The 44,255-nt window shown below is 72.0% G+C and carries 38 protein-coding genes and 3 pseudogenes; 20 read left to right on the forward strand and 21 right to left on the reverse strand.

Features of this window, described 5'->3' with window-relative positions; genetic code table 11:
• Nucleotides 1-197: 197 nt before the first annotated feature.
• Complete coding sequence (locus tag AB0912_RS30180) at nt 198-1,043, forward strand: hypothetical protein (protein ID WP_366705392.1); 846 nt, start codon at nt 198-200, stop codon at nt 1,041-1,043.
• A 339-nt stretch (nt 1,044-1,382) separates the two neighbouring features.
• On the opposite strand, the gene AB0912_RS30185 is transcribed toward AB0912_RS30180, so the two are convergent.
• Complete coding sequence (locus tag AB0912_RS30185) at nt 1,383-1,658, reverse strand: VOC family protein (protein ID WP_366705394.1); 276 nt, start codon at nt 1,656-1,658, stop codon at nt 1,383-1,385.
• Nucleotides 1,659-1,976: 318 nt separating this feature from the next.
• Between AB0912_RS30185 and AB0912_RS30190 the strand changes: the two genes are divergently transcribed.
• Nucleotides 1,977-3,383: a glycoside hydrolase family 16 protein gene (locus AB0912_RS30190; protein WP_366705396.1), complete on the forward strand. Its 1,407-nt coding sequence runs from the start codon at nt 1,977-1,979 to the stop codon at nt 3,381-3,383.
• A 73-nt stretch (nt 3,384-3,456) separates the two neighbouring features.
• Here the strand turns inward: AB0912_RS30190 and AB0912_RS30195 are convergent, their stop codons facing one another.
• Nucleotides 3,457-4,386, reverse strand: a complete 930-nt coding sequence (locus tag AB0912_RS30195) for an AraC family transcriptional regulator (RefSeq protein WP_366705398.1) — start codon at nt 4,384-4,386, stop codon at nt 3,457-3,459.
• Between the two features lie 146 nt (nt 4,387-4,532).
• On the opposite strand from AB0912_RS30195, the gene tkt reads away from it, so the two are divergent.
• The 6 genes from tkt to gnd are packed head-to-tail and all read left to right on the forward strand — an operon-like array spanning nt 4,533 to nt 12,890.
• Entirely contained in the window at nt 4,533-6,608 is a 2,076-nt protein-coding gene (gene tkt / locus AB0912_RS30200) for a transketolase (RefSeq protein ID WP_366705400.1), read from the forward strand.
• Between the two features lie 19 nt (nt 6,609-6,627).
• Nucleotides 6,628-7,773: a transaldolase gene (tal, locus tag AB0912_RS30205; RefSeq protein WP_366705402.1), complete on the forward strand. Its 1,146-nt coding sequence runs from the start codon at nt 6,628-6,630 to the stop codon at nt 7,771-7,773.
• Nucleotides 7,770-9,434, forward strand: coding sequence for a glucose-6-phosphate dehydrogenase (gene zwf, locus AB0912_RS30210; protein ID WP_366705404.1), 1,665 nt, complete (start codon nt 7,770-7,772; stop codon nt 9,432-9,434). Before tal ends, zwf begins: the two co-directional genes overlap by 4 nt.
• Entirely contained in the window at nt 9,431-10,363 is a 933-nt protein-coding gene (gene opcA, locus AB0912_RS30215; RefSeq protein ID WP_366705406.1) for a glucose-6-phosphate dehydrogenase assembly protein OpcA, read from the forward strand. The genes zwf and opcA overlap by 4 nt, the downstream gene beginning before the upstream one ends.
• Nucleotides 10,356-12,005, forward strand: a complete 1,650-nt coding sequence (pgi, locus tag AB0912_RS30220) for a glucose-6-phosphate isomerase (protein WP_366705408.1) — start codon at nt 10,356-10,358, stop codon at nt 12,003-12,005. The genes opcA and pgi overlap by 8 nt, the downstream gene beginning before the upstream one ends.
• Before the next feature lie 6 nt (nt 12,006-12,011).
• Nucleotides 12,012-12,890, forward strand: a complete 879-nt coding sequence (gene gnd, locus AB0912_RS30225; RefSeq protein WP_366705410.1) for a phosphogluconate dehydrogenase (NAD(+)-dependent, decarboxylating) — start codon at nt 12,012-12,014, stop codon at nt 12,888-12,890.
• Between the two features lie 121 nt (nt 12,891-13,011).
• Here the strand turns inward: gnd and AB0912_RS30230 are convergent, their stop codons facing one another.
• Entirely contained in the window at nt 13,012-14,460 is a 1,449-nt protein-coding gene (locus AB0912_RS30230; RefSeq protein WP_366705412.1) for a hypothetical protein, read from the reverse strand.
• A gap of 375 nt (nt 14,461-14,835) precedes the next feature.
• Nucleotides 14,836-14,931 (reverse strand): putative leader peptide, encoded by a 96-nt coding sequence (locus tag AB0912_RS30235; RefSeq protein ID WP_366705414.1) that lies wholly within the window; start codon nt 14,929-14,931, stop codon nt 14,836-14,838.
• Nucleotides 14,932-15,801: 870 nt separating this feature from the next.
• Here AB0912_RS30235 and AB0912_RS30240 point away from each other — a divergent pair.
• Nucleotides 15,802-17,832: pseudogene (locus AB0912_RS30240) on the forward strand (TIM-barrel domain-containing protein); the annotation flags it as partial.
• Between the two features lie 327 nt (nt 17,833-18,159).
• On the opposite strand, the gene AB0912_RS30245 reads toward AB0912_RS30240, so the two are convergent.
• Nucleotides 18,160-18,771: a TetR/AcrR family transcriptional regulator gene (locus AB0912_RS30245; RefSeq protein ID WP_366705416.1), complete on the reverse strand. Its 612-nt coding sequence runs from the start codon at nt 18,769-18,771 to the stop codon at nt 18,160-18,162.
• 201 nt (nt 18,772-18,972) lie between these two features.
• Here AB0912_RS30245 and AB0912_RS30250 point away from each other — a divergent pair, with 201 nt between their 5' ends.
• Nucleotides 18,973-19,914, forward strand: coding sequence for an NAD(P)-dependent oxidoreductase (locus AB0912_RS30250; RefSeq protein ID WP_366705458.1), 942 nt, complete (start codon nt 18,973-18,975; stop codon nt 19,912-19,914).
• On the opposite strand, the gene AB0912_RS30255 is transcribed toward AB0912_RS30250, so the two are convergent.
• Nucleotides 19,870-20,319 (reverse strand): PPOX class F420-dependent oxidoreductase, encoded by a 450-nt coding sequence (locus tag AB0912_RS30255; protein WP_366705418.1) that lies wholly within the window; start codon nt 20,317-20,319, stop codon nt 19,870-19,872. The two genes, AB0912_RS30250 and AB0912_RS30255, sit on opposite strands and share 45 nt — an antisense overlap.
• Nucleotides 20,320-20,446: 127 nt before the next feature.
• Here AB0912_RS30255 and AB0912_RS30260 point away from each other — a divergent pair, with 127 nt between their 5' ends.
• The 3 genes from AB0912_RS30260 to AB0912_RS30270 all read left to right on the forward strand — a co-directional run bounded on the left by AB0912_RS30260 (nt 20,447) and on the right by AB0912_RS30270 (nt 23,978).
• Nucleotides 20,447-21,028: a TetR/AcrR family transcriptional regulator gene (locus AB0912_RS30260; protein WP_366705420.1), complete on the forward strand. Its 582-nt coding sequence runs from the start codon at nt 20,447-20,449 to the stop codon at nt 21,026-21,028.
• A 122-nt stretch (nt 21,029-21,150) separates the two neighbouring features.
• Entirely contained in the window at nt 21,151-22,722 is a 1,572-nt protein-coding gene (locus AB0912_RS30265) for an MFS transporter (protein ID WP_366705422.1), read from the forward strand.
• Between the two features lie 29 nt (nt 22,723-22,751).
• Nucleotides 22,752-23,978: a serine hydrolase domain-containing protein gene (locus AB0912_RS30270; RefSeq protein ID WP_366705424.1), complete on the forward strand. Its 1,227-nt coding sequence runs from the start codon at nt 22,752-22,754 to the stop codon at nt 23,976-23,978.
• A gap of 13 nt (nt 23,979-23,991) precedes the next feature.
• On the opposite strand, the gene AB0912_RS30275 is transcribed toward AB0912_RS30270, so the two are convergent.
• Together AB0912_RS30275 and ribA are read right to left on the reverse strand one after the other, a co-directional pair.
• Nucleotides 23,992-25,227: an MFS transporter gene (locus AB0912_RS30275; RefSeq protein ID WP_366705426.1), complete on the reverse strand. Its 1,236-nt coding sequence runs from the start codon at nt 25,225-25,227 to the stop codon at nt 23,992-23,994.
• 92 nt (nt 25,228-25,319) lie between these two features.
• Complete coding sequence (gene ribA / locus AB0912_RS30280; protein WP_366705428.1) at nt 25,320-26,027, reverse strand: GTP cyclohydrolase II; 708 nt, start codon at nt 26,025-26,027, stop codon at nt 25,320-25,322.
• Nucleotides 26,028-26,066: 39 nt separating this feature from the next.
• Between ribA and AB0912_RS30285 the strand changes: the two genes are divergently transcribed.
• Complete coding sequence (locus tag AB0912_RS30285; RefSeq protein WP_366705430.1) at nt 26,067-26,828, forward strand: creatininase family protein; 762 nt, start codon at nt 26,067-26,069, stop codon at nt 26,826-26,828.
• A 137-nt stretch (nt 26,829-26,965) separates the two neighbouring features.
• Here AB0912_RS30285 and AB0912_RS30290 read toward each other — a convergent pair.
• From AB0912_RS30290 to AB0912_RS30310, 5 genes and pseudogenes are all read right to left on the reverse strand, one after another.
• Nucleotides 26,966-28,168, reverse strand: a pseudogene (locus AB0912_RS30290) (lysylphosphatidylglycerol synthase domain-containing protein); the annotation flags it as partial.
• Entirely contained in the window at nt 28,165-29,061 is an 897-nt protein-coding gene (locus tag AB0912_RS30295) for a class I SAM-dependent methyltransferase (protein ID WP_366705460.1), read from the reverse strand. The gene AB0912_RS30295 and the pseudogene AB0912_RS30290, both read right to left, overlap by 4 nt.
• Nucleotides 29,062-29,291: 230 nt before the next feature.
• Nucleotides 29,292-30,443: a glycosyltransferase family 4 protein gene (locus AB0912_RS30300; RefSeq protein ID WP_366705462.1), complete on the reverse strand. Its 1,152-nt coding sequence runs from the start codon at nt 30,441-30,443 to the stop codon at nt 29,292-29,294.
• A gap of 71 nt (nt 30,444-30,514) precedes the next feature.
• Entirely contained in the window at nt 30,515-30,913 is a 399-nt protein-coding gene (locus AB0912_RS30305) for a 6-carboxytetrahydropterin synthase (protein ID WP_366705432.1), read from the reverse strand.
• A 137-nt stretch (nt 30,914-31,050) separates the two neighbouring features.
• Nucleotides 31,051-32,049, reverse strand: coding sequence for a dehydrogenase (locus AB0912_RS30310; protein ID WP_366705434.1), 999 nt, complete (start codon nt 32,047-32,049; stop codon nt 31,051-31,053).
• Nucleotides 32,050-32,155: 106 nt separating this feature from the next.
• On the opposite strand from AB0912_RS30310, the gene AB0912_RS30315 reads away from it, so the two are divergent.
• The gene (locus AB0912_RS30315) at nt 32,156-33,058 is read left to right on the forward strand and encodes a CDP-alcohol phosphatidyltransferase family protein (RefSeq protein WP_366705436.1); all 903 of its coding nucleotides are present in this window, start codon (nt 32,156-32,158) and stop codon (nt 33,056-33,058) included.
• Nucleotides 33,059-33,235: 177 nt separating this feature from the next.
• Here the strand turns inward: AB0912_RS30315 and AB0912_RS30320 are convergent, their stop codons facing one another.
• Entirely contained in the window at nt 33,236-34,540 is a 1,305-nt protein-coding gene (locus tag AB0912_RS30320) for a hypothetical protein (protein WP_366705438.1), read from the reverse strand.
• Between the two features lie 273 nt (nt 34,541-34,813).
• Here AB0912_RS30320 and AB0912_RS30325 point away from each other — a divergent pair, with 273 nt between their 5' ends.
• The 5 genes from AB0912_RS30325 (at nt 34,814) to AB0912_RS30345 (ending at nt 39,279) form a co-directional block, all read left to right on the forward strand.
• On the forward strand, nt 34,814-35,710 hold the full coding sequence (locus AB0912_RS30325) for a DNA-3-methyladenine glycosylase 2 family protein (protein ID WP_366705440.1): 897 nt from the start codon (nt 34,814-34,816) through the stop codon (nt 35,708-35,710).
• 164 nt (nt 35,711-35,874) lie between these two features.
• Nucleotides 35,875-37,008: an ABC transporter ATP-binding protein gene (locus tag AB0912_RS30330; RefSeq protein WP_366705442.1), complete on the forward strand. Its 1,134-nt coding sequence runs from the start codon at nt 35,875-35,877 to the stop codon at nt 37,006-37,008.
• On the forward strand, nt 37,008-37,718 hold the full coding sequence (locus tag AB0912_RS30335) for an ABC transporter permease subunit (RefSeq protein WP_366705444.1): 711 nt from the start codon (nt 37,008-37,010) through the stop codon (nt 37,716-37,718). Before AB0912_RS30330 ends, AB0912_RS30335 begins: the two co-directional genes overlap by 1 nt.
• Nucleotides 37,715-38,389 (forward strand): ABC transporter permease subunit, encoded by a 675-nt coding sequence (locus AB0912_RS30340; protein WP_366705446.1) that lies wholly within the window; start codon nt 37,715-37,717, stop codon nt 38,387-38,389. Before AB0912_RS30335 ends, AB0912_RS30340 begins: the two co-directional genes overlap by 4 nt.
• Nucleotides 38,390-38,502: 113 nt before the next feature.
• Nucleotides 38,503-39,279, forward strand: a complete 777-nt coding sequence (locus AB0912_RS30345; protein WP_366705448.1) for a hypothetical protein — start codon at nt 38,503-38,505, stop codon at nt 39,277-39,279.
• Nucleotides 39,280-39,503: 224 nt separating this feature from the next.
• On the opposite strand, the gene AB0912_RS30350 is transcribed toward AB0912_RS30345, so the two are convergent.
• From AB0912_RS30350 to AB0912_RS30380, 7 genes and pseudogenes are all read right to left on the reverse strand, one after another.
• Entirely contained in the window at nt 39,504-40,358 is an 855-nt protein-coding gene (locus AB0912_RS30350; RefSeq protein ID WP_366705450.1) for an IS5 family transposase, read from the reverse strand.
• Between the two features lie 65 nt (nt 40,359-40,423).
• Nucleotides 40,424-40,852, reverse strand: a complete 429-nt coding sequence (locus tag AB0912_RS30355) for a RacP protein (protein ID WP_366705452.1) — start codon at nt 40,850-40,852, stop codon at nt 40,424-40,426.
• Between the two features lie 2 nt (nt 40,853-40,854).
• Entirely contained in the window at nt 40,855-41,865 is a 1,011-nt protein-coding gene (locus AB0912_RS30360; protein WP_366705454.1) for a DUF6192 family protein, read from the reverse strand.
• A gap of 532 nt (nt 41,866-42,397) precedes the next feature.
• Nucleotides 42,398-42,925 (reverse strand): ATP/GTP-binding protein, encoded by a 528-nt coding sequence (locus AB0912_RS30365; RefSeq protein ID WP_366705464.1) that lies wholly within the window; start codon nt 42,923-42,925, stop codon nt 42,398-42,400.
• 34 nt (nt 42,926-42,959) lie between these two features.
• Complete coding sequence (locus AB0912_RS30370; RefSeq protein WP_366705456.1) at nt 42,960-43,394, reverse strand: DUF742 domain-containing protein; 435 nt, start codon at nt 43,392-43,394, stop codon at nt 42,960-42,962.
• 49 nt (nt 43,395-43,443) lie between these two features.
• Entirely contained in the window at nt 43,444-43,917 is a 474-nt protein-coding gene (locus tag AB0912_RS30375) for a roadblock/LC7 domain-containing protein (RefSeq protein WP_366705466.1), read from the reverse strand.
• Nucleotides 43,918-43,919: 2 nt separating this feature from the next.
• A pseudogene (locus AB0912_RS30380) lies at nt 43,920-44,255 on the reverse strand (hypothetical protein); the annotation flags it as partial.

The following is a 44,255-nucleotide window of genomic DNA, read 5'->3' on the forward strand; positions in this document are numbered from 1 at the left end:
ACAACGCCGCTGGGGGTACCCCCTGCTCGAAGAGCTTGGGGGAGTGCGTGCCCTGCCCCGCGACCCGCCACATGATCCAAACGACACGCCCTAGCCGGTCGGCGCGCTCCCCACAAGTGGTCCAGGGCCCTACGCGCGGCGCCGCTCCCGTGATTCCATGCCACCCGGTGTCCGTCACGCGTCGCGGAAGGTTGCTGATGAAGCGTCATCTCCTGCCTCTGGCTTGCTTGTTGGGGGCGTTCTCGGTTGGGCTGGGTACATCTGCCGCGGCGGCCGGCGGGCCCGTGTGGACCGAGACCGGCACCTCGTACGTGGACATGCTGAGCGGCGGCCAGGGGCTGGCGAGCCGTGCGGACGGGTCGCTGCTGCACCGCGGGCTCGCCACCATCCCCCTCGGTCTGCGGATCAAGGGGTGGAACCACGTGGGCGACCCCGACATCGCCCAGGGGCACGTCTTCGACGCCTACCAGGGGCCCGACTCGGCGACCTCCAAGATGTTCGCGGTCACCACCCCGGCCGGGAAGCGCTACGAGTACGTCCACCCGCTCGACCCGGGCGAGAAGCTGAACAACTCCTTCGCCACGGTGTCGCCCGACGGGCAGTGGCTGGTGTCGGGAGAGTGGGGCGACCAGGACCGCCTCCAGGTGTTCCCCGCGCCGCTCCTCAACCCGTCGACCCCGCGCACCGGCGGCACCCTCCCCCAGGCCGGGCAGATCAGCCTGGACAGACCGGTCCGGGACGTCCAGGGCTGCGACTTCGCGACCGCCACCCGGCTGCTGTGCGCCTCGGACGACGGCTCCCGCACCCTCTTCCCCGAGGACCGGCCACTGCTCCAGGTCGACCTCGACCACGCACTCGACGGCGGCCCGGTCACCGGCCGTGTGACCAGCCTCTTCGCCCTGCCGCAGCGCGGTCTGTGCCAGGGCACGTACGAGGCGGAAGGCGTCGACTACGACCCGGCGACCGGAACACTGCGCACCGAGGTCGTCCAGCCGGGCGTGTGCGCCGTGGCGACGTCGGTCTACTCGTACCGGCTGGGGTAGCGGGGGGGGCGGGGCGGCACCCTGGAGTCGCGTCAGCCGCCGTCGAGGGGGTGACGCGGCTCGGCGGGGGAAGCGGGCTCGCGGCGCACAGCCCGGCGAAGGTGTCGCCGGCGGGCCTCAGCGGCACACCGGGCACCTCCGGACGCCTCCAGGCACACCGGCACCTCCGGACGCCTCCAGGCCGCCGGTCGCCTCCCGGCACACCGGGCACCCCGTCGCCTCCGGGCACCTCCGGGCACACCGTCGCCTCCAGGCACGCCGAGCACCTCCGGGCGCGCCGTCGCCTCCCGGCACACCGGCCGCCTCCACCTCCCCCGGCGCCTCCGGCCACCGCCCCGCCTACTCCCCGGCGTGCGCCCTCCGTACCGCCGCCAGGTCGATTTTCTTCATCGCGTACATCGCCCGCGTCGCGCGCTCCGCGCGCTCCGGGAACCGCTGCCCGTTCAGCTCGAACTCGACGGTGAGGACCGATCCGGCCGGGCCGGGTCCGGCGTTCGTGTAGTGCAGGGTGCGGCCTCGGGCGGAGTTCTTGAAGACGGACAGGTAGTACTCCGCCGCGTCCTGCGCGTTGCCGTCGAACCACAGGCAGGTGGTGAGACCTCGGGTGTCGCTCATCGCGGGCTCCTCGCCAGAAGTGGGTACGTCCAAGAGGTAGACCCCCGCCGCGCCGAAAACCCATCGGTCGGCCGCCCGCGGCCGGCACACTCCGCCCTCGGACCGCCCGCATCCCGTCGGCGCCCCGACCGCCGTATCCCCTTTCATCGCCTGAACTCCCTTGCCCCGCAAGGACTTTCTCGGCTTCACCTCTTGACGGTCCCGGTGGCAGAGAGCACATTGGCCGCGCAGCTTCGTTGAGAGCGCTCTCAGATCGTCGTGGGAGCGCTCTCACCCCCCACCCGCGCGTACCCCACACCCGTACCCGAAGAGGCACCCATGAGTGAAACCTCCGGCACACCCGTCAGACGCGGCTCCCTGCGGCGTGTCCTCGTCGCCGTGCTCGGCACGCTGAGTCTGGCCGCGGCCGCCGCGACGGCGGCCACCCTCCCCGCGAACGCCTCCGCCCCCACTCCCCCCTCCGGCTGGTCCCAGGTCTTCCTGGACGACTTCAACGGCGCGGCGGGAACCGGCGTCAACACCGCCAACTGGCAGTACGACACGGGCACCAGCTATCCGGGCGGCGCCCCCAACTGGGGCACCGGCGAGGTCGAGACGATGACCTCCAGCACCAACAACGTCGCCCTGGACGGCAACGGCAACCTGCTGATCACCCCGCGCCGCGACGCCGCCGGCAACTGGACCTCGGGCCGTATCGAGACCAAGCGCACCGACTTCCAGCCGCCCGCGGGCGGCAAGCTCCGCGTCGAGTCACGGCTCCAGATGCCGAACGTGACCGGCGCCGCGGCCAAGGGCTACTGGCCCGCCTTCTGGGCGCTCGGGGCGCCCTACCGGGGCAACTACCAGAACTGGCCGGCCGTCGGCGAGCTGGACATCATGGAGAACGTGCAGGGCCTCAACACCGAGTGGGCCACGATGCACTGCGGTACCAACCCGGGCGGCCCCTGCAACGAGACCACCGGCATCGGCGGCAACACGCCCTGTGCCGGCACGACCTGCCAGGCCGGCTTCCACACGTACGCGATGGAGTGGGACCGGTCGAAGAGCCCCGAGGAGATCCGCTTCTACCTCGACGGCGTCAACTTCCACACGGTGCGGGCCAACCAGGTCGACGCGACCACCTGGGCGAACGCCACCAACCACGGCTACTTCCTGATCCTGAACGTCGCGATGGGCGGCGGTTTCCCGGGCGCCTTCGGCGGCGGCCCCGACGGCGGCACGGTCCCCGGCCACCCGCTCGTGGTCGACTACGTCCAGGTCCTCCAGTCGGGCGGCGGCGGTGGCGGCGGGACGACCCCGCCGCCCACCGGCAACCGTGACGCGTACAGCGCCATCCAGGCCGAGTCGTACGACGGGCAGTCGGGGGTCGGCACGGAGACCACCACCGACACCGGCGGCGGCCAGAACATCAGCTCCATCGCGAACGGCGACTACGCCTTCTACAAGGGCGTCAACTTCGGTTCCAGCGCGGCCAAGCAGTTCTACGGACGGGTGGCGAGCGGGGCGGGCGCGGGGGTCAGCGGACTCGTCGAGGTGCGGCTCGACAGCCGGACGGCGACTCCGGTGGGCAGTTTCGCGGTCGGCAACACCGGCGGCTGGCAGTCCTGGCGGACCGTGCCGGCGAACATCGGCTCCGTCACCGGGACGCACGACGTCTATCTGACCTTCAGCAGCGGCCAGCCGGCCGACTTCGTGAACGTCAACTGGTTCGACTTCGGTCACTGAGCGGCCATACGGAAGGGGGGCGGACCACGGTGTACCGCGTGGTCCGGCCCTCTCCGCGCGTCGGCACCGCGCGTCAGCGCAGTTCGGCGCGGAAGGCCACCGGGGTCGCCCCGGTGTGCTGCTGGAAGAACTTGGAGAAGTTCGCCGCGTCCGGGAAGCCGACGGCGGCCCCGATGCGCCCGATCGGCATCTCGGTGTGGGCGAGAAGCCGCTTGGCCTCCAGGACCACCCGCTTGTCGATGAACCCCTTGGGCGTCTCGCCGGTGGCGGCGCGTACCGCGCGGACCAGGGTGCGGCGCGAGTAGCCGAGCCCGTCGGCGTAGGCGCTGACGCTGTGGTTGGTGGCGAAGTCCTTCTCGACGGCGTCCCGGAATCGGGTGAAGGTGGTGTCGGTGTGTTCCCGGGCCGCCTCGGCGGAACTGGCCGCGAGATGGGCGAGGCGGAGCAGGAACGCGGTGAGCGCGTGCCGCAGCACCGAGGTGTGCAGGCTGAGCGGGAGCGTGGTGGTGTCGACGTACTCGCGTTCCAACTGGTCGAGCGCGTGGCGCAGGGCGGCCAGCCGGGCCGGGTCGGGGCGCAGCAGCGGGGGCAGGTCGTAGCGGTACAGGCCGGTCGCCTCGACGGTCGCGCGGGGCAGGAAGCCGGGCTGCATGGTCAGGACGGTGCCCCGGTAGCGGTCGGTGCTGGAGAAGCGGTGCACCTGGCCAGGCCTGATCCACAGCACGTCGCCCGCTCCGGCCTCGTACTCGGCGAAGTCGATCATGTGCCGTACGGGGCCCTCGCTGAAGACCATCACGACGTGGAAGTCGATGCGGTGCACGCGCTCCAGCGGGGCTTCCGCGTGCCAGGTGCGGCCGGTGCCCATCGCGCCGACCTGCATGCCGACGCCGGAGAGGCTCAGGTCGGCCGGGAAGGGGAACGTCCTGATCCCGTCGTGGGCGCCGCCCTCGCCTGCGGTCCCGCCTCGGCCGGCGGTTCCGCCTTGGGTGGTTCTGTCTGCCATGTCCTTCTCGCGTCGGCTCGCCACGACTCTGCGTGTCCCACTTTCACCGAAGGCTGACACACGGGCACCTTCCCCGGCAAAAGTCAGACTTTTAGGTTTGAAGGCGTTCGACCAGCGACGACCCCTCCCGTGAGGACTTCTTGAAGATGAGTACGCACAGCTCCGACGGCTTCACCTGGACCGAGCTGGACCGCCGGGCCGTCGATACCGCCCGTATCCTGGCCGCCGACGCCGTCCAGAAGGTGGGCAACGGCCACCCCGGCACCGCGATGAGCCTGGCCCCGGCGGCGTACACGCTCTTTCAGAAGGTGATGCGTCACGACCCGGCGGACCCGGAGTGGACCGGACGCGACCGCTTCGTCCTCTCCCCCGGCCACACCTCGCTGACCCTGTACACCCAGCTCTTCCTGTCCGGCTACGAGCTGACCCTCGACGACCTGAAGGCCTTCCGCACGCACGGTTCGAAGACCCCGGGCCACCCGGAGTACGGGCACACGGCGGGCGTCGAGACCACGACCGGCCCGCTCGGGCAGGGCGTCGCCAACGCGGTCGGCATGGCGATGGCCGCCCGCTACGAGCGCGGCCTCTTCGATCCCGAGGCCCCCGAGGGCGAGTCCCCCTTCGACCACACCATCTGGGCGATCGTCTCCGACGGCGACCTGGAGGAGGGCATCTCCGCCGAGGCGTCCTCGCTCGCCGGCCACCAGAAGCTCGGCAACCTCGTCTTCGTCTACGACGACAACCACATCTCCATCGAGGGCGACACCGCGACCGCCTTCTCGGAGGACGTCCTCAAGCGCTACGAGGCCTACGGCTGGCATGTGCAGCGCATCGAGCCCGCCCTCGGCGGCGACATCGACGTGCGCGCTCTGCACACCGCGCTCACCGCGGCCAAGGCCGAGACCGGGCGGCCCTCCATCATCGCGATGCGCACGATCATCGCCTGGCCCGCGCCCAACGCGCAGAACACCGAGGCCTCGCACGGCTCCGCGCTCGGCGCCGAGGAGATCGCCGCCACCAAGCGCCTCCTCGGCTTCGACCCGGAGCGGCACTTCCAGGTCGACGCGGAGGTGCTGGCCCACGCCCGCCAGGCCCTCGACCGGGGCGCCGAGGCGCACGCCGCCTGGGACAAGCGGATCGGCGCCTGGCGCACTGCCAACCCCGAGCGGGCGCGGCTGTTCGACCGGATCGTGGCGGGCCAGCTCCCCGAGGGCTGGGAGGCCGCGCTGCCGGTGTTCGAGGAAGGCACCTCCGTCGCCACCCGCGCCGCCTCCGGCAAGGTCCTCCAGGCGCTCGGCGACGTGCTCCCCGAGCTGTGGGGCGGCTCCGCCGACCTGGCCGGCTCGAACAACACCACCATCGACAAGACGTCCTCGTTCCTGCCGGAGGGCAACCCGCTGCCGGAGGCCGACCCGTACGGCCGCACCGTGCACTTCGGCATCCGCGAGCACTCCATGGCCGCCGAGATGAACGGCATCGCGCTGCACGGCAACACCCGTATCTACGGCGGCACCTTCCTGGTGTTCTCCGACTACATGCGCAACGCCGTCCGGCTGTCCGCGCTGATGCAGCTCCCGGTCACCTACGTGTGGACGCACGACTCGATCGGCCTCGGCGAGGACGGTCCCACCCACCAGCCGGTCGAACACCTGGCCTCGCTGCGGGCCATCCCGGGCCTGAACGTCGTCCGCCCGGCCGACGCCAACGAGACCACGATCGCCTGGGCCGAGATCCTGCGCCGACACGCCACCAACCCGGCCCCGCACGGTCTGGCCCTCACCCGCCAGGGCGTGCCGACCTACCCGGCGAACCCGGACGCGGCGCGCGGCGGTTACGTCCTGCGGGACTCCTCCACCGAGACCCCGGACGTCCTCCTCATCGCCACCGGCTCCGAGGTGCAGCTCGCCGTCGAGGCGCGCGAGCGGCTGGAGGCCGAGGGCCTTGGCACGCGTGTCGTGTCGATGCCGTCCGTCGAGTGGTTCGAGGAGCAGCCCGCGGAGTACCGCGAGCGTGTCCTTCCGCCGTCCGTGAAGGCCCGCGTGGCGGTCGAGGCCGGCATCGGTCTGACCTGGTACCGCTACGTCGGTGACGCAGGACGCATTGTTTCGCTGGAGCACTTCGGCGCCTCCGCCGACGCCGGGACGCTGTTCGCCGAGTTCGGCTTCACCGCCGAGAACGTCGCCGCCGCCGCGCGGGAATCCGTTGCCGCCCTGCGCGGTTGATCCGTTCGTACCAAGGAAGATGATCACTGTGACCGAAGCAACCGCGACCGCGGTAACCCTGAAGCGCCTCTCCGACGAAGGCGTGTCCATCTGGCTGGACGACCTGTCCCGCAAGCGCATCGAGTCCGGCAACCTGGCCGAACTCGTCGAAAGCCGCCATGTGGTGGGCGTGACCACCAACCCGTCCATCTTCCAGGCGGCGATCGGCTCCGGCGAGGGCTACGAGGAGCAGCTCGCCGACCTCGCCGTCCGCAAGGTGACGGTGGACGAGGCCGTCCGCATGATGACGACCGCGGACGTGCGCGCCGCCGCCGACATCCTGCGCCCGGTGTTCGAGACGACCGGCGGGCGTGACGGCCGGGTCTCCATCGAGGTCGACCCCCGTCTCGCCCACGACACGGCCGCCACCATCGCCGAGGCCAAGCAGCTCGCCTGGCTGGTCGACCGCCCGAACGTCATGATCAAGATCCCGGCGACACCGGCGGGTCTCCCGGCGATCACCGAGGTCATCGGCCTCGGCATCAGCGTGAACGTGACGCTGATCTTCTCCCTGGAGCGCTACCGCGCGGTCATGGACGCCTACCTGGCGGGCCTGGAGAAGGCGGAGGCCGCGGGCATCGACCTGGCCGGCATCCACTCCGTCGCCTCCTTCTTCGTCTCCCGGGTCGACGCCGAGATCGACAAGCGGCTAGCCAAGATGGGCACCGACGAGGCCCTCGCGCTCAGGGGCCGGGCGGCGCTCGCCAACGCGCGGCTCGCCTACGAGGCCTACGAGGAGGTGTTCGCCGGTGCCCGCTGGACCGCGCTCGCCCCGTCCGGCGCCAACAAGCAGCGCCCGCTGTGGGCGTCCACGGGCGTGAAGGACCCCTCGTACAAGGACACCCTGTACGTGGACGAGCTGGTCGCGCCGGGCACGGTGAACACCATGCCGGAGGCGACGCTGAACGCGACCGCCGACCACGGCGACATCCACGGTGACACGGTGACCGGCGGCTACGCCCAGGCGCGGGCCGACCTGGCCGCCGTCGAGGCGCTCGGGATCTCCTACGACGAGGTCGTGGGACAGCTGGAGACCGAGGCCGTCGCGAAGTTCGAGGTGGCGTGGGAGGACCTGCTGGAGGCGGTCGCCGCCTCGCTGCGCGGCAAGGGAGTCGAGGGGGAATGACCAAGCGTGGAGCACCTTCCGACACCGCCCCGGCGGATGCGGCCGCCGCGCCGCAGGGATCCGGTGACACGCCCGTGGAACCGTCCGGCCTGACGCCCGAGGAGGCGCTCGCCGAGGCGCTCGGCGTCGTCCCGGCCACCGAGTGGGACAACCCGCTGCGCGACGCGCGCGACCGCCGCCTCCCGCGGATCGCGGGCCCCTCCGGGCTCGTCATCTTCGGTGTGACCGGCGACCTGTCCCGCAAGAAGCTGATGCCGGCCGTGTACGACCTCGCCAACCGGGGCCTGCTGCCGCCGGGTTTCTCGCTCCTCGGGTTCGCCCGGCGTGAGTGGGAGGACCAGGACTTCGCCCAGGTCGTGCACGACTCGGTGCGCGAGCACGCGCGCACCGAGTTCCGCGAGGAGGTCTGGCAGCAGCTCGCCGAGGGCATGCGGTTCATCCCGGGCGACTTCGACGACGACGGCGCGTTCGAGCAACTGCGGGAGGCCGTCGAGGAGTTGGACTCCTCGCAGGGCACCAGCGGCAACTACGCGTTCTATCTGTCGGTGCCGCCGAAGTTCTTCCCGAAGGTCGTCCAGCAGCTCAAGAAGCACGGGCTGGCGGACGCCCCGGAGGGGTCCTGGCGCCGCGCGGTCATCGAGAAGCCGTTCGGCCACGACCTGAAGAGCGCGCGCGAGCTGAACAAGATCGTGCACGAGGTGTTCGACCCGGACCAGGTGTTCCGGATCGACCACTACCTGGGGAAGGAGACCGTCCAGAACATCCTGGCGCTCCGCTTCGCCAACCAGATGTACGAGCCCATCTGGAACCGGTCGTACGTCGACCACGTCCAGATCACCATGGCCGAGGACATCGGCATCGGCGGCCGGGCCGGCTACTACGACGGCATCGGCTCGGCCCGTGACGTCATCCAGAACCACCTGCTCCAGCTCATGGCGCTGACCGCCATGGAGGAGCCGGCCGCGTTCGACGCCGAGTCGCTGCTCACCGAGAAGCTCAAGGTGCTGCGGGCGGTGAAGCTGCCGGAGAACCTGGGCGAGCACACCGTGCGCGGCCAGTACGCGGCGAGCTGGCAGGGCGGCGAGCGGGTGCGCGGTTACCTCCAGGAGGACGGCATCGACCCCGCCTCGACGACCGACACCTACGCGGCCGTCAAGCTCCAGGTCGACAACCGCCGTTGGGCGGGCGTCCCGTTCTACCTGCGCACCGGCAAGCGCCTCGGCCGCCGGGTCACCGAGATCGCGGTGGTCTTCCAGCGCGCCCCGCACTCCCCGTTCGACTCCACGGCCACCGAGGAACTCGGCGCCAACGCGATCGTCATCCGCGTCCAGCCGGACGAGGGCATGACGGTGCGCTTCGGATCGAAGGTGCCGGGTACCTCGATGGAGATCCGGGACGTCACCATGGACTTCGCGTACGGCGAGTCGTTCACCGAGTCCAGCCCGGAGGCGTACGAACGGCTGATCCTGGATGTCCTGCTCGGCGACGCCAATCTCTTCCCCCGTCACCAGGAGGTGGAAGAGTCCTGGAAGATCCTCGACCCGATCGAGGGGTACTGGGACGCGCACGGCAAGCCCGCGCAGTACTCCTCGGGCAGTTGGGGCCCGAAGGAAGCCGACGAGATGCTCGCACGAGACGGACGGAGCTGGCGCAGGCCATGAAGATCGACCTGACCGACACCACGGCAAGCAAGATCAACAAGGCGCTCGTGCAGGGGCGCCGGGCCATCGGCACCCCCGCCGTGGGCATGGTCCTGACGATGGTCATCGTGACCGACGAGGAGAACGCCTACGACGCCATCAAGGCGGCCGAGGAGGCGTCCCGCGAGCACCCCTCGCGGACCCTGGTGGTCATCAAGCGCGTCGCCCGCACCCCGCGCGACCGCACCAACTCCCGCCTCGACGCGGAGGTGCGGGTCGGCTCCGACGCGGGCACCGGCGAGACGGTCGTCCTGCGGACCTACGGCGAGGTGTCCGACCACGCCGACTCCGTGGTCCTGCCGCTGCTGCTGCCGGACGCGCCGGTCGTCGTCTGGTGGCCGGTGGACGCGCCGGACAACCCGGTCAAGGACCCGCTGGGCGCGCTCGCGCAGCGCCGGATCACCGACATGTACGCCGTCGAGGACCCGCTGCGCGCCCTGGACGCCCGCGCCGCCTCCTACGCGCCGGGCGACACCGACCTGGCGTGGACCCGGCTGACGCCGTGGCGCTCGATGCTGGCGGCGGCCCTCGACCAGGCCCGTACAAAGGTGATCTCGGCGACCGTCGAGAGCGAGGCGCAGAACCCGAGCGCCGAACTGCTCGCCCGCTGGCTGGAGGCGCGCCTGAAGGTGAAGGCCGCGCGGGTCGTCACCGCCGGCCCCGTGGTGACCGCGGTACGGCTCGGCACCAAGAGCGGCGAGATCGTGATCGACCGTCCCGACGGGCCGCTCGCCACGCTGTCCCTGCCCGGGCAGCCGCCGCGCACCCTGGCGCTGAAGGTGCGCTCGACCTCCGAGCTGATCGCCGAGGAACTGCGCCGCCTCGACGCGGACGAGATGTACGCCGTCGCCCTGCGGGGCGAGGGCACCAAGGAGACCTCCCGTGCCTGACGTTCCCGAGCTGACACGCCGTCCGGAGTGGGTGGCCCTGGAGGACCACCGCGCGACGACGCTGCTCAAGCCGCACCTGCGCGACCTGTTCGCCGCCGACCCCGGGCGCGCCGAACGCTATGTCGTGCGGGTCGGTGACCTGCACATCGACTACTCCAAGCATCTGATCACGGACGAGACGCTCGCCCTGCTCCGGGAACTCGCCTCCGCGACGGATGTGTTCGGGTTGCGGGACGCGATGTTCCGGGGCGAGAAGATCAACACGACGGAGGGGCGGGCGGTGCTGCACACCGCGTTGCGGGCGCCGTCGGACGCGGTCGTGGAGGTCGACGGGGAGAACGTGGTCCCGGCCGTGCACGCGGTCCTGGACAAGATGGCGGCTTTCGCGGCGCGGGTGCGTTCGGGTGAGTGGACCGGTCACACGGGGCAGCCGATCCGCAATGTGGTGAACATCGGCATCGGCGGTTCGGACCTGGGTCCGGCGATGGCCTACGAGGTGCTGCGCCCGTTCACCGACCGGGGTCTTGTGCTGCGGTTCGTGTCGAACGTGGACGGGGCGGATCTCCACGAGGCGTTGCGGGGGCTTGATCCGGCGGAGACGCTGTTCGTCATCGCGTCGAAGACGTTCACCACGATCGAGACGATCACGAATGCCACCTCGGCGCGGGAGTGGCTGCTGGCGGGGCTGAAGGCGGGTCCGGAGGCGGTGGCGCGGCATTTCGTGGCGTTGTCGACCAATGCGGGGAAGGTCGCCGATTTCGGGATCGACACGGCGAACATGTTCGAGTTCTGGGACTGGGTGGGGGGCCGGTACTCGTTCGACTCGGCGATCGGTCTGTCGTTGATGATCGCGATCGGTCCGGACCGGTTCCGGGAGATGCTGGACGGTTTCCGTCTGGTGGACGAGCATTTCCGTACCGCTCCGGCGGAGGCCAACGCTCCGTTGATTCTGGGGTTGTTGGGGATCTGGTACGGGAACTTCCATGACGCGCAGTCGCACGCGGTGTTGCCGTACTCGCATTATCTGTCGCGGTTCACGGCGTATCTGCAGCAGTTGGACATGGAGTCCAACGGCAAGTCGGTGGACCGGCAGGGGCGTGCGGTGGCGTGGCAGACGGGTCCGGTGGTGTGGGGGACGCCGGGGACCAACGGGCAGCACGCGTACTACCAGTTGATCCATCAGGGCACGAAGCTGATCCCGGCGGACTTCATCGGGTTCGCGAATCCGGTGGGTGAGCTGAGCGGGACGCTGAAGGGCCAGCACGACCTGCTGATGGCGAACTTCTTCGCCCAGACGCAGGCTTTGGCGTTCGGGAAGACGCCGGAGGAGGTGCGGGCGGAGGGAGTGCCGGAGGAACTGGTCGCGCACAAGACGTTCCGCGGTGACCATCCCACCACCACGATCCTCGCCGGTGAGCTGACGCCGTCGGTGCTGGGCCAGTTGATCGCCCTGTACGAGCACAAGGTGTTCGTCCAGGGCGCGGTGTGGAACATCGACTCCTTCGACCAGTGGGGCGTCGAACTCGGCAAGGTCCTCGCCAAACGCATCGAACCCGCCCTCACCGACGGCACCGACGTGCCCGGCCTCGACCCCTCCACGACCGCCCTCGTGGCGACCTACCGCTCTCTCGGGAAGAAGTGAACTGACATGCAGCTCGGACTCATCGGTCTCGGCAAGATGGGCGGCAACATGCGCGAGCGCATACGCCGCGCCGGCCACACCGTCATCGGCTACGACCGCAACCCGGACCTCGCCGACGTCAACAGCCTCGCCGAACTCGTGAGCAAGCTCGAAGGCCCGCGTGTGGTCTGGGTGATGGTGCCGGCCGGCGCCCCCACCCAGACCGTCATCGACGAGCTGGGCGACCTGCTGGAGCCCGGCGACACGGTGGTGGACGGCGGCAACTCCCGCTGGACCGACGACGAAAAGCACGCCGAGGAGCTGGCGGCCAAGGGCATCGGCTTCGTCGACGCCGGTGTCTCCGGCGGCGTGTGGGGCCTGAAGAACGGCTACGCGCTGATGGTCGGCGGCGACGCCGAGAACATAGCCAAGGTGCGGCCGGTCTTCGACGCCCTCAAGCCGGAGGGCGACTTCGGCTTCGTGCACGCCGGCAAGGTCGGCGCCGGGCACTTCTCCAAGATGGTCCACAACGGCATCGAGTACGCCATGATGCAGGCCTACGCCGAGGGCTGGGAGCTGCTGGAGAAGGTCGACTCCGTCACCGACGTGCGCGAGGTCTTCCGCTCCTGGCAGGAAGGCACCGTCATCCGCTCCTGGCTGCTCGACCTCGCGGTCAACGCCCTGGACGGCGACGAGCACCTCGACAAGCTGCGCGGCCACGCCGACGACTCCGGCGAGGGCCGCTGGACCGTCGAGGCGGCCATCGACAACGCCGTCCCGCTGCCCGCCATCACCGCCTCCCTCTTCGCGCGTTTCGCCTCCCGCCAGGACGACTCGCCGCAGATGAAGATGATCGCCGCGCTGCGCAACCAGTTCGGCGGCCACGCCGTCGAGAAGGCGAGCTGACTTCTCCCGCGCCGCGGAGACCGAAGAGGCCCTGGGCCGCCCGGATGGGTGGCCCAGGGCCTCTTCGCCGTCAGACGTCAGCCGACATAGCCGACAGCCGTCCGCCGTCCGCCGCCGACTGTCAGTCGTTGGCGATGCGTACGACCCCGGTGATGGTGCCCTGGTAGACGACCCCGCCCGGCGCTATCGAGCCGACCATCTGAAGGGTGTCGAACAGGGAGCTGGTGCCGAGGTAGCGGGTGCGGACGGTCTTGCCGGTCGCCGGGTCGATCTCGGCGTAGAAGAACGAGTCGAGGATCGAGGTCGTATTCGTGAACGGGACGGCCGGCGTGCGGATCACGGTGTGGATGAGTCCGTCGGCGGTCGACAGCCGGGGAACGGCCGACGAGCGCACGGTGTTGTCCCACTTCAGGTCGCAGCCCGAGCCGTCCGCGCGGACGTCGACACGGCTCAGACCGCCCTTGAAGTCGGCGGAGGCCGGGGTGGAGGGACCGGCGTCGTCGGGCAGCGCGGGGTAGGGGTAGCCGTAGGTACTGGCCACGAACACCGAACCGCCCACGCCGATCGGGGAGTTCTCGCTGCCGCTGCCGCCGGCCTTCAGGACGGGGACGGAGCAGATCCGGGCGCCGGTGTCGGTCCGGTAGACGAGCAGGTTCTCGGTGGGTGCCGCGTTGTCGACGACGGTGACGTAGTCGGTGCCGGTGCCGGGACCGAAGAAGGTGGGCGTCGAGCCGGTGCCCCAGCTGAGCTGGCCGGGCTTGCGGGCGGGACCGCGGTCGTACGCCCGGCGCCACGCGATGGCCGGGGTCCCGTCCTCGTCGGCGGTGAGCAGGTAGGTGGCGTGGCTGGTGGCGACCGCCGCGCCGGCCGGGGCGGTCGAGATCGAGTTGTCGACCCGCTCCCCCGCGGGCAGCGACAGCGCGTGGACGGTGTCGGTGCGGTCGTCGGCGGTGCCGACCACACCGCCGCCGGTGGCGAACCAGACCCGGCCCCGCCAGTCCGGCGAGAGGCCGGTGACCGCGTCCCCGTCGGGCACGGCCCCCCGGAGCGACAGCGACCGGGCCACGTACAGCTCCCAGCCGCCCGACGCGTTCCTGCGGTGCGCGATACGCAGCAGACTCCGGTCGCCGTCCACCGCGACCAACTGGTCCTGGTCGTCCAGGTAGGCGTAGACACCGCCGAGCAACGAGCCCTTGGCGATGGGGAGTTCGGCGAGGGAATTGCCGGTGGCGGGGTCGAGCAGGTGGACGGTGGGGACCCGTCCGAGGATCGGGGTGCACAGGGCGACCGGGTAGCCGTCGGAGCCGACGAGCACGGTCGGGCAGGCGGACTGGAGGGCGACGCGCCGCGAGGTCAGGGAACCGGCGCCCGGGCCGGGGAGCGGGGTGGCGTCGGAGGAGCCGGTGTCGCCGTGCATGGTCGCGGTGCCCTGGGGTCCCGTGTAGGGGTTGTGCGGCGGGAGCGGGCCGAGGGCGGGGTCGGCCGAGGCCGTCGGGGTGGCGGTCGCCAGCGCGAGCAGGCAGGCGGCGCCGAGCAGGGCGGCGCGCGGGAACAGCGGGGATCGCGGCATGGAGAGGTCCGTTCGGATGAGGAGGGTGTGCGCCGCCCGGGGTGGACCACCGGCGGTGGACGGGCGGCGGGGCGGTCGGCCCCGGGCACCGGGATGCCATCCCGCGCGGGCCGGGTCCGCCGGCCCGGTCTCTCGGCCGGATCTCTCGGCCGGGTCTCTCGGCCGACGGAACGACGGAACGGTCCCGCGCGGGATGCGGGTCAGGGACGGTCAGGTCTGGCCGGGAATCCCGGGGTGTGCGGGACGCGCCGGTGCGCCGGGGAGGCGGGACGGCGTCCAACTCGGCGGCGGCAGGCTCGGCGGAGCCGGGGTTCCGCCCGGGGTGCCCGACGGCGGCGGGACGGAGGCGTCAGCGGCGCCGGCGGGCCGGATGCGTCAGCGACACAGCGCGCTGGACTGGCGGCACTGGTCGACATGGCGACGGGCCACGAGCAGGACGGACGTGCCCCCGGTTCCCGCCATGTTTGTCATGAGCACGGATCTTCGCAGGAGTGGACGGGCAGGGACAAGCACCGGTCCACATCACGGACGCCGGGCCACGCGCCGCGGTCGGGCGGCACGGCAGCCGCGACCGGTCCGGATGGTGGCCGCGACGGGTCCGGACGGTGGCCGCGACCGGTCCGGACGGCAGCCGCGACCGGTCGAGCCGTTTCCCCACTCGCGGATCACCTCGCTTCGCTCCTGTACGTCCCCTCCGGCACCGCGTTCCCACCGTTGACAGCTTCCGCAAAGCCTGTGACCCTTCATGCTCGAAGTTGCGCGGAATGACGACTGTTCAAGCATGAGCAAGCATCAGGCTGTTGGCCGGTGCAGCACCTGGTTCGAATCCGTCGAGTGGAGATACGTACCGTGCGAAGACTCCGACACCGTTCCTGGGCCGTGGCGGGGCTGGCCACCGCCCTGGCCGTCACCCTTCTCAGCGCCCCCGCGGGCCCGGCGCTCGCGGCGACCCCGGCGAGTGCCGTTCTCGACACCGCCCACCCGAGCGTCACCTGGCAGAGTCCCGTCTATCCGAAGGGCACCTCGGGCGGCACCGAGGACTGTCCGTCCGCCGCCGAGGACCCCGAGAGCAAGGTCTGCGACCGTTTCGACGTCGACGTCGACGTCCCGCAGGGGTACTGGGCGGACAACCCCGAGGGCGGGGTTCCCATCTCGATCGAGTGGCAGCACCCCACCGACGACTTCGACCTGTACGTCTACGACGACGCGGGCAAGGAGGTCGCCTCCAGCGCCGGCACCGCCGACCCCGAGGCCACCGTGATCCCGAACGCGTCGGGGACCTACCACGTGCTGGTCGTGCCCTACGACGTGCACGACAACGGCTACACCGGGAAGGTCTACCTGCCGCGGACCACGGACGCCGGCGACCTGACCTCGTTCAGCGGCGGCAACGGCAGCTACACCGTCGCCGCCGGGGACCTGAAGGCCCGGGCCGACTTCCTGAAGGGCGGTCAGCTCCGTCTGCGGGCGGACCCGTCCGGCACGTTCAGTGATCCGGCGGGCAGCGCGATCGTCCGCGAGCAGCCCGCCCGGCAGACCCGTACAACCTCGTTCGACGCGGGCGACTACTACGGCGTCCGCTCCCCCGACGCCGTCCTGCGGGTCTACAAGAAACCGCTGCGCTTCGGCCTCTACAAGACCGACAACCGCACCCGGATCTGGCAGGAGGACAAGCCGCTGCGCTGGTCCACCAGCGGGATGCGGCAGAGCCTGACCCGGGGCGCCGACGAGCAGTTCTTCGGCGGCGGCGAACAGAACGGCTCCTTCGCCCACCGCGACCGGACCATGTACGTGGCGAACAACTTCAACTGGAACGAGGGCGGTTACAACAACTCCCAGCCCTTCTACCTCTCCAGCGCGGGATACGGCGTCTTCCGGAACACCTTCGCACCCGGGGTGTACGACTTCGGCGCGCCGGTGCGCACCGGCCAGCAGGAACGGCGCCTGGACGCCTACTACTTCCTCGGCGACGCCAAGAAGGTCATCGGGAAGTACACGGCACTGGTGGGCAAGCCGTTCATGCCGCCGGTGTACGGCCTCGAACCGGGCGACTCCGACTGCTATCTGCACAACGCCAACCGCGGCGAGCGGCACACCCTCGACGCCCTGAAGGTCGCCGACGGCTACACCGAGCACGACATGCCGCTCGGCTGGATGCTCGTCAACGACGGATACGGCTGCGGCTACGAGAACCTGGAGCAGACCGCGAAGGGCCTGAACGAGCACAACGCCCAGCTCGGGCTGTGGACCCAGGACGGCATCGACAAGCTCGCCGACCAGGTGAAGGCCGGCCAGCGGGTGGCGAAACTCGACGTGGCCTGGGTCGGCAACGGCTACGGCTTCGCACTCGACGCCTGCGACAAGGCGAAGGCCGGGATCGAGGAGAACAGCGACGCCCGCGGCTTCGTCTGGCTGCCGGTGTCCTGGGCGGGCGCCCAGCGCTGCGGTGTCCTGTGGAGCGGGGACCAGAAGCTGTCCTGGGACTACATCCGCTGGCAGATCCCCACCTACGCCGGGGCCACGATGTCGGGTATCGCGTACAACACCGGTGACGTGGGCTCCATCTACAGCCACGACCCGAAGATGTACGCGCGCGACCTTCAGTGGAAGGCGTTCCTGCCGGCCATCATGACCATGGACGGCTGGGCCTCGGACATCACCACCGGCAAACCGGCCGATCAGCAGCCCTGGCTGGACGGGGAGCCGTACACCTCCGTCAACCGCAAGTACCTCCAGCTCAAGGAGCGGCTGCTCCCCTACATGTACACGCTGTCCGCCGAGGCGGCGAAGACCGGCGTCGGCGCCGTGCGCCCGCTCTGGCTGGAGTACCCGGACGATCCGAAGACGCTCGGCGCGGACGCCAGGTACGAGTTCCTCGCGGGCCCCGACTTCCTGGTCGCGCCCGTGTACAAGGACACCGACACCCGCGACGGCATCTACCTGCCCAAGGGCACCTGGACGGACTACTGGACCGGCCGCACCTACCAGGGCCCGACCACCGTCAACGGCTACCACGCCCCGCTCGACACCCTGCCCCTGTTCGTGAAGGGCGGCTCGGTCGTCCCCATGTGGCCCAAGGGCACGACGAGTTGGCAGACCCGTGACCGGCACGAACTGGACTGGGACCTGTATCCGCGGGGTCACAGCGACTACACGCTGTACGAGGACGACGGGGTGACCCGGCACTTCACCGAGGGCGCCTCGGCGACCCAGCGCGTCACGGTCGACGCCGGGCGGACCCTGACCACCGTCAACGTCGGTGCCAGCAAGGGAAGTTACCGGGACAAGGTCGCCTCCCGCGCGTACCGCTTCACCGTGCACGGCGAGTCGGCGCCCCGGCGGGTGCTCCTCGACGGCCGCCCGCTGCCCCGCACGGCGTGGTCCTACGACAGCGGGACCAAGGTGACCACGGTGAGCACACCACGTCTCACCGTGGACCGGGGGTTCACCCTGCGACTGGCCCGGTAACCCGGCACGCCAGTACGCCGGCAGGGCAGTAGTCCGGCGGAGCAGCGCTCCGGCGAAGCAGCGCTCCGGCGAAGCAGCGCTCCGGCGAAGCAGGAGGGATGCGGGGACGTCCGTATCCCTCCTGCTCGCTCAGGACTTGAGGGGCCGTCAGCTTCCGGCCCGGCGGCCACAGGGGCGTGACGCCCCGTTCTGCGGCACCCTTGAAGGGGGCTCCGCGCACCCCGGCCGGGTTCAGGGGCGGCCGGTGTGCGCGGAGCGCCCGCGCGCCGCGTCGAGGAGGGGTCCGAGTTCGCGGGCCACGGCGGTCAGGGCGCGTACCTCGCGTTCGGCCCGGGCGATGAGGAGCGCCCCCTCCAGGGCGCTGATCATCAACGTGGCGAGCGACTCGGCGCGGTCGGCGGGAACGCCCATGCCGGTGAGCGCCTCCGCGACCGGACGGGTCCAGCGACCGAACGCGGCAGCCGCGGCGGCCCGGGTCGAATCGGCCGACTCGGCGCCCTCGACGGTGGCCGCGGCGACCGGGCAGCCGGAGACGAAGCCCGTCTCCTGGAGTTCGTCGGTCCACTGCCGCACCATCGCCGCGAACAGCCCGGCGGGCGTCGGTTCCGCCATCGCGGCGAGGAAGCGGGCGACCCGCCTGGCGGCGTAGTGGCCGGCCCAGTCCACGGCCTCGTTGACCAACTGCTCCTTGCCGCCCGGGAAGTAGTGCTGGAGCGAGCCGCGCGGCGCTCCCGCGTGCTCGGCGACGTCCCGCATCCCGGTCGCCGTCACCCCGTCGCGCCGGATGAGCTGCGCCGCGCTGAACACCATCCGCTCGCGCGGCCCCCGCCCGGATACCGCCATGCCCGACCTCCCACGCCCGCCTGCCCGCCTGCGCCTTCCCGCCTGCGCCTGCGCCTGCGCCTGCGCCTGCGCCTGCCGCAGCCTACCCACTATGACCGCTGTCATAGCACCCTCTACTATGACGACTGTCATAGACGGCGGTGGACACGGCGCCCCCGAGGGGCGGGTCCGCCCCCGGCGCCGGCCGGAGAGGCGGTTGTGGTGTACGTCGGTTTCATCGGTCTCGGCGTGATGGGCACGCCCATGGCGCTCAACCTGGTTCGGGCGGGAATCCCCCTCGTCGTCTGGAACCGCACGGCCTCCCGTGCCGAACCCCTCGGCGCCGAGGGCGCCGAGGTGGCGGACGGGCCCGCCGAGGTGTTCGAGCGGGCGGACACGGTCCTGCTGATGCTGGCCGACGAGGCCGCCGTCGACGCGGTGCTCGCGCGCGGCACGGCCGGGTTCGCTCAGCGGGTCGCCGGGCGGACCGTCGTCCACATGGGGACGACGTCACCGGAGTACTCGCGCGGTCTCGACGCCGATGTCCGCGCCGCGGGCGGCCGGTACGCCGAGGTCCCCGTCTCCGGCTCGCGCGTCCCGGCGCAGGCGGGGAGGCTGGTCGCGATGCTCGCCGGGGACCCGGCCACGCTGGAGGACGTACGGCCGCTGCTCACACCCCTCTGCCAGGAGACGTTCGGGTGCGGAGCGGTTCCGAACGCGCTGCTGATGAAACTGTCGGTGAACCTGTTCCTGATCACACTGGTGACCGGTCTGACGGAGGCGTTCCACTTCGCCGAGCAGCACGGCCTGGACCCGGGGCTGTTCCTGGACGTCCTGGACGCCGGCCCGATGGCCAGCGCGGTCTCCCGGATGAAGGCGCCGAAACTTCTCGACCGCGACTTCACGGTCCAGGCGGCGGTCCAGGACGTCCTGAAGAACAACGAGTTGATCGCCCGGGCGGCCCGGGACACCGGTCTGACCTCACCCCTGCTGGACGCTTGCCACGCCCTGTTCGCCGAGACCGTGGCGCTCGGCCACGGCGACCTGGACATGGTCGCGGTACTGCGGGCGATCGAGGACCGCACGGCCCGGGCCTCGGCGGAGGGCGAGGCCGCGCGGTCAGCGGGCGGGGATGCCGTACGCCCGTTCCACCCGCAGGCGTAGGACCAGGCGGCGGTCGCGGACCATGGCCGCCCGGTAGTCGTCCCAGTCGGAGTGCTCGCCGAGGACGTCCCGGTAGACGCGGATCAGTTCCTCGACCGTCTCGTCTCGCGGGTCCGCGGCGACGGGGGTCAGCTCGGCCGTGCCCTCGACGACCGTGTAGGCCCAGCGGTCGTCGCTGGTCACGTGGTAGGACGCCCGCGGGTCCCGGCGCAGGTTGCGGGTCTTGGCGCGGTCGTCGGTGAGGGAGACGCGGATGATCCCCTCGTCGGGATAGTAGAAGTGGCTGACGTTCGACAGCTGGGGCCGTCCGTCCTTCTTGAGGGTGACGAGCACGCCGCCCTTGTACGCGGAGAGCAGTGCGAGCAGGTCGTCCTGTGTCCCGTCCCGGGTCTCTTCTGCAGTCATGCCTGTGCCAACGCCCGGCGCGGGAGCCTCCATTCCGCCCACGGCACGACTTCACCCGTCCGCCCCTCCCAGTGACCCCCGCCCCAGTCGGTAGACACTGTCTACTCCCTCCTGGTAGACAGTGTCTATGAGCGATGCGGAGACCGGTGGACTGAGAGCGCGCCTGATCGACGTGGGGGTCGAGCTGGTGACGGCGGAGGGCGCCCAGGCGCTGACCCTGCGGGAGATCGCCCGCAGGGCGGGCGTGTCGCACGGCGCCCCGCGCCGCTACTTCCCGACCCATCTGGAGCTGCTGTCGGCGATCGCACGGCGCGGGTTCGCCGACCTCGGAGCACGCGCGGCCAGGGCGGACGCCAAGGGCCCGGCCGGTCCCCGGGCCCGGCTCGGCGCGCTGGCGGGGGTCTATCTGGACTTCGCCCTGTCCCAGCGCGGGATGTACGAGCTGATGTTCCGTCATGATCTGCTGGAGAGCGACCGGTTGGGGCTGCGGGAGACCAGCCTCCCGTTGTTCGGGGTGCTGGTGGACCTCGTCGCGGCTGTCCGCCCCGACGCGGACGCCCGCACGGTCGCGGGCGCCCTGTGGGCGAACCTGCACGGCATCGCCCAGCTCTGGGGCTGGGGCAGCCTCCAACTCGGCACGGGGGCAAAGGACTTCACTCCCCTGCTGCGGGCCGCGCTCGACGCGCACCTCGGGCCGGAGGAGCGGTGAGCCCGCGGGGTTCGGGGGGCCTTGGCCGTCGTACGGCCGCCGGGCGCGGATTCGGCCGCGCCGGCCGGCGCACGGAGAGCGCGCACGGCTTCGGGGGCCTCGGCCGAGGGCGGACCGTGGGCGTGGCGGCGTACCGGCGGGTCACGCTGGCGAGCAGCGTCGTCGGGGCGGTGATCGTCGCGCTGGACGGCACGGTGCTCACCGTCGCGCAGCCCACGCTCCAGCGCGATCTGCACGCCTCGTTCGCCCGGGTCCAGTGGACCAGCACCGGCTATCTCATCGCGGTGGCCGGTCTGCTGGTGTTCGCGGGCCGGCTCGGCGACCGGCACGGGCATCAACGCCTCTTCGGCCTCGGCGTTCTGGGGTTCGGCGCGGTGTCCGCGGGGATCGCGCTCGCGCCCGGGATCGGCTGGGTGATCGCGCTGCGGGTGGCGCAGGGGGTCTTCGGAGCGCTTCTGCAACCGGCCACGCTGGGGATGCTGCGGGCTGCGTATCCGCCCGACCGGCTCGGCATGCCCATCGCGCTGCGGACCAGCGCCATCGGCCTGGCCGCCGCCTCGGGACCGCTCCTCGGGGGCGCGCTGGTCAGCGCGTTCGGCTGGCGGGCCGTCTTCACCCTCAACGTGCTGCCCGCGCTGGTGCTGGGCTCGCTGGCGCTCACGGTCCGCCCGCCGGCCGACGCGAAGGCGGAGAGAACGGGCGGGGCGGACGGGACGGGCAGGGCGGACGGGATGGACGTGACTGTCGGGGCGGACGGGATGGACGGGACTGGCGGGGCAGGCAGGGCGGGCGGGCCCAGGGTACGGAACGCGGACCCGGAGATGGCGGCCGTGACGGCGCACCGGGCCGCGTCCCGTACCCGCCTCACCGCCTCCCCTGACCTCGACGTGCCCGGTGCCTGTCTCCTCGCGGCGGCGCTGGTCGCGCTCGTGCACACGCTGGTGGCGATTCCCGACTCCGGCTGGACGGGGACGACCGCCCTCGGACTTGCGGTGGTGACCGTCGCGGGCGCCGCGTTCGTACGGCGGGAACGGCGGGCCGCGAACCCGCTGGTGCCAATCGGCGTCCTCGGCTCGGCGGCCGTCGGCGCGGCCCTCGGCATCCTGGTCGCCGCGTCCGCCGCCATGTTCGGCACCCTGTTCACGGTCAGCTACGTCCTCCAGCACACGCTCGGGCTCGACCCGCTGGAGACCGGTGTACGGGCCCTGCCGGCCGGCGTGACGATGGTGCTCGGCGCTCCGCTCGCCGCCGCGCTGCTGCGCCGGGCCGGCGCTCGCGCGACCACCGTGACCGGAACGCTGCTGCTCACCACCGGCGTTCTGCTCCTGGCCCGGCTCGACACGGCGTCGGACGCCGTGACCGTCGGGGCGGGCTTCCTGCTGCTGGGGGGCGGTTTCGCCACGGTGATGGTGACCGCGACCGCCGTCGTCGTCCGGCGGGCGCCGACAGGTTCGGCCGGTGTGGCGGGCGGGTTGCAGCAGACGGCGATGAACATCGGCCCGGTGCTCGGGATCGCGGTGGCGGCCACGCTGCTGACGGCCTCCCCGGGCTCCGCCTTCCTCCCGCTCGTCACAGCGGCGGCGATCTGCACGGCCGGAACACTGCTCGCCCTGCGGCTTCCTGGGCACAAGAACACCGTGAGCACCGCACGCCGGAGCCCGGACGACACGGCCTCCGTCCGTACGGGACGATGAACGAGACAGGCGCGGCCCGGAGGAGAGCCATGGGACAACTGCGACAGGAGGTCGATCCGGGAACGGTCGGCCTCGATGCCAAGGCGCTGGCCCGACTCGACCAGCACTTCAGCCACATGGTGGACGACGGCCACCTGCCCGGCTACCTCGTGTGCGTCGCGCGGCACGGACAGGTCGCCCACCTCACCACGTACGGCCTGCGGGACCGCGAGGCGGGCCTTCCGGTGGAGACCGACACGTTGTGGCGGATGTACTCCATGACCAAGCCGGTGACCTCGGTCGCCGCGCTGATGCTGGTCGAGGAGGGGCGCCTTCGACTCGACGACCGGCTCGCCGACCACCTCCCGGCCTTCGCCGCACCACGGGTGTACGCCGGCGGCTCGGGTTCCGGGACGGTCACCCGGCCGGCCGAACAGCCCATCCTGATCCGGCACTTGCTCAGTCACACGGCCGGCCTGACCTTCGGCTTCTACCACGCGCATCCCGTCGACGCGCTCTACCGGGACGCCGGGGTGGAGTCGTCGGTGGCGCCGGGCACCGATCTGGCCGAGACCTGCGAGGTGTACGCGAGGCTGCCGCTGCAGTTCGAGCCGGGCACCCGGTGGAACTACTCCGTCGCCACGAACGTCCTCGGCCGGGTCATCGAGGTGGTGACCGGCCAGGACCTCGACACCGTCCTGCGCGAGCGGATCTTCCGGCCGCTGGGCATGGCCGACGCCGGCTTCCACGTCTCCGCCGAACAGAGCGGCCGGCTGGCCGAGTTGTACGGCGAGGACGGCGAGGGAGGCATCCGGCCCGTCGCCGGTCTCCCGCTGCACGGGCGGCCCCGCTTCCTGTCGGGCAGCGGCGGCATGGTCGCGAGCGCCCACGACTACCACCGCTTCACCGAGTTGCTGCGCCGGCGCGGTGAACTCGACGGGGTGCGGCTGCTCCGCCCGGAGACCGTCGACCTGATGGCGGCCAACCACCTGCCCGGCAACGCCGACCGCCGCGCCTTCGGCGTGCCCTTCCACCAGGAGCCCGGCAACGCGGGTCTCGGTTTCGGTCTCGGGGTCTCGGTCGTCCTGGACCCGGAGCTGACCCGTTCCCCGTCCAGCGAGGGCGCGTTCGGCTGGAGCGGTGTCGCCACCACCACCTTCTGGGTCGACCCGCGCAACGACCTCACGGTCCAGTTCCTCAGCCAGCTCCGCCCGACCGCCTCCCACTCGGTCTACCCCGAACTCAAACGCCTGGTCCACGAGGCGGTACAGGGCTGAGCGGCGACCGGCGTCAACCGGGCCGCCCCGTGGTCCGGTTGATCCGGTACACGTCCGGGACGCACAGGTTGGCCGCCGCGGCGGCCACGATCACCCCGGCGCACACGAGCAGGACGTCCCGGTCGGACCAGAGGCCCGCGGCGAGAGCGGCGAGCAGATAGCCGAGCGGGATCGCGAGCCGCTCCCCCACGCTGTTGAAGGACCCGGCCCGCCCCAGCTCGCGTTCGGGAACATGGAGTTGGAAGGCGGTGGTCCAGGCGACGATCGCGACGTCCAGGCCGACGCCGGCGAGCAGGGCCGCCGCCAGTACGGCGGGCAGGGGCAGCGCGAGCCCCATCGCCGTCAGCGGCAGGAAGAGCAGCGCGGAGGTGGCCACGGCGACGGCGAGCAGGCGGTACGGCTTCCACCACAGGCAGACTAGCGCGCCCGCCAGCAGGCCTAGCGCGAAGGCCCCTTGCACGAGCCCCCAGGAACCGGCCCCGGAGTACAGCTGTGCCGCGAGGACCGGCCCGAGCATCTGGAACCCGGCCAGCCAGGCGGCGACCACCACCATTCCGGCCACCGTGTACGTCCACAGCCAGGTGCGGGAGCGGAACCCGGCCCAGCCCGCCCGCAGGTCGCTCAGGGCGCTGTGCGCGGTGACGGGGGTCTCCAGGCGCAGCCCGTGCAGCAGCAGGGCGGCGATCAGGAACGTGACGGCGTCCCAGGACAGTGCCCAGCCGGGTCCGCAGAGCGCGACGACGACGCCTCCCACGACGGGACCGAGCACCCGTACGGCGTTGCTGGGCACCCTGACCAGCGCGTTGGCCTGCTGGAGCTGTTCGGGCGCCACCAACTGGTTCACCACGCCCTGTCCGGCCGGCACGGTGAACGCCACGGCCACGCCGGACAGGAATCCGCACGCGGCGATCGTGAGGGTCGAGGCCGCGCCGCTCAGCACGACGACGGCGAGGGCGCCTTGGGCGAGCGCCGCGACCAGGTTGCCCGCCACCAGGATCCGGCTGCGGGACATCCGGTCCGCGAGGACCCCGCCGGCCAGCAGGAAGGCGACCGTCGGAACCGTGTTCACGGCGAGCACCACGCCGAGCGATCCGGCCCCGCCGCCCTCGCCGATCACCGCGTAGGCGAGCGCGAGCGGCGCCATCGCCGTCCCGGTGGCCGAGACCAGGTTGGCGAGGACGAACCGGCGGAAGGCGGCACTGCGCAGCGGCGCCGTCCGGGTCGTCGTCGGGCGCGCCGCGGTCTTCATCGTCCTCCTCGCCGACGGGACCGGACCCGGCTCCGTCGATCGCCTCCAGGTGCCGGGCGATCATACGAGCAGTGGCGGCCGGGCGGCGCGGGTCATTCCTCGGAGGCGACGGTCTTGGCCGATCCGCAGAAGATCGCCTTCGCCCACTCCTCGCCGTCGAGATGCGGCAGGTAGTGGTCGAGGCGCTCCCGCTTGGTGAGCAGATAGGTGAGGTTGTCCTCGCAGGGCGGTATCAGCAGCGGGACCTGTTCGGCGACGTTGATGCCGTGCCGGACCAGCGACTCGCGTTTGCGCGGGTTGTTCGACAGCAGCCGCACCGACCCCACGCCGAGGTCGTGCAGCATCTGAGCCGCCACCCCGTAGTCGCGGGCGTCCACCGGCAGGCCGAGGGCGAGGTTCGCCTCCACGGTGTCGAGGCCCTCCGCCTGGAGCTTCATCGCCTTCAGCTTGGCGAGCAGCCCTATACCGCGCCCCTCGTGGCCGCGCAGATAGACGAGCACACCGCGCCCCTCCGCGACGATCGCCCGCAGCGCCGCGGCGAGTTGGGGCCCGCACTCGCAGTGCTGCGACCCGAACGCGTCACCGGTCAGGCATTCCGAATGCAGCCGGGTCAGCACATCGCCTTCCCGCACCGCCTCCAAGTCGCCGTAGACGAGCACGACTTGTTCCTCACCCCGGTCGTGGTCGAGGTAGCCGACCGCGTGGAAATCACCGTATTCGGTGGGCAGTGGGGCGATCACGACTCGTTCGACACCTGTGAGGTGGGCATTCCCGCCGAGTACGCCAAAGTTATCTGTCATGATCTGGTTCCTAAGCAGAGTCGAAAGGGCCGTGAAAACATGAGTGGTTCGGGAACGCGCTCGACGGTGTCCGGTGTGCTGCCGCTGGACACCACGGAGGACGTCCGCGACCGGGGGGCCGGTGTCACCCGTCAGGTCGCCGTGCTTCCCGTCGGGAGTCTCGAACAGCACGGTGCCTACCTGCCGTTGACGACGGACACCCTCGTCGCGTGCGCGGTGGCCCGGGAGATCGCGGCCGCCTATCCGGTGCGGCTCCTTCCCCCGGTGACGATCTCCTGCTCGCACGAGCACGCCGCCTGGCCGGGCACGGTCAGCATCTCCGCGGTCACCCTCTACGCGGTGGTCCGTGACATCGCCGCCTCGTTGCGGCGCTCGGGCGTCGACACCCTGGTGGTGGTCAACGGCCACGGCGGGAATTACGTCCTGGGCAATGTCGTCCAGGAATCCGCGGGCACCGGTACGCGCATGGCGCTTTTCCCCGCGGTGGAGGACTGGGAAGGCGCCTGTGAACGGGCCGGTGTGCGGACCTCGTTGCTCACCGACATGCACGCGGGGGAAATCGAGACGTCGATTCTCCTGCACGCCCATCCGGAATGCGTCAAAGACGGTTATGAGACCTCCGATTTCGTCGCCGACGACCGCCGGCATCTGCTCACGCTCGGTATGTCGGCCTATACCGAGTCCGGGGTCATCGGCCGCCCCTCGATGGCCTCCGCCGAGAAGGGCAGGGAGCTGCTGGCCGGGCTGACCGAGGCCTTCGGCGCGTACTTCTCTCTGGTGACGTCCGAGACGCTGCACTGATCACGCCCTTCCGTACTCTCCTCGCGAGGGCGGCGCAGCGCGGCACCCCACCGGACGACCAGGACCACGGCGCCGGGCAGGCTCGCCGCGAAGCTCAGTACGCCGTAGATCACGGCGACGGTCAGCCCCATGCCCGCGCCGAGCCCGGCGGCGCCGAACGCCCAGGCGGTGACGCCCTCGCGGGGTCCCCAGCCGCCGATGTTCAGCGGCAGCCCCATGGCGAGCAGGGCCAGCAGGGCGAGCGGCAGCAGCCGGGCCGTGGAGGCGTCGGACCCGGCCGCCCGGGCGGCCAGGACGAACATCGCCAGATGACCGGCGAGCACCACCGCCGACGACAGGGTCACGCCGGGCCAGCTCCGCCGGGCCAGCAGCGCGCCGCGCGCCTCGGCGAGTGCGGCGCGGACGGCGCCGTGGCGGGCGGTCGCGGGCGCCGGGGTCCGGCCCTTGCGGACGGCGCCCACGGTCACCACCCCGCACAGCGAGACGACGGCCAGGAGCAGCGCGGACTCCCGTGACTGGGTGAGCACCGGCGAGGGCTGGGTGAGCAGCACCGCCGCTCCCACGGCGACCAACACGGCCTGTCCCGCCGTCCGTTCGAGGACCACCGCGCGCACGCCCCGGCCGAGGTCGCCGGCGCTCTGCCCGTGCCGTACGGCCCGGTGCACGTCGCCGAGGACACCGCCGGGCAGCGCGGCGTTCAGGAACAGGGCGCGGTAGTAGTCCGCGACGGCCGCGCCGAGCGGGAGCCTGATCCGCAGTTCGCGCGCGACGAGGCACCACCGCCAGGCGCTGAACGCCGTGGTGAGCAGCCCGATCCCGATCGCCGCCAAGAGCGTCGTCCCGTCGATCCGTCGCAACCCGTCAAGGAACACTCCGGTACCCAGTCGCCAGAGCAGCACACCGAGAATGAGGACACCGGCGACCGTGCCGAGGTGCTTGCGCAACCGGCGCAGGACACGCCGGGTGGCCCCGGGCCCGGGGCCCGCCTCGTCGGCGGCGCTCGGCGAAGACGCGGGGCCGGCCGGGCGCCCCGGCGTGACGGGGCTCGCGGGGGTGTCCGGGCTCACCGCCATGGCGTACGGGGGAACCGGCGCCGCGTTCGCGGGAGCTGCCGGGGTGACCGGCACCGGCGCGGTAGGTGGAATCGCCGGAGTTGCCGGCACCGGCGCGCTCACCGGAGATGCCGAGGTGGGCGGCACGGGCGCGCTCGCCGGAGTTGCCGAGGTGGGCGGCACCGGCGTGCTCACCGGAGATGCCGAGGTGACCGGCACGGGCGCGCTCACCGGAGATGCCGAGGTGACCGGCACCGGCGTGCTCGCCGTCTTCAGGCCCGGGCTCATGCCGTGCCCCCGTTCCCCCGGGGCAGCGCCAGTACGTCGCTGTGGTGGACGGTCACGCTCAACTCCCCCGCCGAGCAGGCCTCCAGGCGGGCGCGCAGATAGGGCTCGGCGCGTACCGCGAGGTCGGGGCGCTGCTCGACCGCCGCGCCGACCCAGCCGCGCAGCCACTGCGCGGTCAGTTCGGCCCGGTCGGGGCCGAGCCGCCAGGGGCTCGGATGCGCGCGCACCGTCGCGCCGTGCCGGCCGAACGCCTCGCAGGCGGCCGTGACGGCTTCGGGGCCGAGCCGGTCGCCGCGCCGCTGGTGGGCGTTGAAGGCCTCACCGATCTCGGCGTCGAATGGTTCGGCCGGGTCGAGTTCGACGCGGCCGACGACGGACAGGGTCAGCAGCGCGGGCACCCCGGCACCGGCGCAGGCCGCCGCGAGCCGGTCGATCTCCTCGCCGGTGAGCACGTCGAGCAGCGCGGAGGCGGTCACCAGGGAAGCGCCGGCGAGGGCGTCCGCGGTCAGCCGGCCGATGTCGCCGCGCTGGGTGGTGACGGCGACGGGACTGCCGTCGGCCGCCTCGTCAGGTGCCCCCACGGTGGCGAAGTGCAGCAGGTACGGGTCGCGGTCGTGCAGGACCCAGTGCTGGGCGCCGTCGAGCCGGGGGGCCAGCCAGCGGCCCATGGACCCGGTGCCGCAGCCGAGGTCGTGGATCACCAGGCCGGCACCGGGCTCCGGCCGTTCGGCCAGCCGGGCGCGCAGCGGGCCGAGCAGGTCGGCCGCGCGGGCGTCGGCGTCGGCGGGCTCGCGCAGCCGCAGCCACTGGGGCGCGTAACGCGGCACCTCGTCGGCGCCGGCCCCCGCGTCTCCCCCGCCGGCCCCGTCGGCACCCGCGCCCTCGGAGGTCACACCGGCCGGCGCCTCCTCCGCGGCCGCGCCCGAGGCCACCGTGTCCGCCGCCGCACCCGAGGCCACCGCGCCCCTGGTCGTCCGCTCCTCGGGCGACCCCGTCCCTGCCCCCGCCCCTTGCGCGGGCGACCCGGACTCCGGTTCACCCGTCGAGACCGTCGAGTCGGTCGAGTCGGTCGAGACCGTGGAGTCAGTCGAGTCGGTCGAGTCCGGGGAGGTCGTCCGGGCGTTCACGCTGCCCTCCGGGGGGCGTCGGGCAGCCGGCCGAGGACCTGGGCCAGGCTGCGCGCGGTGGTGGCCCAGCCGTCGAGCGCGGCGCGCCGGCCCCGGGCGGCGGCCTTGAGCCGGCGGCGTACGTCCGCCTCCCCGAACCAGCCGCGCAGCTCCGCGGCGAGCGCCCCCGGGTCCTCCGGGGGGACGAGGATGCCGGGCACCCCGCCGTCGGGTGCGCGGCCGACCGCCTCGGGGAGGCCGCCGACGTCGGTGGCGAGCACCGGAATGCCGCGCGCCAGCGCCTCGGTGACGGCCATGCCGTACGTCTCGGCGTACGAGGTGAGGACCATGAGGTCGGCGGCGGCGTAACTGGCGTCGAGTTCGGCGCCGGCCTGCGGTCCCGCCAGATGGAGGCGGTCGCCGAGGCCGTACTGCGCGATCAGGGTGCGCAGGTGGGCGACGTAGGCCGGGTCCTGGGCGAGTCCGCCGACGCAGACGCAGCTCCAGGGCAGGTCGGTGACGGTGGCGAGGGCCTCGACGAGCCGGTGCTGGCCCTTGCGGGGGGTCACCGCGGCGACGCACAGCAGCCGTGAGACTCCGTCGGTGCCGGAGGCTAGCGGGGCGATGTCGGCGCCGGGGGCGGCGACGTGGACGCGGTCGGGAGCGAGGCCGTGGTGGGCGACGAGCCGGCGGACGGCCCAGTCGCTGGTGGCGACGACCGCCGGCACCGCCCGCAGGGTGGTCCGTTCGCGGGCGTCCAGGTCGGCGGCGACGGCGGCCGGGAGGCCGGTCTCGTCGCCGAGCGGCAGATGCACCAGTACGGCCAGGCGCAGCCGGTCCGCCTCGGGGACGACGATCTCGGGGATTCCGCAGGCGACCAGTCCGTCGAGGAGGACCACCGACCCGTCGGGCAGGCCGGCGAGCGTGCGGGCCAGTTCGGTGCGGGCGGCGGTACCGGGGCGCGGCCACTCGCCGGCGACGGCGTGCCGGTGGACCTGCCAGCCGAAGCCGGGCAGGTCCAGGCAGAGGCGGCGGTCGTAGGCGTTGCCGCCGCTCGGCGCGGCCGGGTCGTCGACGCCGCCCGGCATGACGAAGTGCACGGAGCGCAGGGACATGGGGATGATCTCGGCGTTCTTCAGAGCCGGATGCTGCACGGGCACGTAGTTCAGGGCGCCGCCGGGGCCTGAGGTCACCGCGCCGTGTCCGGCCCGCGGGGTCGCCTTGTCGAGGATCACGTCGGTCACAGCGCACGCTCGTAACTCGCCCAGGCGATGTGCGACTCGTGCAGGGTGACGGTGATGCCGGTCAGGCCGCGGGCCCCCTCGCCGAGGCCGCCCGCGTGCACCCGGGCGGCGAGCCGGTCCGCGATGACCTTGGCGAGGAACTCGGTCGACGTGTTGGTGTCCTTGAAGTCCGGCTCGCTGTCGAGGTTGCGGTAGTTCAACTCGGCCACGACGGCGCCGAGTTCCTGCGTCGCGAGCCCGATGTCGACGACGATGTTGTCCTCGTCGAGTTCGGGCCGGCGGAAGGTGGCGTCCACCAGGAACGTCGCTCCGTGCAGGCGCTGCGCGGGTCCGAAGACCTCGCCACGGAAGCTGTGGGCGATCATCAGGTGATCGCGGACGGTGATGCTGAACAACGGACGACCCTCCAGGTGCGGTGCGTCTGATCCTCTGCCGGGATCACGACTTCTAGTACGGGTGCCCGGCGCGGCGCGTTCAGTCGCCGGTCGCCCTTTCTTCGGAGTCCATGGAGGTCAGGCCGGTTCCGGTCGGCTCAAACCTCGTCGTAGGCGATGCGGTGGCACAGGGCGGGGATCGATCCGGAGGCGAGTTTTGCCATCACGCCGGGGAGTTCGGCGAAGGCGGACTCCCCGGTGATCAGGGCGTCGAAGGCGGGTTCCGCGAGGAGTTCCAGGGCCAGCGCGAGCCGGTCGGCGTAGGTCCGCCCGGCCCGGCCGGAGGGGGAAACGGAACCGACCTGGCTGCCGCGCACGGTCAGCCGCCGGGAGTGGAAGGCCTCGCCGAGCGGCAGGGTGACCCGGCGGTCGCCGTACCAGCTCAGCTCGATGACGGTCCCTTCCCGGGCGAGGAGTTCGAGCGAGCGGGTCAGCCCCGCCTCGGTGGCGCTGGCGTGCACGACGAGGTCGCACTCCCCGGCCGCGTCCCCGGGGAGCGCGAAGCCGGTGCCGAGGGCGCGGGCGACGGCCGCGCGTTCCGGGTCGGCGTCCACGAGCTGGACCCGTACTCCCGGGAAGCGGGCGAGGAGGGCGGCGACCGAGCAGCCGATCATGCCGCCGCCGACGACGGCGATCCGGTCGCCGATCAGCGGGGCGGCGTCCCACAGGGCGTTGACCGCGGTCTCGACGGTGCCGGCGAGGATCGCGCGGGAGGCGGGCACGGAGTCGGGCACGACGGTGACGGCGCTCGCCGGGACGACGTACCGCGTCTGGTGCGGGTAGAGGCAGAAGACGGTACGGCCGAGGAGCCGCTCGGGTCCTTCCTCGACCAGGCCGACGTTCAGGTAGCCGTACTTCACGGGGGCGGGGAAGTCGCCCTCCTGGAAGGGCGCGCGCATCGCGGTGTGCTGGTTCTCCGGGACCCGGCCGCCGAACACCAGGGTCTCCGTGCCCCGGCTGACCCCCGAGTACAGCGTGCGGACCAGGACCTCTCCGTCCCCCGGAGCGGGCAGGGACGCCGTGCGGATCTCGCCGCGGCCGGGTTCGGCGAGCCAGAAGGCGCGAGCCGTGCGGTCCGCGCGGGCGGTGCGTTCCATGAGCGTCCCCCTGAACGTTTCGGCAGATCTTCACGTACGGACCGGTGACAAGCCGTGGACGGTACGCGGCGTTGATCGACTCTGTCACACGGCCGGAGGATGTGCGGTGGCCCTGAACAACACGTACGCGAGGCTTCCCCAGCAGGAGACCATGGTGGGGGCCGGGGCGCAGCTCCTGCTGCTGGTGCTGCTGGGCACGGTGATCGGGATGGGGCCCGCGGGCTGGCTGACCGGGCTGGCGTTCGGGATCGCCACCTGGGCGGTGCTCACCCGCGCCCTGCGCAGGACCCGGCCGCGCTCCTTCGGACCGGCCAACCGCGTCACGCTCGGCCGCGCGATCCTGGTGGGCGGGGTCACCGCGCTCGTCGCGGACTCCTTCCAGAGTTCGCCGCCGGTGAGTCTGCTCGTCGGCCTGACGGCGGTCGCCCTGATCCTCGACGGGGTCGACGGCAAGGTGGCCCGGCGCACCGGCACGTCGTCGGCGCTGGGCGCCCGCTTCGACATGGAGGTGGACGCGTTCCTGATCCTGGTGCTGAGCGTGTACGTGGCGATGTCGCTCGGCCCGTGGGTGCTGCTGATCGGCACGATGCGGTACGTGTTCGTCGCGGCGGCCCGGGTGCTGCCGTGGCTGAACGCGGCGCTGCCGCCGAGCATGGCCCGCAAGACGGTGGCCGCCCTTCAGGGTGTCGTGCTGCTCGTGGCGGGCGCGGGTGTCCTGCCGTACGCGGTGACGGTGGCGGCCGTGCTGCCGGCGCTCGCCTCGCTGGTCTGGTCGTTCGGCCGGGACATCCTGTGGCTGTGGCACCACGCCGCGCTCTCGCCCGCCGGGCCGTCCGCGCGGGCCGAGACCCGTCCCCGGGTCCTGGTCGGCGCCCCGGCGACACCCCCGGCGGTGTCGCCGGACCCGGCCCCCTCGGCTGCCGCACCGCGTCCGACCCCCTCGGTCCGCCCCGCGGACCCGGCCGTCGCACCCCGTCCGGCGAGCGCGGCGACACGGAGGGCGGCCTGACCCGCGCCGGCCGCGCGTACCGGGGTCCTGTGCACCGACCCGTGACCGCCGGCGGCGGACCCCGCTCGGGTGAGGCCCCGTGCACCGGCGGCGGACCCCGCTCGGGTGAGGCCCCGCGCACCGGCGGCCCGGCTCCCCCGTAAACCCGCAGGCCCAGCCCCCGCCCCCCAGCAATGCTCAGTAGGTGATCAGCACATCGCGCACGGTGTGCTGGTCTGTGTGGCCGCCGGTCGCCGCGGTGAAGGCGATTCGTACGTTCCGGGGGAGGGCGACCTCGGTGTCCAGGGCTCGGGTGCCGTCCACGGTGACCAGCAGGTGGCCCGTTCCCGTCACCGACACGTCCACCGCGTGGGTGCCGGTCCGCAGGCCCGGCAGGGCGGCCGAGGCTGCCGCGTACCGCGGCAGGGAGCCCGTCGCGCCGACGGCCACCCCGGCGAACCCGGTGGCCGGTTCACCGGGGTTGCGGTGGGTGTCGAGGGTGACGGCGACCCCCGGCAGGCCCGCGTAACCGAGGCCGCCGCCGCCCGCGCCCAGCGCCGCCGGAGTCGCCTTCGCCGCGTCGAGCAGGACCAGCGCGAGACCGTCCCCGCCGGTGCCGCCGCCGAGGCGCGCGGTGTAGCGGGCGCGCAGCCGCGCCGACGGGACGGCGGTGGCCTGGACGGCCGATCCCCTGGCGTCGCGGACCGCGTCGGTGAGGACGAGGCCGGTACCGGACAGCGCGGCGGAACCGTTGTGGGCCCAGCCGTTCGGGCCGGGCGGCGCCACCGCGTAGGAGGCCGCCGTGATGACGGCGTCGCGGACGGCGTGGTTGTCGGTCTTGCCGCCGTTGGCGCCGGTGAAGGCGGGCATCGCCGTCGCGGGCAGGTCGGGGACGGTGGCGTTCAGCAGCCGGGCGCCGTCCATCCACACGCTCAGGGTCTTGCCCGAGACCTCGATGGCGACGGCGTGCGGTCCGGAGCGGAGGTCGGGGACGCGGGCGGAGGTCGTCGCGAGGGTGCGGGAGCTGTCGCCGGTCGCGGCGGTGACGCCGATGAAGTTGCCCGACGGGTCACCGGTGTTGCGGTGGGTGTCGAACGTGACCGCCACACCGGGCGTCCCCGCCCAGCCGAGCCCGCCGCCGGCCGCGCCGAGCGCGGTGGGGGTGGCGCGGGCCGGGTCGAGCAGGCCGAAGGTGAGGCCGTCGCCGCCGCTGCCCCCGCCGATGACGGTGATGAACGCGGCCTTGAGCCCGTCGGTGACGACCGGGACCGGGTACACCGCCGAGCCGGCCTGGTGCGCGCCGGTCCGGGTGAGCTGGAGGCCGGTGCCGGCGATCCGGGCGGACCCGTTGCTCGTCCAGCCGCCCGCGCCGGGCGCGGGGACGGTGACCCGGCCGGTCGGTGCGGCCGGCGCGGACACCGGGGCGGCGGCGCCGAGCAGCAGACCGCCCGCCACCAGGGCGAGCAGCCGGTTCGTGGTCCGCCGGGCGCGCGGGCTGAGCATGTCTCCACCTCGGTACGTGAGTACGGGCGGCGGCGGCCGGCAGGCCCCGCACGCGCCCATGCTCGGCACCCCGCCCCGATTTTCGTACGAACCGGGAGCGGCGGCGGGGCATGGTTCACCCCGACGGACCAAGCCGCGCGCTCGGGCCGCCGGGACGGACAGGGCTCCCGGCCGGGAAGCACGTGACGGGTTGTGCCGGGTATCCGGGTCGTACGGGCGGCACAGTGGTGCGCGTGGGCGCAGTGAGCGTGTCCCGGGAGCGGGAGGTCGGAGATGGGGCGGCACGAGGTCACGTACGAGGTGGCGGGTCCGTGGTCGCTGGAGCGGAGCCGGGAGTTCTGGCAGGAGATGGCTCCGGTGCCCCCGGTGGGCGCGGCGGGCCGGGGCGGGACGCTGCGGACGGTGTTCCACGCGGACGCCGACTGGCGGCGGGTCACGGCGGAGGTCGGGCAGCAGGAGGCCGGCCGGTCCGGTTCCGCCGCGCGGATCGTCGTCACCGGGGACGGCGATCTGGACGCGGCGGCGGACCAGGTGGCCCGCTTCCTCTCCCTGGACGTCGACGCCCGCGACTGGCCCGCCGTCGGCGACCGCGACCCGGTGATCGGCCGGATCCAGGCGCGCAGGCCGGGACTTCGCCCCTGCGGCTTCCACTCCCCGTACGAGGCGGCGGTCTGGGCGGTGCTGACCCAGCGCACCGGCAGGACGGCCGCCCGGGGCACCCTCGCGGACATCGTGGCCCGGCTCAGCGACGACGGGGCGTTCCCCTCGCCCGGGCGGCTGGTCGGTCTCGACGTCGAACTGCCCTGGCGCAAGAGCGAGTATCTGCGCGCCGTGGCCGCCGCCGCGCTGGACGGGGAGCTGGACGGGGCCGAACTGCGCGCCCTGGACCCGGCGGAGGCGATGCGCCGGGTCCAGCGGGTCAAGGGGCTCGGTGTCTTCGCCGCCGAACTCGTCGTCGTACGGGGCGCCGGTCATCCGGACGTGCTGCCCACCCGGGAACCGCGGCTGGCGGCGGAGATCGAGGACCAGTACGGGCCCGGCCGCGATCCGGCCGCGATCGCGGAGGACTGGCGGCCGTTCCGTACCTGGGCGGCGTTCCACCTGCGGGTCCTGCGCGCCGAACGGCACGAATCCGGCCAGGCCCGGCCGGCGCGGCCCCGCGGGAGGTGACGCCCGGTCGCGCGTTTCCGCCACGACCGGGGCGAAACGGGACGCCCGCACGGGTCTGGTGACCGGCGCTGGCCGGGAACGAACATCAACTGGCTAGACTACGACCCCTTGTGCACGCCTTCGCGCCACGCGCGAGCAATGCCGTCCCCGAAGGGTTTCGACGCTTGATAGCCATCGAAGATGTCAGCAAGCGATACGCAGACGGCACGGTGGCCGTCGATCGCCTGTCCCTCCAGATACCGAACCACTCCATCACCGTCCTCGTCGGACCCTCCGGCTGTGGCAAGACGACCACGCTCCGCATGATCAACCGCATGGTCGAGCCGAGCAGCGGCACGATCCGGGTCGACGGCGAGGACATCATGCGGCAGCCGGTCAACGCGCTGCGCCGCTCGATGGGTTATGTCATCCAGAACGCCGGTCTCTTCCAGCACCGGACGATCCTCGACAACATCGCCACCGTGCCCCGGCTGCTCGGCTGGTCCAAGCAGCGGGCCCGGGACCGCGCGGCGGAACTCATGGAGCGGGTCGGTCTCGACCCGGGCATGGCCCGCCGCTACCCGTACCAGCTCTCCGGCGGTCAGCAGCAGCGCGTCGGCGTGGCCCGCGCCCTCGCCGCCGATCCGCCCATCCTGCTCATGGACGAGCCGTTCTCCGCCGTCGACCCGGTCGTCCGCCGGGGTCTTCAGGAGGAGTTGCTCCGCATCCAGGGCGAACTCGGCAAGGCCATCGTCTTCGTCACCCACGACATGGACGAGGCGATCACGATCGGCGACCGCATCGCCGTACTGCGCACCGGCGGCAAGCTCGCCCAGTTCGCCGCGCCGGACGAGATCCTCTCCGCGCCCGCCGATTCGTTCGTCGAGCAGTTCCTCGGCGCGGACCGGGGCATCCGCGGACTCTCTTTCCTGTCCTCCGGCGACCTCGAACTCGACCGGTCCCGGGTCGTCCCCCTCGGTTCCGGGGCGCGGGAGGCCGCCGGGCGCGGCACGGCGCAGGCGCCGGTGCTGGTGACCGACGCGGGCGGCAAGCCGCTCGGCTGGGCCCCGGACGCCTGGGACGGCGAGGCCGCCTCGCTCGAACCGCACGGGCAGAGCTTCGAGGTGGGCCGGGACTCGCTGCGCGTCGCGCTCGACCGGGCCGTGCTGTCGCCGACCGGCCGGGCCGTCGGCGTCGACGCCGCGGGCCAGGTGCTCGGCGTGGCCGGGCAGGAGACGATCGCGGCGGCGATCCGGGCGGCCCGGCAGCGCGCGGCGGCGGACGCCGCGCGGGACGCCGCCCCGGCGAAGGCCCTGTGATGAACGGCTTCTTCGACATACCGAGCGACCTCCAGCACAGCTATCCGGGCCTGATCGGCATCCACATGCAGGAGGCCCTGATCCCGGTCCTGGTCGGTCTGCTGCTGGCGCTGCCGATCGGCCTGCTGTGCGTGCACTTCGACTGGCTGTATCCGCCGGTGCTGTGGACCTCGACGGTGCTGTACGCGATCCCGTCGATCGCGTTCTTCGTGGTGCTCATCGACTCCACCGGGCTGACCCAGCTCACCGTGATGATCCCGCTGTGCCTGTACAGCCTGGTCGTGCTCGTACCGGCGGTCGTGGACGGCATCCGGTCGGTGCCCGCGGAGACCAACGCGGCCGCCGCGGCGATGGGCATCGGTCCGGTACGCCGCTACCTCCAGGTCCAACTGCCCATCGCGGTACCGGCGATCATGGCCGGTCTTCGGGTGGCCACCGCCTCCAGCATCAGCCTGGTGAGCGTTGGTTCGCTGATCGGCAACCAGGGCGCCCTCGGCAACCTGCTGACCACCGCGATGCTCTACCACCGGCCGCGGCTCGCGGTGACCTCGGTGGTCACCACCGCCGTGCTGGCGATCGTGGTCGACGCGCTGCTGGTCCTGCTGCGCCGCCTGCTCACCCCGTGGGAGCCGCCGTCCGCGCGCGCGGCCCGGCGGTCCGCGCCCGCTCTCGAGGACCCGGCGGTCCGCACCCCGGAGGCCGTCTCGTGAACGTACTGAACTTCATGCAGTCGTTCTTCAGCGACGGCGCCCACTGGCACGGCTACGACGGTATTCCGCAGCGGGTCTGGGAGCACCTCCAGTACACGGCGGGGGCGCTCGCCATCGCCGCGGCCATCGGGCTGCCGATCGGCCTGGTGACCGGGCACACCGCGCGCGGCGGCAATACGCTCGCGTTCCTGTCGGCGGGCGCCCGCGCGCTGCCGACGTTCGGTCTGCTGGTGCTCATGTTCGTGTGGCTGGGGATCGGGATCGTGCCGGTGATGATCCCGCTGGTGGTGCTGGCGATCCCGCCGATCCTCATCACCACCTACGAGGCGGTCCGCACCCTGGACCCCTCCCCCGTCGACGCCGCCCGGGGCATGGGCATGGCGGAGTCGAAGATCCTGTTCCAGGTGGAGATCCCGGCCGCGCTGCCGCTGATCCTGAGCGGGCTGCGTTCGGCGACGATCCAGATCGTGTCGACGGCGACGATCGCGGCGTACGTGTCGCTCGGCGGGGTCGGCCGCTACATCCTGGACGGGCTGTACCAGCGGGACTACGAGAAGGTCGTCGGCGGGGCCGCCCTCACGGCGGTCCTGGCGCTCCTGGTGCTCATGCTGTTCTGGCTGGTGGGCCGGGTGGCGGTCTCCCCCGGGGTGCGCAGGCGCCGGTCCGCGTAGGCGCGGTCGGGCAGCACGGAGGCGGGGAGGACCGATGGGTCCTCCCCGCCTCAGTGCCTGTTTCTGAACCGGCAGGAGTTGAGCAGCCGTGCGGTCCCTGCTTCCATGGCCCGATGGCTGAGGATGCACATTGGGGTGTCGAGGAGTTGCTTACGGGGAACGTCACGAGGCGGTCATTCCTGATCCGGCGGGCAGTCGGCTCGGTCCCCGGGACCGTATGGGTACCGGCGTCGCGGTCGGGACCCGTCCCCCTGGTACTGCTGGGGCATGGCGGCAGCGGTGATCGCAGCAGCAGCCGCATCGTCTCGATGGCAGGTCGGTTTACCTCGGCAGGTTTCGCAGCTGCCGCGATCGACGGTCCGTATCACGGTGAGCGGCTGAGTTCGCCGCTCTCCACCGCCCAATATCAGGCGCGGATTGCGGCCGAGGGCATCGACAGGGTGCTCGACCGCATGGCCGGTGACTGGGTGGCGACCTGCGACCTGCTCACGCACGCTGGTATCGCTGACAGCGCACGCCGGGCCTACTTCGGATTGTCCATGGGCACTCGCTACGGACTTGCCGCCGCAGCGGCCCCGGTCCCTGGGCTGAAGTGCGCCGTCTTGGGCAAGTTCGGCACGCAGCCCACCTCGGACATGAACCCCGCCCTACAGGCACCACGCCGCTCGCTGAGCTCCGCCTCCCGCATCATCGTGCCGGTCTTCTTCCACCTTCAGTGGGACGACGACGTCTTTCCACGGGCGGGACAGCTTGAGCTCTTCGACGCCTTCGCCAGCCCCGCAAAGGAACTCCACGGCTTTGCAGGAGGCCACCGACACACGCCGGAACACGCGCCCGACCTCTGGCAGGCATTCATCACTCGACATCTGGTCGGGCCTCCAGCCAGGTGAACACGCCTGCCACGTGGGAGGCGCCACGGTCTTCCGTTCGCCGATCGGTCACGGCGACTCTCGCGCGGGCCTCCACGAGCAGATCTCCGGTGACAGGCCCTGGCCGGGCCAGCGGCCGGGGGCTGCCCTTGCTGACAGAGGCCGGCGGCGGTGGGAAGATCGTGCCGAGGCCCGGAGTTTGGGGCTGGTGCTGGGCAAGGTGACGACGAGCACCTTGAGAATGATCAGTCCCGATCGGCTTCGCGGGAGGCGGGCTGTCCGCTTCTGCGGGAGGACCGGCGGGTGATTCGCCTGGTCATGAGCGTGATCGCAGCCCAGGTGATGAGCGACTCCGAGTGCTGGATGAGCCGTTCGTAGTCGCGGGCGTGCCGGCGGGCGTGCATGACCCAGGCGTGGGAGCGTTCGACGACCCAGCGGCGGGGCAGGACGACGAATCCGGGGACGTTCTTCGGGCGGCTGACGGTTTTGATCGTCAGGCCCAGATAGGTTCTGGCCCAGGTCACGAGCTGTCCGGCGTAGGCGGAGTCGGCCCAGACGATGGTGATTTCGGGGTGCATCAGCCGCAGCCGGAACAGGACTTCCTTGGCGGCGTTGCGGTCGGTCATGTCGGCCGGGGTGACCATGACCAGCAGCGGGAGGCCCTTGGTGTCGACGACCAGGTGGCGTTTGCGGCCGTTGATTTTCTTGCCGGCGTCGTAGCCGCGGGAGTCCTTGCCGACGGTTTCGGCGGCCTTGATGGACTGGGAGTCGATGACGGTGGCCACCGCTCCGGGGGCCCGGCCCATCTCGCGGCGGATGCGTTTGCGGAGCTGGTCACGGATCTGTCCGATGACGCCGGTGGCTGCCCAGCGGGCCATGAATCCGTAGCAGGTCCGCCAGGGCGGGAAGTCCTTGGGCAGGGCCCGCCACTTGCAGCCGGTGTCCACGACATAGCGGATCGCGTCAACGATCTCCCGGCGCGGGTGCTTCTCCGGCCGCCCGCCGGTTCGGGTCTCGCAAGCCGGGACCGGCAGCAGGGGCTCGATCAGTGCCCATTCGTCGTCCCAGGTGTCGGAGGGGTAGCAGCGTGGCCGCGGCAACGATCCCTCCTTTGGGACAGGGGTCCGGCCCGCCGTGCCCCCAGGCAGACGGCGGTCCGGGCCGGTCATGCATCGGTGAAGTCGGCGATGACGTCGAGCGTGGACTCCACCGAGTTGAGCTGGGTGTTGAGGTGCTTGATCCACCGGCCCTTCGGTTGGAGGACGGCGTGCGGGGCGACGGTGCCGGTGATGAACCGGCGGATCTCGGTGAGCTTGCCACGGATGACCGCGACCTCGTATGCCTGGAGCTGTTCGGGGTCGGCGCAGAACTTGTAGCCGTCCTTCAGGGTCCAGATCAGTGGCGGCCAGTTGCGTTCGGTGATGGTGTCGCGCAGGCAGGCCAAACCGGCGCGGGTCTGGCTGGGTGACAGCTCGCTGGATCTGACCAGTTGGGGAAAGGTCAGACCGGCCGGTCGTGCTTCGAAGAGCACGAACCGGACGGTGTCGGCGTGCCGCTGTGCGGCTGGTGATCTGCGCTCGGAGGCGCGCGGCACGGTTACTCCCCTTGCAGGAGCTTGGCCAGTTCGTCGTCGACGTCGACCTTGCCGGTGTCGACAGCGGTCTCGATCCAGTCCAGCGTCGCCCGAACGCGGGCGACATTCTCGTGCATGATGACGCGTTCGTCGTCGCCGAGCTGCCGGTCGCGCATGCCGGGGACGACCCGGCCGGCCGCGGCAACGAACGCGTGGCAGGCGGTGATCAGGTCCAGGAACTCCACCGACCTGTCGATGTTCTTCACCGCCGGCGCGACGGGGCTGGTGTCCTCGAAGTCCTCGCGGGCCCGCCGGCCCCGCTCGACTTGGGCGTGGTTGACCTGGTGGCGGGCGGTGTCGTCCGACATCGCCCGGAACGCGACATCCGGGCGCCGCAGTAGGCCGGTGGTGACCTTCGCGGCGACGTGGTCGTCGCGGGTCAGCTCTTCGACGACCCGGACTTTGTCCTCCTGCCGGACCTGCGCGACCACCGTCGGGCGGCGCAGCAGGTCGCTGGTGACGGTCGCGGCGACCTCCTCGTCGGTGGCCAGGGTGTGGATCGCGCTGACCTTCTCCTGCGGGGTGACGGGCTTGACGACCTGCCGGCCGACCCGGCGGTTGGCTTCGTCCGGCGTCCAGCGGGACTTGCCCTTCGGCGGGGTGAGGATCGTGTCGAAGCGTTCCTCGTCGTCGGTGATGGACGCCAGGATGTAGTGGACGGTGAAGGACACCCCCGACACCCGGCGGTCCTTCGGCCATCGCGATGCCGTCCAGCGGGCCTTGTCGATCTGCTCGTAGGACACCCCGGCGTCTTCCGACAGGCGGAACAGCGAGTCCTTGACGGTGAAGAACTGGTTGTTCGGTGCCGACCCCCCGCGTTCGCGCATCGGCTCGACCTCCAGCGCGTAGTCGCCGATCGTGAACTGGATGCGGCTGGCCGTCTCTACCAGTTTCCGCAGCTCGGCCACGATTTCCGCGTAGCGGCTCGCGCTGACGCTGCCGACTGTGTCGGCCGTCTCGATCTCTTCGGGCATGGCGTGTCACCACCCACTGCGGGCCCGGGGCACGACCCCTCGGCCGTGGCGAGACCCGTCCCGCAGCTGGAACCGAGCGTCAGACCGGAAATCCTAAGATCACAATGAATGACCGAAATTGCCCATCGCGTGAGTGAAGTTGGGCCCCAACTGCGTTCGCGCTGCGGTCACTGTGACCGTTCGCCGAACGATTGCTTCCGGGCCCGCCAGGCCCTCGTGACGCACCGCCGCGAGCAGTAGACCGCGTTCGAACGGCGGTCCACCCCCGCGACCCACGTGTCCCCGCACTCCGGACACTCGGCCCGACCGGCGCCACCCAGTTCCGCAGTCACTCGCTTGCGCAGCCGCAGGTCACGGCGCCACTGTCTGGCCCGACAGGCGGTTGAGCAGAACCGCGTCCGCGGCGGAGCCTCCGGCCTGAGCCGAACTCCACAACCCTCACACACCCGTCTCGCAGCCTGCCCGGCGTCCTCGGACACCCCGCCATCCTAGGGCACAAAACTACTCAAAACCCGGGATCGAAAACAGGCACTCAGCGTTGTGCCGTGGCCAGGGCGTGTTCGAGGACGACGAGCAGCGCGTCGCGCACGGAGCCGCGTTCGCGGGCGTCGAAGACGGTCAGCGGGACGTGGTCGGCGACGTCGAGCGCCCACCGTACGTCGTCCAGATCGTGTTCGATCCGGCCGTCGAAGGCGTTGACGGCCACGGCGAAGGGGATCTGGCGGTGCTCGAAGTAGTCGACGGCGGCGTAGCAGTCGTCGAGCCGCCGGGTGTCGACGATGACCAGACCGCCGAGCGCGCCCTCGACGAGGTCGTCCCACATGAAGCCGAAGCGTTCCTGCCCGGGGGTGCCGAACAGATAGAGCTTCAGGGTCGGGTCGAGGGTGACGCAGCCGAAGTCCATGGCGACGGTGGTCGTCACCTTCTCCGGGGTGTGGGAGAGGTCGTCGACGCCGGCGGCGACCGAGGTGATGGACGCCTCGGTGGTCAGCGGTTCGATCTCGGAGATGGCGCCGACCGTGGTGGTCTTGCCCACGCCGAAGCCGCCCGCGATCACCATCTTCACCGGCAGCGGCGGCCGGGGCCGCTCGTCGTCAGCCCTCACGGATCGCGCCCCGGGAGTCGGGGATAGCTCGGAGACCATCGATAACCCTTCGCAATACGGAGACATCGCGGTTGGAGTGGGCCTGCGGTGCGTACAGGGCCAGTTGACCGTCGGCGCGCAGGTCGTCGGCGAGGACCCGGATGACGTTCAGGTGCATCCGGAGCTTCGCCGCGATCTCCGCGAGGGACTGCGGCTCACGGCAGACCGTGATGATGTCGCGGTGCTGGTCGAAGACGAACGCGTCGAGCGCGGCCAGCCCCACCTCGGTGGCCACGACCTGTGTCTCGATCGGGATCGGCGGGACGAGGCTGTCCCCGCCGGCGATCCGTCCCGCGGTGAGCAGGAACGGCCGGACGACCGAGGCGGGCCGTTCGGTCCCCCACTCGGCGTCGTCGCCGGCCAGTGGCTCGCCGGACGTGGTCACGTCCTCCCCCTTCACCCAGTGCCGTCACGGTCGTGCGACGCCTCGGACGTCATCCGGCCGGTGCGATGCCCACGCTGTTCTTCAGTTCCATGACGAGTTGCGGGCTCAGTACGGCGCCCGCGCGGTTGGCGAAGAGGGTCATCTCGTAGGCGATGTTGCCGAGTTTCGCCTCCTTGGACGCGACGACGCCGAGGACCGCTCCGGCGCCGAGGGCGGACACCAGGACGTGTCCTTCCTCCAGGTCGATGATGACCTTGTTGAGGCCGCCGAGTCCGTAGTTGCCGGAGGCGCCCATGGCGAGGCTGGTGATGCCGGAGACGATCGCCGCGAGGCGTTCGGAGTCGGCCTGGCCGCGCAGTTGGGAGACGGCTATCAGGAGCCCGTCGGAGGAGACTCCGATGACGTCGACGACCCCGGCCGTCTCGGTGGCGAACCGGTTGAGCAGCCAGTTGAAGTCGGCAGCGGCGGCCTTCACATCGGTCGCGGGCTCCGCGGTTCGGGACTCCGGCCCGCCTGTCCACATGGTCACGTGCTCATGCCTTCCGGGGAAGAGGGTCTTCTGTACGGGGTGTCGGGGCCGGCGGGTTCGCCGGCTCCGTCGGGGCGGGGCACCCACAGGGGGTGTTCACCGGTCTCGCTCTCGCGCTGGGCGCGCTGGACGGCCGCCTCGAACTCGTCGATCTCGGAGCGGGCCGCCTCGGCGTCCGTGGGCTGCCAGGAGGGCGGCCGGCGGTGTGTGACGGGTTCCCGGGTCTTGGGCAGCCGGGTCGACGCCGTGGTGGCCGACAGGGTCGCTCCGCGCACCCGGCGGCGCAGCGGGCCGGCCTCGCCGGGCCGGGCCGGTGCGGCGGGGGCGGTGGG

Source organism: Streptomyces sp. NPDC007084, assembly GCF_040703595.1.
Taxonomy (GTDB): Bacteria; Actinomycetota; Actinomycetes; order Streptomycetales; family Streptomycetaceae; genus Streptomyces.

Excerpts from the sequence above, each read along its gene's own strand:
- AB0912_RS30180 (WP_366705392.1), top strand. The coding sequence starts at position 198 with ATGAAGCGTCATCTCCTGCCTCTGGCTTGCTTGTTGGGGGCGTTCTCG.
- AB0912_RS30185 (WP_366705394.1), bottom strand. The coding sequence starts at position 1,658 with ATGAGCGACACCCGAGGTCTCACCACCTGCCTGTGGTTCGACGGCAAC.
- AB0912_RS30190 (WP_366705396.1), top strand. The coding sequence starts at position 1,977 with ATGAGTGAAACCTCCGGCACACCCGTCAGACGCGGCTCCCTGCGGCGT.
- AB0912_RS30195 (WP_366705398.1), bottom strand. The coding sequence starts at position 4,386 with ATGGCAGACAGAACCACCCAAGGCGGAACCGCCGGCCGAGGCGGGACC.
- tkt (WP_366705400.1), top strand. The coding sequence starts at position 4,533 with ATGAGTACGCACAGCTCCGACGGCTTCACCTGGACCGAGCTGGACCGC.
- tal (WP_366705402.1), top strand. The coding sequence starts at position 6,628 with ATGATCACTGTGACCGAAGCAACCGCGACCGCGGTAACCCTGAAGCGC.
- zwf (WP_366705404.1), top strand. The coding sequence starts at position 7,770 with ATGACCAAGCGTGGAGCACCTTCCGACACCGCCCCGGCGGATGCGGCC.
- opcA (WP_366705406.1), top strand. The coding sequence starts at position 9,431 with ATGAAGATCGACCTGACCGACACCACGGCAAGCAAGATCAACAAGGCG.
- gnd (WP_366705410.1), top strand. The coding sequence starts at position 12,012 with ATGCAGCTCGGACTCATCGGTCTCGGCAAGATGGGCGGCAACATGCGC.
- AB0912_RS30230 (WP_366705412.1), bottom strand. The coding sequence starts at position 14,460 with ATGCCGCGATCCCCGCTGTTCCCGCGCGCCGCCCTGCTCGGCGCCGCC.
- AB0912_RS30235 (WP_366705414.1), bottom strand. The coding sequence starts at position 14,931 with ATGACAAACATGGCGGGAACCGGGGGCACGTCCGTCCTGCTCGTGGCC.
- AB0912_RS30245 (WP_366705416.1), bottom strand. The coding sequence starts at position 18,771 with ATGGCGGTATCCGGGCGGGGGCCGCGCGAGCGGATGGTGTTCAGCGCG.
- AB0912_RS30255 (WP_366705418.1), bottom strand. The coding sequence starts at position 20,319 with ATGACTGCAGAAGAGACCCGGGACGGGACACAGGACGACCTGCTCGCA.
- AB0912_RS30260 (WP_366705420.1), top strand. The coding sequence starts at position 20,447 with ATGAGCGATGCGGAGACCGGTGGACTGAGAGCGCGCCTGATCGACGTG.
- AB0912_RS30270 (WP_366705424.1), top strand. The coding sequence starts at position 22,752 with ATGGGACAACTGCGACAGGAGGTCGATCCGGGAACGGTCGGCCTCGAT.
- AB0912_RS30275 (WP_366705426.1), bottom strand. The coding sequence starts at position 25,227 with ATGAAGACCGCGGCGCGCCCGACGACGACCCGGACGGCGCCGCTGCGC.
- ribA (WP_366705428.1), bottom strand. The coding sequence starts at position 26,027 with ATGACAGATAACTTTGGCGTACTCGGCGGGAATGCCCACCTCACAGGT.
- AB0912_RS30285 (WP_366705430.1), top strand. The coding sequence starts at position 26,067 with ATGAGTGGTTCGGGAACGCGCTCGACGGTGTCCGGTGTGCTGCCGCTG.
- AB0912_RS30310 (WP_366705434.1), bottom strand. The coding sequence starts at position 32,049 with ATGGAACGCACCGCCCGCGCGGACCGCACGGCTCGCGCCTTCTGGCTC.
- AB0912_RS30320 (WP_366705438.1), bottom strand. The coding sequence starts at position 34,540 with ATGCTCAGCCCGCGCGCCCGGCGGACCACGAACCGGCTGCTCGCCCTG.
- AB0912_RS30325 (WP_366705440.1), top strand. The coding sequence starts at position 34,814 with ATGGGGCGGCACGAGGTCACGTACGAGGTGGCGGGTCCGTGGTCGCTG.
- AB0912_RS30335 (WP_366705444.1), top strand. The coding sequence starts at position 37,008 with ATGAACGGCTTCTTCGACATACCGAGCGACCTCCAGCACAGCTATCCG.
- AB0912_RS30345 (WP_366705448.1), top strand. The coding sequence starts at position 38,503 with ATGGCTGAGGATGCACATTGGGGTGTCGAGGAGTTGCTTACGGGGAAC.
- AB0912_RS30360 (WP_366705454.1), bottom strand. The coding sequence starts at position 41,865 with ATGCCCGAAGAGATCGAGACGGCCGACACAGTCGGCAGCGTCAGCGCG.
- AB0912_RS30365 (WP_366705464.1), bottom strand. The coding sequence starts at position 42,925 with ATGGTGATCGCGGGCGGCTTCGGCGTGGGCAAGACCACCACGGTCGGC.
- AB0912_RS30375 (WP_366705466.1), bottom strand. The coding sequence starts at position 43,917 with ATGTGGACAGGCGGGCCGGAGTCCCGAACCGCGGAGCCCGCGACCGAT.